Source organism: Pontibacillus litoralis JSM 072002 (genome assembly GCF_000775615.1).
In the GTDB taxonomy this organism is placed as follows: domain Bacteria; phylum Bacillota; class Bacilli; order Bacillales; family BH030062; genus Pontibacillus; species Pontibacillus litoralis.
Map to the genome: position 1 here is coordinate 1 of NZ_AVPG01000009.1, position 57,671 is coordinate 57,671.

At 37.7% G+C, this 57,671-nt stretch carries 52 protein-coding genes, 1 tRNA gene and 1 riboswitch (1 of these 54 running past the window's edge); of the genes, 33 read left to right on the top strand and 20 right to left on the bottom strand.

Annotated features, from left to right (window positions below):
• Positions 1-138: 138 nt before the first annotated feature.
• Together N784_RS07355 and N784_RS07360 are read right to left on the bottom strand one after the other, a co-directional pair.
• Positions 139-211, bottom strand: a tRNA-Val gene (locus N784_RS07355).
• 143 nt (positions 212-354) lie between these two features.
• Complete coding sequence (locus N784_RS07360) at positions 355-969, bottom strand: TetR/AcrR family transcriptional regulator (RefSeq protein ID WP_036833771.1); 615 nt, start codon at positions 967-969, stop codon at positions 355-357.
• Positions 970-1,211: 242 nt separating this feature from the next.
• Here N784_RS07360 and kynU point away from each other — a divergent pair, with 242 nt between their 5' ends.
• The 5 genes from kynU (at position 1,212) to N784_RS07385 (ending at position 6,242) form a co-directional block, all read left to right on the top strand.
• Entirely contained in the window at positions 1,212-2,498 is a 1,287-nt protein-coding gene (kynU, locus tag N784_RS07365; RefSeq protein ID WP_036833773.1) for a kynureninase, read from the top strand.
• 3 nt (positions 2,499-2,501) lie between these two features.
• A complete protein-coding gene (gene kynB, locus N784_RS07370) occupies positions 2,502-3,128 on the top strand; it encodes an arylformamidase (RefSeq protein WP_036833775.1) in 627 nt (208 codons plus the stop codon).
• A 19-nt stretch (positions 3,129-3,147) separates the two neighbouring features.
• Entirely contained in the window at positions 3,148-4,005 is an 858-nt protein-coding gene (gene kynA, locus N784_RS07375; protein WP_036833776.1) for a tryptophan 2,3-dioxygenase, read from the top strand.
• A gap of 47 nt (positions 4,006-4,052) precedes the next feature.
• Positions 4,053-5,393 carry a sodium-dependent transporter gene (locus N784_RS07380; protein ID WP_036833778.1) on the top strand — a complete coding sequence of 447 codons (1,341 nt, stop codon included), beginning with the start codon at positions 4,053-4,055 and terminating at the stop codon, positions 5,391-5,393.
• A gap of 228 nt (positions 5,394-5,621) precedes the next feature.
• Positions 5,622-6,242 (top strand): lytic transglycosylase domain-containing protein, encoded by a 621-nt coding sequence (locus tag N784_RS07385; RefSeq protein ID WP_052127190.1) that lies wholly within the window; start codon positions 5,622-5,624, stop codon positions 6,240-6,242.
• A 238-nt stretch (positions 6,243-6,480) separates the two neighbouring features.
• Here the strand turns inward: N784_RS07385 and N784_RS07390 are convergent, their stop codons facing one another.
• The 3 genes from N784_RS07390 to N784_RS07400 all read right to left on the bottom strand — a co-directional run bounded on the left by N784_RS07390 (position 6,481) and on the right by N784_RS07400 (position 9,087).
• Positions 6,481-7,533 carry an iron-containing alcohol dehydrogenase family protein gene (locus N784_RS07390; RefSeq protein WP_036833781.1) on the bottom strand — a complete coding sequence of 351 codons (1,053 nt, stop codon included), beginning with the start codon at positions 7,531-7,533 and terminating at the stop codon, positions 6,481-6,483.
• Positions 7,526-8,182: an MtnX-like HAD-IB family phosphatase gene (locus N784_RS07395; protein ID WP_036833783.1), complete on the bottom strand. Its 657-nt coding sequence runs from the start codon at positions 8,180-8,182 to the stop codon at positions 7,526-7,528. Before N784_RS07395 ends, N784_RS07390 begins: the two co-directional genes overlap by 8 nt.
• Before the next feature lie 119 nt (positions 8,183-8,301).
• Positions 8,302-9,087, bottom strand: a complete 786-nt coding sequence (locus N784_RS07400; protein WP_036833784.1) for a DeoR/GlpR family DNA-binding transcription regulator — start codon at positions 9,085-9,087, stop codon at positions 8,302-8,304.
• A gap of 240 nt (positions 9,088-9,327) precedes the next feature.
• On the opposite strand from N784_RS07400, the gene N784_RS07405 reads away from it, so the two are divergent.
• Genes N784_RS07405 through N784_RS07430 form a run of 6 tightly spaced genes read left to right on the top strand, consistent with a single transcriptional unit; the run spans position 9,328 to position 15,637 of the window.
• Positions 9,328-10,395 (top strand): ABC transporter ATP-binding protein, encoded by a 1,068-nt coding sequence (locus N784_RS07405; RefSeq protein ID WP_408633507.1) that lies wholly within the window; start codon positions 9,328-9,330, stop codon positions 10,393-10,395.
• A gap of 50 nt (positions 10,396-10,445) precedes the next feature.
• Complete coding sequence (locus N784_RS07410) at positions 10,446-11,267, top strand: carbohydrate ABC transporter permease (RefSeq protein ID WP_084600183.1); 822 nt, start codon at positions 10,446-10,448, stop codon at positions 11,265-11,267.
• A gap of 12 nt (positions 11,268-11,279) precedes the next feature.
• Positions 11,280-12,113, top strand: a complete 834-nt coding sequence (locus tag N784_RS07415) for a carbohydrate ABC transporter permease (RefSeq protein WP_036833787.1) — start codon at positions 11,280-11,282, stop codon at positions 12,111-12,113.
• Positions 12,114-12,163: 50 nt separating this feature from the next.
• Positions 12,164-13,477, top strand: a complete 1,314-nt coding sequence (locus tag N784_RS07420; protein WP_036833788.1) for an ABC transporter substrate-binding protein — start codon at positions 12,164-12,166, stop codon at positions 13,475-13,477.
• 16 nt (positions 13,478-13,493) lie between these two features.
• A complete protein-coding gene (locus tag N784_RS07425) occupies positions 13,494-14,921 on the top strand; it encodes a CehA/McbA family metallohydrolase (RefSeq protein WP_036833790.1) in 1,428 nt (475 codons plus the stop codon).
• Entirely contained in the window at positions 14,918-15,637 is a 720-nt protein-coding gene (locus tag N784_RS07430) for an HAD family hydrolase (protein WP_036833791.1), read from the top strand. The genes N784_RS07425 and N784_RS07430 overlap by 4 nt, the downstream gene beginning before the upstream one ends.
• 189 nt (positions 15,638-15,826) lie before the next feature.
• On the opposite strand, the gene N784_RS07435 is transcribed toward N784_RS07430, so the two are convergent.
• The 6 genes from N784_RS07435 to N784_RS07455 all read right to left on the bottom strand — a co-directional run bounded on the left by N784_RS07435 (position 15,827) and on the right by N784_RS07455 (position 19,917).
• Positions 15,827-16,141, bottom strand: a complete 315-nt coding sequence (locus N784_RS07435) for a DMT family transporter (RefSeq protein ID WP_036833792.1) — start codon at positions 16,139-16,141, stop codon at positions 15,827-15,829.
• The gene (locus N784_RS07440) at positions 16,141-16,494 is read right to left on the bottom strand and encodes a DMT family transporter (RefSeq protein ID WP_036833794.1); all 354 of its coding nucleotides are present in this window, start codon (positions 16,492-16,494) and stop codon (positions 16,141-16,143) included. Before N784_RS07440 ends, N784_RS07435 begins: the two co-directional genes overlap by 1 nt.
• 70 nt (positions 16,495-16,564) lie before the next feature.
• Complete coding sequence (locus N784_RS07445; RefSeq protein WP_036833795.1) at positions 16,565-17,137, bottom strand: TetR family transcriptional regulator; 573 nt, start codon at positions 17,135-17,137, stop codon at positions 16,565-16,567.
• Positions 17,138-17,242: 105 nt separating this feature from the next.
• Positions 17,243-17,419 carry a cysteine-rich CWC family protein gene (locus tag N784_RS16255; RefSeq protein ID WP_084600176.1) on the bottom strand — a complete coding sequence of 59 codons (177 nt, stop codon included), beginning with the start codon at positions 17,417-17,419 and terminating at the stop codon, positions 17,243-17,245.
• A gap of 30 nt (positions 17,420-17,449) precedes the next feature.
• Positions 17,450-18,754, bottom strand: coding sequence for a D-arabinono-1,4-lactone oxidase (locus N784_RS07450; RefSeq protein WP_036833797.1), 1,305 nt, complete (start codon positions 18,752-18,754; stop codon positions 17,450-17,452).
• Positions 18,742-19,917, bottom strand: a complete 1,176-nt coding sequence (locus tag N784_RS07455) for an amino acid deaminase/aldolase (protein ID WP_036833799.1) — start codon at positions 19,915-19,917, stop codon at positions 18,742-18,744. The genes N784_RS07450 and N784_RS07455 overlap by 13 nt, the downstream gene beginning before the upstream one ends.
• 174 nt (positions 19,918-20,091) lie before the next feature.
• On the opposite strand from N784_RS07455, the gene N784_RS07460 reads away from it, so the two are divergent.
• From N784_RS07460 to N784_RS07470, 3 genes are all read left to right on the top strand, one after another.
• Positions 20,092-21,873: a helix-turn-helix domain-containing protein gene (locus N784_RS07460; RefSeq protein WP_036833801.1), complete on the top strand. Its 1,782-nt coding sequence runs from the start codon at positions 20,092-20,094 to the stop codon at positions 21,871-21,873.
• A 117-nt stretch (positions 21,874-21,990) separates the two neighbouring features.
• Entirely contained in the window at positions 21,991-23,157 is a 1,167-nt protein-coding gene (locus tag N784_RS07465; RefSeq protein ID WP_052127192.1) for a hypothetical protein, read from the top strand.
• Between the two features lie 17 nt (positions 23,158-23,174).
• Positions 23,175-24,407: a metal-dependent hydrolase family protein gene (locus tag N784_RS07470; protein ID WP_156965201.1), complete on the top strand. Its 1,233-nt coding sequence runs from the start codon at positions 23,175-23,177 to the stop codon at positions 24,405-24,407.
• Between the two features lie 96 nt (positions 24,408-24,503).
• Here the strand turns inward: N784_RS07470 and N784_RS07475 are convergent, their stop codons facing one another.
• Positions 24,504-25,298: a sulfite exporter TauE/SafE family protein gene (locus tag N784_RS07475; RefSeq protein ID WP_084600177.1), complete on the bottom strand. Its 795-nt coding sequence runs from the start codon at positions 25,296-25,298 to the stop codon at positions 24,504-24,506.
• A gap of 629 nt (positions 25,299-25,927) precedes the next feature.
• Here N784_RS07475 and N784_RS17230 point away from each other — a divergent pair.
• Positions 25,928-26,059 (top strand): G5 domain-containing protein, encoded by a 132-nt coding sequence (locus N784_RS17230; RefSeq protein WP_084600184.1) that lies wholly within the window; start codon positions 25,928-25,930, stop codon positions 26,057-26,059.
• 32 nt (positions 26,060-26,091) lie between these two features.
• The gene (locus N784_RS17235) at positions 26,092-26,361 is read left to right on the top strand and encodes an LPXTG cell wall anchor domain-containing protein (RefSeq protein WP_408633509.1); all 270 of its coding nucleotides are present in this window, start codon (positions 26,092-26,094) and stop codon (positions 26,359-26,361) included.
• Between the two features lie 356 nt (positions 26,362-26,717).
• On the opposite strand, the gene dcm is transcribed toward N784_RS17235, so the two are convergent.
• Entirely contained in the window at positions 26,718-28,055 is a 1,338-nt protein-coding gene (gene dcm, locus N784_RS07480; RefSeq protein WP_084600178.1) for a DNA (cytosine-5-)-methyltransferase, read from the bottom strand.
• A gap of 93 nt (positions 28,056-28,148) precedes the next feature.
• Between dcm and N784_RS07485 the strand changes: the two genes are divergently transcribed.
• From N784_RS07485 to N784_RS07515, 8 genes are all read left to right on the top strand, one after another.
• Complete coding sequence (locus N784_RS07485) at positions 28,149-29,525, top strand: Sau3AI family type II restriction endonuclease (RefSeq protein WP_036833807.1); 1,377 nt, start codon at positions 28,149-28,151, stop codon at positions 29,523-29,525.
• A 305-nt stretch (positions 29,526-29,830) separates the two neighbouring features.
• Positions 29,831-32,134 carry a DNA phosphorothioation-dependent restriction protein DptF gene (gene dptF / locus N784_RS07490; protein WP_036833808.1) on the top strand — a complete coding sequence of 768 codons (2,304 nt, stop codon included), beginning with the start codon at positions 29,831-29,833 and terminating at the stop codon, positions 32,132-32,134.
• A 2-nt stretch (positions 32,135-32,136) separates the two neighbouring features.
• Complete coding sequence (dptG, locus tag N784_RS07495; protein ID WP_036833810.1) at positions 32,137-33,513, top strand: DNA phosphorothioation-dependent restriction protein DptG; 1,377 nt, start codon at positions 32,137-32,139, stop codon at positions 33,511-33,513.
• Entirely contained in the window at positions 33,494-38,701 is a 5,208-nt protein-coding gene (gene dptH, locus N784_RS07500; protein WP_036833811.1) for a DNA phosphorothioation-dependent restriction protein DptH, read from the top strand. The genes dptG and dptH overlap by 20 nt, the downstream gene beginning before the upstream one ends.
• Positions 38,702-38,769: 68 nt before the next feature.
• Positions 38,770-38,952, top strand: coding sequence for a hypothetical protein (locus N784_RS16595; RefSeq protein ID WP_156965202.1), 183 nt, complete (start codon positions 38,770-38,772; stop codon positions 38,950-38,952).
• Between the two features lie 367 nt (positions 38,953-39,319).
• On the top strand, positions 39,320-39,973 hold the full coding sequence (locus tag N784_RS07505; protein ID WP_036833812.1) for a reverse transcriptase-like protein: 654 nt from the start codon (positions 39,320-39,322) through the stop codon (positions 39,971-39,973).
• Between the two features lie 76 nt (positions 39,974-40,049).
• Positions 40,050-40,502: a YkvA family protein gene (locus tag N784_RS07510; RefSeq protein WP_052127194.1), complete on the top strand. Its 453-nt coding sequence runs from the start codon at positions 40,050-40,052 to the stop codon at positions 40,500-40,502.
• Between the two features lie 267 nt (positions 40,503-40,769).
• A complete protein-coding gene (locus tag N784_RS07515) occupies positions 40,770-40,958 on the top strand; it encodes a hypothetical protein (RefSeq protein WP_036833813.1) in 189 nt (62 codons plus the stop codon).
• 28 nt (positions 40,959-40,986) lie between these two features.
• On the opposite strand, the gene N784_RS07520 is transcribed toward N784_RS07515, so the two are convergent.
• Positions 40,987-41,334, bottom strand: a complete 348-nt coding sequence (locus tag N784_RS07520) for a hypothetical protein (RefSeq protein ID WP_036833814.1) — start codon at positions 41,332-41,334, stop codon at positions 40,987-40,989.
• A 166-nt stretch (positions 41,335-41,500) separates the two neighbouring features.
• Here N784_RS07520 and N784_RS15950 point away from each other — a divergent pair, with 166 nt between their 5' ends.
• The 6 genes from N784_RS15950 to N784_RS07550 all read left to right on the top strand — a co-directional run bounded on the left by N784_RS15950 (position 41,501) and on the right by N784_RS07550 (position 48,426).
• Positions 41,501-42,229, top strand: a complete 729-nt coding sequence (locus N784_RS15950; protein ID WP_052127195.1) for an SRPBCC family protein — start codon at positions 41,501-41,503, stop codon at positions 42,227-42,229.
• 126 nt (positions 42,230-42,355) lie between these two features.
• Entirely contained in the window at positions 42,356-43,843 is a 1,488-nt protein-coding gene (locus N784_RS07530; RefSeq protein WP_036833816.1) for a multicopper oxidase family protein, read from the top strand.
• Positions 43,844-43,939: 96 nt separating this feature from the next.
• On the top strand, positions 43,940-45,316 hold the full coding sequence (locus N784_RS07535; RefSeq protein WP_036833817.1) for a sensor histidine kinase: 1,377 nt from the start codon (positions 43,940-43,942) through the stop codon (positions 45,314-45,316).
• 1 nt (position 45,317) lies between these two features.
• Entirely contained in the window at positions 45,318-45,995 is a 678-nt protein-coding gene (locus tag N784_RS07540) for a response regulator transcription factor (protein ID WP_036833819.1), read from the top strand.
• Positions 45,996-46,094: 99 nt separating this feature from the next.
• Positions 46,095-46,307 (top strand): hypothetical protein, encoded by a 213-nt coding sequence (locus N784_RS07545; RefSeq protein WP_052127196.1) that lies wholly within the window; start codon positions 46,095-46,097, stop codon positions 46,305-46,307.
• 124 nt (positions 46,308-46,431) lie between these two features.
• Positions 46,432-48,426, top strand: coding sequence for a heavy metal translocating P-type ATPase (locus N784_RS07550; RefSeq protein WP_036833821.1), 1,995 nt, complete (start codon positions 46,432-46,434; stop codon positions 48,424-48,426).
• A gap of 12 nt (positions 48,427-48,438) precedes the next feature.
• Here N784_RS07550 and N784_RS07555 read toward each other — a convergent pair whose 3' ends face one another.
• On the bottom strand, positions 48,439-49,599 hold the full coding sequence (locus N784_RS07555) for an MFS transporter (protein WP_036833822.1): 1,161 nt from the start codon (positions 49,597-49,599) through the stop codon (positions 48,439-48,441).
• Between the two features lie 134 nt (positions 49,600-49,733).
• On the opposite strand from N784_RS07555, the gene N784_RS07560 reads away from it, so the two are divergent.
• Together N784_RS07560 and N784_RS07565 are read left to right on the top strand one after the other, a co-directional pair.
• The gene (locus tag N784_RS07560) at positions 49,734-50,582 is read left to right on the top strand and encodes a LysR family transcriptional regulator (protein ID WP_036833823.1); all 849 of its coding nucleotides are present in this window, start codon (positions 49,734-49,736) and stop codon (positions 50,580-50,582) included.
• A gap of 517 nt (positions 50,583-51,099) precedes the next feature.
• Positions 51,100-51,603: a hypothetical protein gene (locus N784_RS07565; RefSeq protein WP_052127197.1), complete on the top strand. Its 504-nt coding sequence runs from the start codon at positions 51,100-51,102 to the stop codon at positions 51,601-51,603.
• A gap of 30 nt (positions 51,604-51,633) precedes the next feature.
• On the opposite strand, the gene N784_RS07570 is transcribed toward N784_RS07565, so the two are convergent.
• The 5 genes from N784_RS07570 to N784_RS07590 form a co-directional block, all read right to left on the bottom strand.
• Positions 51,634-53,373, bottom strand: coding sequence for a LamG-like jellyroll fold domain-containing protein (locus N784_RS07570; RefSeq protein WP_052127198.1), 1,740 nt, complete (start codon positions 53,371-53,373; stop codon positions 51,634-51,636).
• Between the two features lie 136 nt (positions 53,374-53,509).
• Positions 53,510-54,247, bottom strand: a complete 738-nt coding sequence (locus N784_RS07575; protein WP_036833824.1) for an ABC transporter ATP-binding protein — start codon at positions 54,245-54,247, stop codon at positions 53,510-53,512.
• Positions 54,240-55,010: an ABC transporter permease gene (locus N784_RS07580; protein ID WP_036833825.1), complete on the bottom strand. Its 771-nt coding sequence runs from the start codon at positions 55,008-55,010 to the stop codon at positions 54,240-54,242. The genes N784_RS07575 and N784_RS07580 overlap by 8 nt, the downstream gene beginning before the upstream one ends.
• A complete protein-coding gene (locus tag N784_RS07585) occupies positions 55,007-55,300 on the bottom strand; it encodes a thiamine-binding protein (RefSeq protein ID WP_036833827.1) in 294 nt (97 codons plus the stop codon). Before N784_RS07585 ends, N784_RS07580 begins: the two co-directional genes overlap by 4 nt.
• Before the next feature lie 12 nt (positions 55,301-55,312).
• Positions 55,313-56,314: an ABC transporter substrate-binding protein gene (locus N784_RS07590; protein WP_036833828.1), complete on the bottom strand. Its 1,002-nt coding sequence runs from the start codon at positions 56,312-56,314 to the stop codon at positions 55,313-55,315.
• Positions 56,315-56,423: 109 nt separating this feature from the next.
• Positions 56,424-56,534, bottom strand: a riboswitch (TPP riboswitch).
• A 288-nt stretch (positions 56,535-56,822) separates the two neighbouring features.
• Here N784_RS07590 and N784_RS07595 point away from each other — a divergent pair.
• On the top strand, positions 56,823-57,671 hold the 5' portion of the coding sequence (locus tag N784_RS07595) for a CotS family spore coat protein (protein ID WP_036833912.1). It continues 243 nt past the right edge of the window; only the first 849 of its 1,092 coding nucleotides appear in the window; it begins with the start codon at positions 56,823-56,825; the stop codon falls past the right edge of the window.

Consider the following 57,671-nt stretch of genomic DNA (forward strand, 5'->3'; position numbering starts at 1 on the left):
GTTCAAAAAAGAACGAAATGGTGCCTTTTTTTAGATTTAAGAGACCTTGGGAATATAAAAACGTAAGTTTTTCAGTGGCCTCTTTTTAAAAGGTGGTGTTTTAGTTACAAACATTGTTATATCAATAGTTTGAAGGTATGATTCCGATTGGGCTCGAACCAACGACCTCCACCCTGTCAAGGTGGCGCTCTCCCAGCTGAGCTACGGAATCGTACGATGAAATTAATTTTGAAGACAATTAATATTATATGTTCTTTTTTAAAAGGTGTCAAGGGGAATGTAGTGATCAAATAACTAGCATTTAAGACCGCACTGTTCCTTGTCATTTCTTCCACAATGTTTACTCTACAAAGCTTAATGATACAGTCCTTCTACATACATTTGAGTCATATTTTTGATGACATCGTCTATGGAATAGTGGTTTTCGTTGTGGACAAGCTCCCACATAAACATTTCATTGGCGTAAAACCATCCTCTTGCAACAAGGTGTGGGTTTAACGATTTTTTGGCTAAGTTTGCTGCTTGGGCGTATTGTACATCTATGGTGATGCGGCTAATGAATCGTTCTCTTATGTTGCTCCATTTTTCTTGAACAGAGGGGGAAATCCCTTTGGCTTCTTGAATGACTGTCATCATGGCTTTCTCTTTAATGGATAATTGCAGGAATTGCTGTACTTGATTTCGTATGAGCGAACGGGCTTCTTCGTGCGTTATTGGTTCGAATGGGAGCTCGGCAATGGTGTAAAATTTGTTCATTAGTTCCTCCATTAAATAGATAAATAATTCGTCTTTGTTGCGAAAGTACACATAAGCAGTACCGTATCCTGTTTGTGCTTTTTTGATGATTTGTGAGATGGTTGTTTTTTGAAAGCCGTTGGATAGAAAGGTTTCTTGTCCTGCTGTTAATAATTTTTCGCGTGTTTGCAAAGCTTGTAGCTTTCTTTGTGATAACGGTTTATCAGTATTCATGTTTCTTCTCCTTTTGCGCTTTTTTGAATAGTCAGTTAATTTTCGGTTCATTCTACATGGTCGATAGAAAATTAGCAACGCATAAGGGGGAGTTTGCTATTTATTACAAAATTTCGTTGACATGATGTCATTGACATAGTGTCGCATTTTGTATTAAAATTCAGACATAAAATATTCATAATTTTCTTAAATGGGTTAAGGGTTTCGTTTTACATAATAATGGTTCATGGAGGGGATATAAAATGATGAAGCAGCTTTCAGATTATAGTTGTGCATATGCTCGGCAGTTAGATCAAGAGGATGCATTGGCGAAGTATCGGGAAGAATTTTATGTGCAACCTGGTGTCATTTATTTAGACGGCAATTCTTTAGGGTTATTGTCGAAACGGGCGGAGGCCTCGTTGATGGAATTATTAGATTCTTGGAAGCAGTATGGAATCGATGGTTGGACAGAAGGGACGTATCCGTGGTTTTATCTATCCGAGTCGTTAGGGGAACAAATGGCTCCATTAGTAGGTGCGCTTCCGGAAGAAGTGATGGTGACGGGGTCTACGACGGTAAATATTCATCAGCTTATTGCTTCTTTTTATAAGCCTGATGGAAAACGGACGAAGATTTTGGCGGACGAATTAAACTTTCCAACGGATATTTATGCATTGAAGAGTCAGCTTAAGTTAAAAGGGTACGATCCTCAAGAGCATTTAATAGAAGTGCAGAGTGCCGATGGAAACCTTTTAAATGAAGAGGATATTATCGAGGCGATGCAAGAAGACGTCGCACTTATTTTACTGCCTTCGGTCCTTTATCGTAGTGGTCAAGTGCTAGATATGGAACGTTTGACAGAAGAAGCTCACAAGCGTGGAATTGTGATTGGGTTTGATTTGTGCCACTCGATAGGTTCCATTCCGCATCAATTAAGTGAGTGGGGGGTAGATTTTGCCCTTTGGTGTAATTACAAGCATTTAAATGGAGGTCCGGGTTCTGTTGCGGGGCTTTATGTAAATAAGAAACACTTCGGCAATGCGCCTGGTTTGGCAGGATGGTTCAGCTCGAAGAAAGAGAAACAGTTTGATATGAATCATGATTTGACGCCTGCAGACACAGCTAGTGCCTATCAGATTGGTACTCCTCACGTATTAAGCACAGCTCCTATTATTGGTTCGCTTTCTATGTTTTCGGAAGTAGGTATAGAGCAAATTCGTCATAAGTCGTTGCAGCTTACACAGTATATGATGGATTTAATTCGTCATGAACTATCTGCGTATGAATTTACGATTAGTAACCCAACGGAGGATGATAAACGTGGAGGCCACATTTATTTAGAGCATCCAGAAGCGGCAAGAATTTGTAAGGCGTTAAAGGATGAACAAGTAATTCCTGATTTCCGTGCGCCGAAAGGAATTCGTTTAGCGCCTGTTGCATTGTACAATTCTTTTGAAGACGTGTGGGAAAGTGTGCAGATTTTAAAGAAAATAATGGACGGCGAACTGTATAAAAACTATAAAAATGAACGCGGAGTGGTGGCATAAACGATGGATAAGAAGTGGATCGATATTTCTCAGCCTTTACACGATTCCATTGGGCATTGGCCTGGCGATACACCGTTTTCTTATAATATTACGTATTCAAAACAGGAAACCGGTTCTGTTAATATTGGAAGGATTACAACAAGTTTGCATACAGGAACGCATATTGACGCGCCGTTTCATTTTGACAATAATGGCGAGAAAGTAACGGATTTAGCGATAGATGTGTACATCGGACTAGCTAGAGTGATAGATTTGTCTGCTTTTGACCAGATAGATGAAGCGGCGCTCCGCACTTGTTCATTGGACGGTGTGACAAGGGTGTTGATCAAAACGTGTGTACCGAATAACCCTGATCATTTTCCGGCGCAAGTGCCTGGTGTAACGGCTGATGGCGCAGCGTACTTAGGAAAGAAAGGAATTCGTTTAATAGGGATAGATGTACCTTCTGTTGACGCTTTAGATAGTAAAGAGATGGAAGGGCATCATACACTATACAAAGAGGGTATTCATATTTTGGAAAATGTCATGCTTGATCGGGTGCCAGAGGGAGATTATGAATTAATTGCTCTTCCTTTGCCTTTGAAGGATGCAGATGGAAGTCCTGTTCGAGCAGTCATTCGGCCAATTTAATTATTATAGGGGGACAACGATGACGTATTCAGAAAACAATCACCAAAACCGCGCTGCACAATCGGAACAAGGAATTCATACGAACTTTAAAGAAAACATGACGTACGGAGATTATTTACAGCTTGATCGCATTTTAGCGAGTCAACATCGCTTATCGGAGCACCATGATGAAATGTTGTTTATTATTATTCATCAAGTTAGTGAGCTTTGGATGAAGTTAATTTTACACGAAACACAGGCCGCGATTGGTTCCATACAAGGTGGAGATATTTCAACAGCATTAAAGCGGCTTGCTCGCGTATCCAAAACACAATCGCAAATTATTCAAGCTTGGGATGTTCTAGCCACAATGACGCCATCGGAATATTTAGAGTTTCGTGATTCATTAGGTCAAGCTTCTGGGTTTCAATCGTATCAATATCGAATGATTGAATTTGCTTTTGGTTATAAAACGAGCCACGTATTGAAAATTTATGAAAAAGATGAGAAGCTGCATGAACAATTATTAGAAGCTTATCATGCACCAAGTTTATATGATGCAGCAATTCAGCAACTTGCTCATCATGGTTTCACAATTAATGATGACGTGTTAAACCGTGATTACTCGATTGCGTACAAGGAAGATGATTCTGTGCGTCAAGCTTGGTTAGAAGTGTATCAAAATGTAGATCAGTACTGGGACTTGTATGAATTAGCAGAGAAATTAGTCGATATTGAGGATTGGCTACAGCAATGGCGCTTCCGTCATATGAAAACAGTAGAACGTATTATTGGTTTTAAAATAGGTACAGGAGGCTCCTCAGGGGTAAATTACTTAAAACGCGTATTAGACCAGCGTTTCTTCCCAGAATTATGGGATATTCGTACACATTTATAAAAGGGATAGGTTCAGCTTATCCCTTTTTCTACTAGAGGAGGTGTCGCATGAGTACAGAGCGTGAACAATGGTCATCGAAAGTAGGGTTTATTCTTTCTTCAGCTGGTGCCGCCGTAGGATTAGGTGCTATATGGAAGTTCCCGTATGTTACAGGTATGAATGGAGGAGGAGCGTTCTTTCTTTTATTCATTTTATTTACACTTCTCATTGGGCTACCGATGTTAATCAGTGAATTTATAATCGGTAGAGGAGCGCAGAAGGAAGCTGTTACGGCTTATAAAACCTTAGCGCCAAATAGCTTATGGGTACTTGTTGGTAGATTAGGTGTCGTTGGATGTTTCTTGTTATTATCCTTTTATAGTGTTGTAGGTGGCTGGGTACTTATTTATAGCGTTTTATCTCTAGTTGGAGCTATCATTTATGATGGTGCTGCATATGGAGAATTTTTCGGTATGATTACGAGTACTCCTTGGATAGGGCTGCTAGGTCTTGCGTTATTTTTGTGTATGAATGTCATCGTTCTTTCCTTTGGGATAAAAAATGGCATCGAAAAAGCGAGCAAATATTTAATGCCGCTTTTATTCGTCTTTTTCGTTGTTATTGTCATACGTTCGATCACACTAGATGGGGCGATGGAAGGGATTCGTTTCTTCTTGAAGCCTGATTTCTCGCAAATTACAGGCGAAGGTGTTCTGTATGCGTTAGGGCAATCCTTTTTCTCCTTAGCGGTAGGTTTTTCTTGCATGGTAACTTATGCATCGTATTTAGGGAAGAAAGAAAGTATCCCATCATCAGCTTCCTTTGTTGTTGTTATGAACATCGTTGTTTCCTTTTTGGCGGGTCTTGCCATTTTTCCAGCGGTCTTCGCCTTTGGGCTTGAGCCGACAGAAGGACCTGGATTATTATTCGTCGTCTTGCCAACCGTGTTCGCTCAAATGCCTTTTGGCGAAGTGTTCTTAAGTTTATTTTTACTATTATTCTTATTTGCTACGTTAACGTCGTCCTTTAGTTTACTAGAAATTATCGTTTCTGCTTTCACCGAAAGTGGAAAGAGGGGACGAAAAAAGGTAGCTTCAATATCTGGTATTGTTGTCTTTGCAGCGGGAATACCAGCAGCATTATCGTTCGGTGTATTAGCTGATATACACATAATGGGCAAATCGGTCTTTGATGCGACTGATTATCTCGTAAGTAACATCTTATTGCCGATTGGTAGCTTTCTTATTGCAATGTTTGTCATTTATGGAATGGACCGAGTGCTAGTGGAAAATGAATTTAAAGCTGGGAATTCGTTAGCAAACGGATGGTACAAGACGTGGCGATGGTTAATGGTGTTGCTTGTCCCAATTACAATTTTCGTTGTATTTGTGAATTTATTATTGGGATAAATGAATAAGTAACCGCTTTGATGGGGATCTACATCGAAGCGGTTGTTTTGGTGCAATGAAATAGTGAAGGTCGCATTTTCTTGTAGGGAGCTTAGCCAAATTTGAAGCGTTCTTTTTTAGCTACATGCATCTATTTTTTCTTTATATTGCTTTTTATTGTACAACATATTATAAAAGTGGCCGATAATATATAATAGAAAGTAGTTATGAAAGAAGAGGTGTTGTTCGTTGAAAGTACAACTATGGCAAGAAATGATGCAACTACAAGCAATGCGAAATATCGGACCTGGCAGCACATCATCACCAGTTCAACCGATGCAAAATTCTCTTTTGTTTTCCCAAGTATTGCAAAGCGAATTAGGAAAATTACAAACACCAATCGTACCTAGCAGTGAAATGGGTACTCCAGCACCAGTAGTTCATGCAGGATATACACCGAAGGCTATAGCGCCAATACATACGAGCGGTGATAATCAGTATGCGCCATACATAGAAGCAGCTGCAAAAGCACATGATTTAGACCCGAAACTACTCCATGCAGTCATCCAGCAAGAGTCCAATTACAATGCAAATGCAGTCAGCGAAGCCGGTGCGAAGGGGTTAATGCAACTAATGCCCAGTACCGCTAGAGGATTAGGTGTGCAAGATCCATTTGACCCAGTTCAAAACATTAACGGCGGAGCAAAATATCTCAGCCAATTGTTACATAAATATAACGGGAATAAAGAACTAGCTTTAGCAGCCTATAATGCAGGTCCAGGAAACGTTGACAAATATGGAGGCATCCCACCTTTTAGCGAAACAATGGCCTACGTACCGAAAGTGATGGAAAATTATATGAACGCATAAAGAGGCACCTCGCTCGATTGGCAGGGTCTTCTGTGATAACAAAAAGAGGACAGCATGGTAATGATCCCGCAAAGTTAGATTCTTATTCTAACTTTTGGGGGGCATCTCCCTTGTAGCTAACCTCTTTTTTTGTTGCGTTGTGCGCGGGATTTGCGATTTGTGCTCGGAATACGAGATTTGTGCTCGGAATACGAGATTTATGCGCTAAATGCATTAAAGAGAGAGGGGGGCTCTCTCTTTAATGGAGAATTTCTTTTAAGGTTTCGTCTTCGTGTAGAAAAGAAATTGCTTTTGCTCGATATGTTTCGTCGTGTAAGTATGTGTAGCGGTGTGGCTTGATGAGTGGACTTTGTTGGATTGCTTTTTCAAAATCTGTTCGTTTAATGCCAAGTGTTTTGACATAGTTGAAAAAGCCTGTTCTGCTGAATACTTTGTGCATTCGTTCTGCTCGGTGTTGTTGTACGCTGGCCATAATATAGGTGGCAATACCGACTTGGATGCCGTGCATGTTTGGATGATTAGCGTATTTGTCTAGGGCGTGGGATATTAAGTGTTCGGATCCGCTTATCGGTGCGCTATTTCCGCTAATGACGGTTGATACGCCGCCCATGGTTAAGGAACTGACGAGCTCTTTTAGGAAGGTCGGGTGTTTGATGTCGTGCATCGGCGTGCGAATAAAGCTATTCACGGCTTTTTTACTAAGCATAGAGGAGAAGGCGTTTACTTGACTGACTCCGTGCTTGTCTTCGAAATCCCAGTCATATAGCGCGGTAATATTGGACATTAAGTCGCCGATACCTGCTAAAATAAACTTATCTGGAGCTTGTTGGATGACGCTTAAGTCGGCAACAATTCCGTATGGCACACGTGCGGGAACGGTTGTTTTTCTTCCTTCTACTAGCAATGAGCAATTGCTGCTTGCAAATCCGTCATTAGAGGCGGAGGTAGGAATGCTAATAAAAGGCGTGCGTCGCGTGAAGCTAATGTATTTGCCGAAATCGATGATGGATCCACCGCCGATAGCTACTATGACGTCATAGGTGTCTATACTGAAAGCAGTTGAAATTAAATCTTCAATTGATAGGTTCGTATCGATTTGTACGGTGTTTACGTTTAATGTGGTAAATGTGCTTTTAACCTTTTGTTCATAGTGTTCAAAGGTGAAGTCGTCAAATAAGAGTAATATTTTTTCAAATCCATGTTTCATCAATATGGCTTCAAGGCTATAAATGGCGCCGCTCCTGATTTCCAATATGGCCGGGATAGGGATGTTCGTAATCGGGTTAGCCATGATGGATAAATCCTTCCTGTATTAACTCCTGCTCGATTTCTTTAAAGTTGTTCACAGCTACATAAGGAACATCTTTTTCTTTAAGAATATGTTGCAGGGCATCTTTAGCAAACGTGACATCTGCATATACGGCAGGATGCGAGTCGGGTTCGCTATCACCAGCAAAGTGGACGATTTCATATTCTTCTTTCAATGATTGTATGACTTTCGCTTTATCGATGCCGTATCGTGCTGAGTAGTGATGGTGTGCAGGGTCAATGTCTAAGTGGATATTGTTTGCCTCATAATACCCTTTGTTGGACAATACCGTCACATCTTCCATGCCGTATTTGCGCATAATGTGGTGAATGTAATAATCGGTGCCAGCACTTAGTATATAAACGTCACCGTCACTTTGTTGGACGTGCTGTATAAATGCTGGGACGTGTTCATCAATGGGAATGTTCAAAATATCTGTTACGATTTGTTCTTCGTCTTGATCAATGGATTGGAAAACTGTCCGAAGAAAGTCGATATCCTTGACCTGACCTGCTTTCCATTGATGATATAATTTTTCACCTTCAGGAAAGTACTTCTCAATCACAATCCAATAAAAGTCTTTGTTTGAAATTGTGCCATCAAAATCCGAAACAAATGCCCATTTCTTCATTCCATATCCCTCCAAATCAATTGGTCACTTTAACTTTAGCAAAAAAAAGATATTCTTATAATACCTTTCCTTTATTTTTCACCTTTATGATGAAAAAAACTCCAGACCGATGTCTAGAGTCAACATTCTACTTGCTCTTCTTGATAATAAAATAGCGGTATTCCATTACTGTCAAAATGCTCGACAATTGCCTGAGCAATCATCGGGTCGGTAATAATACCATTTACTGATGATAATGGCCCGATACGTAACATGGATGTTGCTTCGAATTTCGTGTGATCTGCCACGACTAACGTATTGGTAGCATTGTTAAACATAGCCATTTTCACTTCATATTCTCCATGACCAATATCCATTAGTCCGTCTGTTAACGAAACGCCACTAACACTCATGAAGAACGTATCGATATGTAGTCTGTTAATCTGTTTAATGGCAGAGCCGCCGACGATACATAATTCTGAGTTTCGCAATCGTCCTCCTGGGAGTATAACTTCAAAGTTAGGGTTTTGACTTACAATCGTCGCAATGGTAAGAGAATTCGTCAAAATGGATAATTGATTAAAGTTCTTTTGCAATTGTTTGGCTATTTCTGTATTTGTTGTACTGACATCTAAGGCAATAAAGTCTCCCTCTTGTACGTATTGACATGCCTCTAGCGCAATAAATTCTTTTTCCTTAATATTAATAGCCTCTCGCACTAAAAAGTTTGTCTCAGGTGTATTCGTTTGGTTGATCATGGCACCACCGTGGACACGCTTTATAGTCCCCACTTCTTCTAAATGTTCTAAGTCTCGTCGGATGGTTTCTGGTGTTACATTTAATTGTTTACTTAAAAATCCCACTTTAGCTGTTTGATTTTGTTGCAAAAAATCCATGATAAATTTAATTCTATCATTTCTAAGCATCGTTTCACCTCAGTCAATTATAGGCTACAAAAAGCCTTAAATCCGTAACCTTCCCTCTATTATACTAGTAATCACTTCCTTTTTTCTATTAAATTACCTTCATAATTTCATAACATTGAATTTACATAAATCTTTAATTATCTTTACATTTCATTTTTATAATTAATTTTGCAAAGAAAAACAAACATAAAATAAAGAAAAATAAAAAACAGGGGGTAACCTATTTTGGCTAAAATCCGTATGGTCGATTTATCAAAGCAATACGATAACCAAGATCGTAAGACGATAGATCGCTTTAATTTGAATATAGAAGAGCAAGAATTCGTAGTCATTGTCGGTCCTTCAGGATGTGGGAAATCAACAATGTTACGCATGCTAGCAGGACTTGAATCCATATCTGATGGGGAGCTTTGGATGAATGATAAGGTGGTAAACGATATTCCGCCTAAGGACCGAGATATTGCATTAGTATTCCAAAACTATGCATTATACCCACATTTATCTGTTTTTGATAATATTGCTTTTGGTTTGAAAATAAGAAAAACACCAAAAGACCAAATAAAGAAACAAGTAGAAAAAACAGCTGACATTCTTGGTTTAACCGATTATTTAAAGCATAAACCGAAATCTTTATCTGGTGGACAAAAACAGCGAGTAGCTTTAGGAAGAGCGATTGTGCGGAATGCAAACATTTTCTTAATGGATGAACCTCTGTCCAATTTAGATGCTAAACTGCGTACGCACATGCGTGAGGAAATTATGCAATTGCATCGTCGTCTGAAGGCAACGACTATTTATGTGACGCATGATCAAACGGAAGCAATGACCATGGCATCCAAAATCGTTATTTTAAAAGACGGCTATATTCAGCAAATTGGGACACCAAAAGAAGTATACAATCAACCTAAAAATATCTTTGTCGCCGGTTTTATTGGTGCACCGACGATTAACTTTTTGCCTGGGAAATTATCAAATGAAGAAATCAAATTGTTAGATGGCACTGTAGTCGGAGGAGTGCAACAACCACTATTTCATGAGGGGGACGTCATAATCGGAGTACGCCCGGAAAATATGTCGCTCACTTCAGAACAGAAAGGCATACCGATGAGCGTACGCTTTACAGAAATGATGGGTGCCGATATGTTTGTGCATGGTGAAGTGCAAGGGGAGAAATGGAAGATTCGTGTAAATCCTGATGAGGATATTTGTGTTGGAGAAACAATTTACATCCAATTAGATGCGAATAAGCTACATGTATTTGATCCACATACAGAAGAATCATTATATCCTCACAAGGAGTTGGTATAGTGTCGCGTTTGAAGACTGTTGGGAAGTTGTTGTTTTTTATTGGGATTCCCATGATTCCTTTAGCTGTTTTTTGGTTTTTTCCGATGTTTGTTTCCATTTGGCTAAGCTTCACCAATTGGGATTACATAAGTCCAACGTTTGATTATGTTGGGGTTGAAAACTACACGACTACGCTAACAAGTGCTGATTTTTATCAAGCGTTATGGAACACCGCATTATTTGCAGTTATGACGATTATTCCAACTATTATCATTGGATTACTACTAGCTTTATTGTTGCGAAAAGGATTAAAAGGAGAAACGTGGTTCCGTGCTTTTTTATTCTCTCCTTGGATTACGCCAATGGTTGCGATGTCAATTGTATGGACATGGATTTATGAACCGGATGTTGGCTTAATGAATCAAGTTCTAGGTTGGTTCCATTTGCCACAACCAGATTGGTTAACCGATTCGGATACAGCGATTTGGGCAATCATTATTGTCACCGTTTGGAAAAATGCTGGCTGGGCGATGTTGTTTTACTCTGATGCCTTATCTAAAATACCAAATGATTTATATGAAGTAAGTCACTTAGAAGGAGCTTCTGGCTTACAGCGAATTAAGACAGTTGTGCTTCCGCTTGTATCGCCGACGACGTTATTTCTAGCAATTGTATCAGCGATTAACGCAATCCAAGCATATGACCAAATTCAAGTTATGACACAAGGTGGTCCATCTGGAAGTACAAGAACGCTTCTATACTTGTATTACCAAATGGCGTTTGAACAGTTCCAAATGGGACAAGCAACCGCTTTGGCTACAATCATTGTCGTATTTACCATGTTGCTTTCTCTCATTATGTTTTATGCGTCAAAACGATGGGTTCACTATTAAGGAGGTGCGAGTATGGATCAAGCAACGAAGCATTCTATACCGAGGTATATTGTATTAATTGTGCTAAGTATGATGATGATATTTCCATTAATTTGGATGTTGCTTAGCTCGTTAAAAACAGGAGAAGAGATATTCGCTATTCCTTTAAAATGGCTTCCAGATACGCCACAATGGGGCAATTTCCCCGGGGCGTTAGAGCTAGCACCATTCGGCTTGTATATATATAACAGTACGGTAACAGCGCTAGTAATCGTCGTTTTTCAAGTCGTGCTCGCTTGTATGATGGCTTATGCGCTAACGCAATTGCAGTTCAAAGGAAAGAACGTGTTATTTAATTCGATTTTGATGACGTACATGTTGCCAGTAGCCGCTACGTATGTACCAAGTTACGTTATTGTTGCGAAATTAGGATTGCTCGATACGTTAGCTGGGATTATTATTTCGAACATTGCTAGTGTGTTTTGTATTTTTATGATTCGCCAAGCATTTATGCAAGTGCCGAAAGAGATGGTAGAAGCAGCTCGTGCAGATGGAGCGAATGATGTAGCTATATTGTGGAAAGTCATGATTCCCATGAGTAAGTCATCGATTTTCACTGTGGCGCTCATTAGTTTTGTGCAAATGTATAACAACTATTTATGGCCATCCCTTATTGTGAAAAGCCAAGAAAATTATCTAGTCACAGTAGGTTTAAATCAATTCTTTACAGCACAGGGTACATTTTCTAGTCAATGGCCGATGATTATGGCTGCTAACGTATTGGCTGTTTTACCGCTATTGTTGCTCTTTATTGTGTTGCAAAAATGGTTTATTAAAGGCATCAGTGATAATGGATTAAAAGGATAGATTATCACTCGTCTTTCATATAAAAAATTTATCAAAAAAGGGGTAGGAGAATGAAGAAAAACATGTTTGTCGCTTTGGTAATGTCGCTGGTACTATTGTTTGTTTCTGCTTGTGCCGCAAATACGAAGGAAGGAAAGGCGGAAGAAGCAGCAAGTGAAACAGATAAACCTATAGAAATTGAGTATTGGTTTGGATTAGGTAGTGAAGCAGGAAAGAAAATGGAAGGCATTATTCAATCTTTTAATGAATCTCAAGATAATTATGTTGTCAAAGGTGTTTCACAAGCTAGTTATGACGAAACGTATCAAAAGCTACAAGCTGCAATCGCTTCAGATACTGCACCTGGCGTATTCATTACTGGTGGTGCGCAAATGCATGATTTAGCATCTAAAGAAGCGATCACGCCATTAAATGATTTTTTAGAAGAAAATGATGCATTTAATGAAGATGATTTTCTTGATGTATTTATTAACCCTACGAAAATAGATGATTCTTATTATGGGCTTCCAGCTTATGGTACGACGCAAGTTATGTATTACCGTAAGGACTTATATGAAAAAGCAGGTATTGATCCAGAAGAAGCGTTCTCCTCATGGGAAAACCTAGCAGAAGCTTCCAAAGAAATTCAAGAACAAGGTGTAGCCGATTTCGGACACCTACCAATGTGGGATCAAAATAACTTAATCGACCTTGCGTTAAGTAGCGGAGGCACAATTTTGAACGAAGACGGAACAGAAGTCATGATAGACGAAGAAGCTTGGGTGGCGTCTTGGGATTTCATTCGGAAGCAAATCCATGAAGAGAAAACGATGAAAGTGAACTCTGGCGGACAAGGCTGGGAATATTGGTATAAAACGATTGATGAAGTAATGAATGGAAGCGCGACAAGCTACACAGGTTCATCAGGTGATAAAGGGAACTTAGACTTTGAGATTATTGATTCCACATTGCAACCAGGATTTAACGGCAATGAAGGAAAACCGATTGTAGAAGGTCTATTTATGGCAGTTCCAGAAAGTATCGCAGACGAAGAAAAAGAAGCAGCAGTAGCATTTATGAATTACTTTACTAGCCCTGAAGTAAATGCGGATTGGGCCCAAGCAATTGGCTATATACCAGTTAAACATACGGCAATGGACGTTCCTGAATACAAGACGTTTATTGAAGAAAATCCGTACGCAGGCGTTCCATTTGAGCAAGCACAGATTGGTACATCTGGATTTATTGATCCAACAGGCGGAAAAATTATTGATGCGTTGTCGATTGCAGCGGATAAAGTAGAATTAGAAAATATTCCTGCAGAAGAAGCGTTAAAAGAAGCAGATAAAGCGGCTCAGAAAGCATTAGATGAAGTCAATCAATAACCAGGGGGTGTAACAGTTGATATGTTTAAATTTCAAACAAGACGAGAAGCATAAAGTATTAAATCAACAGCAACATTTCGCAGTTCCAGCAGGTGTTTCCTCTATCTCATTTCAGGTAGAGGAACAACCAAATATGTGGTTAACATGTATGGTTTATGACGAAAAGCAACAGCTACGAGGACAATATATGAATATTACGAAGCAGCCGTTTGTTATTCATGAGGATCCTGAGAAAACAAGTCCGAATACAGTGTATGGAACGATTCATGAGGGACAATGGACAGTAGATATAGGGATTTTTGCAAAAGAAGAGGTGGAGGCTTCCGCAAAATGGTGTACATTAAGTATTTCGTTTAATGAATTAGACACCGTTTTACAGCCAAATGCTTATCATTGGCAAACGCCAGATCAAGCAGTATTTGATTTACAAGCTTTTCAATCAAACAAAGTGATTCAAGAACGAAGCAAATGGTATAAAGGTGATTTCCATACACACACCATATACTCAGATGGTAAAATGACTCGTGAAGAAAATATGGAAAGTGCTAACAACCAAGGGCTGGATTTCTTTGTAGCAACAGATCATAACATCGTGCCGACATCTTGGTTTGCTGAAACAGATATCCTTGTCATTCCTGGCGTGGAAGTAACGTCGCCATTAGGCCATTATAATATTATCGATACGAAAAAATCTCCTTTTTCCGATAATCGCATGCACGATTTACTGTCTGAAGAAGGAATGAATCGTATTATTCATGATGATTATGGTGATGCACTTACGTCAGTCAACCATCCATTTTTAACAGAGTGGAAATGGCTATTGCAAGAAACGCCGTTATTATCCATTGATTCTATTGAAATTTGTAACGATCCAACGTACCCTGACAATGAACACGCAACGAATCTAGCATTGCAAGCGTGGTCGATTTTATTAAATGATGGCTACCGCATTACGGGAATTGGTGGTTCCGATTCTCATATGAAACCAGAGGAAACATATGAGGGTAGCACGGAACCATCTTTAATAGGCGACCCAGGTACGTTCGTCTATGGTAATGAGCTTTCAGCGAAAGAGATTGTTCGCCAAATTCGTCAAGGGCATGTCGTCGTTTCCAGAGGAGAATTTATCGACTTTTGTGCAGGAGAGTACATGGCTGGTGATACGTGTGAAAGGAGAAGCGGTAAAGCAATGGCGCAAGTTTTAACAGATGAAGCTATTTATTTCGAGTGGATTCTTGACGGAGAGGTAGTGCATACCGAGTATGGTACTGAATCTTCATATGAATTTCAATTAGATAATGATTATCACTGGCTTCGGGTTGATGTTCGCTATATAGATGGCACGTTTTATGGATTTACGAACCCGTTGTATTTTGGTGAGAAACCTACGACGATGACGAAGTGGGGCGAATTATTACAACGAATGAAAGAGAGCAATTCATGATAAAAGCAATTTTGTTCGATAAAGATGGCACATTAATTGAATTTAACACGCTATGGCTACAGTCCACATATCAGTTAGTAGAGAGTCTTGTTGCACAATATGCGAACGATGCCAAGCAGCATATAAAAGTAGATACAATTGCCAGATTACTAGGTATGGAAGAAGAAGGAGTAGCAGAACATAGCGTGTTAGCTAGCAAAACATCAGAAGACATTGCAACAATTATTGCAGATGAGCTCGGCGTTGACCAGCAAATCATCCATGAAAAAGTGAATAACTTTTATTATAAACATGCGCGAGAGAATCGTAGCGAAATAAAATCCATCGGTGACGTCCACGCCTTATTCCAGCAATTAAAACAAAATGAACTAATGATAGGTGTGGTAACAGCGGATAATTATGACGTAACAGAACTGACATTGGCACAGTTACAAGTCAGTGATCAAGTCGATTTTATCGCAACCGCAGACCGTTATGAAAAAAAACCAAACGAAGAAGCGATGGACATCTTTTGCCGCACGTTTAACTTAAAGCGAGACGAAGTGATTCACGTTGGCGACACACCAACAGACATGGAATTCTCCCGCCACGGACGATTCGGTGTAGGCGTATTATCAGGTGTTGGCTCAGAAACAACCTTGAAACAATACACACCACACGTTATAGCATCTATCCAACAACTAATTGATAATAAAGGAAAGTTTATCTACCATTGATTTTCTCCCTAAATAAATCACGTGGACTTTCCTTTTAGCAGATACGAAGCCGCTTCATTTACTGAAGCGGCTTTATTGGGTGCTGGATATGTGCGTAGAATTCCGGTGATGTGCTCAGAATTCAAAAAATGTGCGTCAAAATCATGAATAATGCGCGAAAATCAAAAGGATTTGCGCGCATTGGTGTATTTAGGATAATGATTTTAAGCCTGTAACGCCGATAATGATTAAAATTAAGCTGACAATGCGGTATTTATTCGTTGATTCACCGAAAAATAACATATTCATAATGACAGCACCTGCTGTTCCAACTCCTACGAAAACGGAATATGAAATGCTTACAAGTAAATGGGAAAAAGAGGCGTATAGAAAGGCAAATGCAGCGCCTAATCCTCCTAAATAAAGTGCACCGTTCGCGATTGTCTTGTTTTGGCTATATAAACGTAAACCTAAGACACCTAATATTTCACATATAGATGCGCATGCAACTAGTATCCATCCCATTAGGAATGCACCTCCTTACTGGCTGATGTCGTCTCTGGGTGATCAAATAACTTCAGGCCAATGACGCCAACAACGAGAAGGAACATAAAGAATATTTTCTCAATACTTAAGCTTCCCCCAAAGATATAAATGTCCATTAATGCTGTACCTACAGTACCAGCAGCAGCGAAGATGGCGTACACTGTTCCGGTTGGTAATCCTTCACATGCTTTCGTTAGAAAATGTAAATCAAGTAGAATAGCACTAATAATAAGTACCCAATGCCACCATGTTGAAGCGGTATTAAATCCAAAAATCCAAAGTAATTCAAATAAACTTGTTAAGACTACGTAAATCCATGATTTATTCATTATTTCTCCTCCACTTAAATTGTGACTGAATATCAGTCATTTTATTATAAAAACTTGGGAAACCCAAGCTGAATTAGTTGCCTAATGCGTGTATAGCAAATTCAGTTACTTCTTTCTTTTTTTGAGTTGCTTTATCTTCTTCTTGTTGATCATATAAGTAGGATTGTTCCGCTGCTGATTCGATTAAACCTATTAACAATTTGGCGTTTGCCTCCGTATCCATATTGGCTCGCAGGACGGAGGATGCTTTGCTTTGTTGTAGAAATTCACTCATCCAGGCATAATAAGGTTCATAAATAGTTTCCCATTCTTTCAAGTAGTCACTGGATGCTAAACCTGCGAACATTAGGGCGTAAATGTCACGATAGTCATTCGTGATTTGAAAGACGATGTCAACAACTTGCTTTAGTTGATTGGTAAATGTTTGTTCGCGGTCAACTTCTTGTTCCATTGTTTGCACAAGTTTATTTACCATCACCTCTGCAATAGAAGGCATGACGGCTAGCTTAGAAGGGAAGTATAAATAAAAGGTGCCTTGAGCAATACCTGCGCCTTTAACAATATCAGATACTTTTGTTCTTTCAATACCTTTTTGTTGGAACACATTAATTGCTGAGTGAATAATCTTCTCCTTTTTGTTATCCATGTTATCACCCCATATCCCATATTATGAATGAATATCAGTCATTTTACAATGTGTTTCTATTTTTGTCAATAAGTAACCCCTCGGTATACCCAAGGGGAGGTGCAATCATTGTGCATATTTCTTCAAACATTCACGGCAAATACATGCTTTATGCAATTTATCTTCTGGAATCATTTCAAATATGTGTTCGGGAAAGGACTTCTTGCTACACCAGCAAGGTTTATCGCCATTATTTCCGCATTGGTTGTTTTGTTGACATATAGGACATTGATTTGAGTTCATTTCTTGTATCTCCTCTTGCTTTTCTTTCTATTATAATGCAAAAAGGCGTTGTATATAGTCGTTCACAAAAATGTCATGTGGATCGAGCTCTTTGCGAAGTTGAAGAAAGGAAGGGAGCATCGGATAAGTCTTAAGTAGTTGATCATAGGTGCAAGTGTGCATTTTTCCCCAATGAGGGCGGCCATCGTACCGTTGAAAAATTTCTTCAGCTGCTTGAAAGTACGACTCAAAAGGCATGCCTTTGTACATGTGTACAGCAATGTAAGCGGCATCTCGCTTATATGCGGGGCTAAGCCATAAGTCATCCCTTTTGACGAAACGACATTCAATTGGAAAGTGAACGGCGATTTGTTTAGCTTCAATCATTTGGTTTAGTTCCGTTAGTACAGTAGAGAAATATTTTAATGGAATGCTGTACTCCATTTCATGAAAGCGTACAGAGCGCTCCGTTGAAAACAATTGGTAGCTTGGCCCAATCATCGTACTTGTAGGGACACTATTGGCGGAAAAACGACTAATAGAGGAGCTAAGGGTTGGTATTTTTCGAGACACTTCACTTAAAATAGAGAACGCCTTATTCTCTATTGTGTTTGTTTTCCACTTTTTATAGGACAGAGATTGAGCTGATTTCTCTGTTCTGTTCATCGTTTTCACTTGTGTTTTGGTTGAGTATGGAAAGGCGAAGCACTCGAAATGCTCATTTTTTTGAACAAGCGATTGTATGTTAGATAATACGTTAGCTTGGTCCATACGCTTGCTTTCATATACAAAATTCTGCTCTTTTATGATGCGAATTTGCATGGACACAACAATGCCAAGCATACCTAAAGATAAAGCGAACGCAGCAAAATGGTCTGGATCCTCTTGTTTCGTGTAAGTGACGACTTCCCCACTTGCTAATACGACAGTCAATGCTTCGAGTTGTGTAGCCAAAATGCCGTGACCAATTCCAGTACCGTGTGTACCCGTTAACAATGCACCACTAATGGATTGTGCATTAATATCGCCTAAATTTTCTAAGGCATAGCCACGTTCATGCAGCTCCTCACTTAATTGATATAGCTTCGTCCCACCCCATACTTCAGCTAGAAATTGATCTTCATCAATGGTTCTCACACCTTGTAAATAATCCAATGACACCAATAAATGATTCGTTGCCATAAGAGGAGTAAAGGAATGGCCAGAACCGATGACGCGCACACGTTTATTAGAGCTTGTCGCTTCATTTACAACATCAATTACTTCTTCAATGGTAGATGGCTTGCGGATGTGTTCTGGTGTGAAGCGTATTCCACCTGACCAATTCTCAATTTGTTTCTGTTCTAGTGAAAGCATTGTCCATCCCCCCGATACGTATTAAATGAATCGATTATGTGCCCGTCTTGGACAGCATGCAGCACTTGAAAATGTTCTGTAACTTCCCCAGCTTTGCTATGACGAAAAACGGCTACATCACCAATATTCAAGCTATCATAACTATGAAAAATAAACGGTGTTTGCACCTCTCCCGCCCCTTCTACCGTAATAAGCCGACTACTAGCAGGCATATACAGTTGAGGGCGTTTATCTTCGCCGATTTCCCCACTTGCTACATATCCGCCGCTATAGCACGTATAAATGCTAGGAGCCGCTCTGCGAACAATTGGCGTTGTATAAAAGAGAGCTGGTGAATAAGAGAGACCTTCGTAATGGTCAAACAAATGTGGGGAAAAAAAAGCTGAACCTATAGTTACTTCGGTAATAATTGCTTCTTGAACAGTGGAATGTAGACTCCCTGTCCCACCTCCATTGACGAAACGGAGTTCTAAACCTTTTTGCTGGATCGCTTCTACAATTGCTTTGCGTCTGTTAGGGAATTCTTGTAAGGAGCGTTTTTTCAGCCAACGAATGAAATGATTCTTGACTCCTTTTCCAGGGAGGTTGTCTGCCACACCAGCTACTTGCGCTTCATACCCCATTACTCCGTCTAAACGAAGCGAAGGGCTTGTCCCTATCGCATCGACAACAGATAAGACTTCCTCCGTCGTTCGAAGAGGGGAACGCCTTACTCCAAAGTACAACCCAAACTGCTTTAAGCTCATATCGACGTCCACACACACGCGAAACATTCCGTGCGATTGATTAGCGATATGTTCAAGTAGCTCCACATGCTCCACACAATCCACCATAACAGTAATAAGCTTTCCTTCTTGCGTCTTTTCACTAATCTGCTTCAGCGCTTCGTGATCCATCGTTGGATAGGCTATAAGCACATCGTCGAAACCTTCTTGTAATAAAAAAACCGCTTCCCGCGGGTTATAACACATTACCCCATGAAAACAATCGTTACTTGCTAAGATTCGCTTCATCACTTGTATGGAGCGAATTGATTTACTTGCGATCCGAATCTTCTTCCCGTTCGCTTGCTCCGCGACTTTAGCGCAATTGGCATCAAGCGCTTCTATATCCAAATACGCAGCAGGAGCCGGAAGTTGATTGAAAGTCGAATAATGAATCATGCTGCATCACCGCCTTCTCTCTGATGTATCCATCGAATGAATAAGACTTCATTTTATACGTATTCGATAATGAAAGAGAAAAATCCTTTAAAAATAGGAATATTCAGAAAAATAGTGTAGGAATAGGAGAAAGTTTGATAGGATAATGGTAGATGAAAGGAGGAAGTGCAATTGATGAAAAAAGAGTTGATGGAGCAAAAGCACGATAAACGACTTATGAGTTTAATTCAATCGGTACGTGTATTAAACTCCACACGAGATTTAGATAACGTTTTGGATCAATTGGTCAGAGAAGTGTTTAATGTCATTGCAGGTGCTAATGCTAGCATATTGTTTTTATATGATAAGCGTGCAGAGGTACTGTATGCAAAGACAGCTAATGGATTTAATATGGAGTATATGAAGCATATACAACTTAAACCAGGGGAAGGCATGAGTGGAAAAACTTTTTTGGCTGGAAAGGGACAGATTTTTTCTACAGCTACAGATATAGCATTAGGAATGGAAAATATTTCTTCGCTTACGAAGGATATTTATGCTCAATCGTTAGGCGACATGAAATATCCAACAAGTGCTATTTGTGTTCCTTTATTGTCTAATCATCAATGTCTTGGAGTCTTAACGGTTGATATGTTTGAAAAAGATATTACATTTGGTGATATTGATTTACAATTGCTTGAATCATTTGCTTGTCAAGCAGCTATTGCTATTGAAAATGCCACCCTTCTTTCTCAAAATGAGCGCACACATCGCATTCTCGAAGAATTATCTAGAGTATCTTTAGCTAAAGGAGATATAGAAGATATAACGAAATCACTTGCAAGGTTAATCGACAAACAAGTAGTTGTATTTAATGAAATATTAGAGGTAGTTGCTTTATCGGATACACAATTTAGTCGAGTCGTAGAACAATTAAAAAGGAAAAGGGACTTTCTATTAAAAGGAGAAATATCATCCATGCTCTTTTCTTTAGATGATGCGTCGTATGTTATTTATGTATTTCCAATTAGAACAGAGCTGAGACGACTGGGATTATTATGTATTATTACGGAAGAAAACAAAGAGCTAGATTCCTTATATAGGTTTGCTATTGAACAAGCGAATTTAATCTTTGCAATGGAAATGGATAGACAAGAAAGGGCATTAGCGGAAGATTTCATAAACTCTAGAGCGATTTTGGAACATTTAATACATTCGCCATATGATGAATTGTCTACTACTCATTTAGCTAATTTTAATTTTCCTGACTTAGAGTACCATCATTATATTGTTGTTCAATTATATATAAAGAATCCATTAGTAGCTTTAAAAGATTTTTCATTAAAGAAACAACACCTGATGAGAATGATTTATAGAGAATTGTCTCGGTTGTCGTATAAAACATTAGTGTACGAACAAAATATGGAAGTCACATTGATGTTTACAGTGTCTTCTATGTATGAGGAAGAGAAAGTGTATACATATTTGAAAGAGCTGTTCCAAAAAATCAATGGTGTTGCTTCAAGTCAGCTTTGTTTAACTAGCTTAATTGGGTTTGGGCGAGTAGTACATACATTAAATGATGTTCAGCGATCTTATCAAGATGCAAAGAGTTGTGTGCAGTATTTGCAAAATACTTGTCAATTAGATCAAATGTTAACGTATCGACAACTTGGCTCTTATCGATTGTTTTTGAAAACAGATCGAAAGGAATTGAAAGAGTATGCTAGCAGTGTGTTAGGCATGATTGAAATGTATGACAAGAAACATGATAAAGAGTTATTAAAAACGTTGAAAGTGTATTTAGAGACTAATCAAAGTATGACAGAAAGCGCAAAACAATTATATGTTCATGTAAATACGATTAAATATCGCCTTAAAACGATAGCCAACTTATTGGGATACGATAAGTTGACGGGGAGAAAAGCATTTGAACTCCAACTCGGCCTTCATATAATAGAATATCTAGAAGGATAGAGTCGTTTTGTCGGTAATCAACAAAAAAATAAATAGAAAATTGTCGGTCACCCCTATTTTTTACTTGTCGAAATTGTCATATAATTTTGACAATAAAAGAAAGAAGGTGTGATGATTATGGAACCGATTTTTATTGTACTTATCATAATGTTCATTATTGCATTAGGGGAATTACTTTCACTATCGAGTAGGGCAAGGATTCCAACTTTACTAGTCGTTATTACAGTGACCTTTATATTGTTACAGACGGGAGTGATGCCAGAGACATTTATGGAGTCATCTACCTTTCTTGCTGTGGGTGCTGTACTTGTCCCTGTTATTATCGTTCATCTTGGCACATTAATTCCTTTGTCGGTAATGAAACAGCAATATAAGGCCGTAATCATTACGTTAATTGGTTTGGTTGTCTCCGTTGTATCCATTTTAAGCGTTGTGACAATTCTGTTTGATTATCATACTGCTGTGGCAGGAGCAGGTCCATTAACTGGAGGGATAATAGCTTACCTAGTTACTTCCGATGGACTAGCTAAAGCAGGATTTACTTCTTTAGTTGCTATACCAGTTGTTGTGTTTGCATTGCAAAATCTTGTAGGAATGCCATTATCATCAATTCTATTAAGTAAATATGCTAAGACGATTAGAAATGATTTACCGCAGAACTCAAGCCATGCTCCTCAAGAAGTGGCTAGTACCGTTGAAGAGGATATGCAAAACATGTTATTCCCAACAACTTTTATGCGGAGTGAATTTTTTATTTTGTTTCTTTTGTTTATAGGTGGTGCTCTTGCTGTATTCCTCGATCATCTAACAACGATAAATTACAGTTTATGGGCATTGGCGATAGGTGTGATTGGAGCGGCCATACGCTTTTATCCAGAACGAGCGCTTGATCGTGCCAATAGTACAGGAATAGCTATGGTGACATTAATTGTGGTAGTGATAAGTTCGCTTGTCGGGATTACATGGGGACAAGTCGTCTCTTCTTTATTGCCAGTCATCATTATCATTTTTGTAGGAACTTGTGGTTTAATGATTGGCGGTATGATCGGTGGCAAGTTATTTAATTGGAAACCAACGAAATCTATTCCTGTAGTGTTAACAGCAATGTATGGATTTCCAGGAGACTATTTAATTGTAGAAGAAGTGAGTAGAAGTGTAGGACGAAATGAAGAAGAGCAAAAAGCAATAATGAATGAGTTAGTAGCTCCAATGTTAATCGGAGGCTTTACTTCTGTAACGGTTGGATCTATCGTCGTGGCAAGTATATTAATAGGCACACTTTAATAGAGAGGGAGATTGTTATAATGTACACATTAATTAAAAATGGAGTTTTAATAGATGGTCTAGGAGATGAGCCAAAGCAGCACACATCCGTTCTTGTGAAAGATAAAACGATTGAGAAAATAGGGCAAGAAGTTGACTTTCATATTCCTGAAAATACTACGGTTATTGATGCGACAGGTCAATATATTTTACCAGGACTCATTGATACACATGTACACATGGCATTAGAATTAAAAAATGTTCAAGATATGATCTTAACACCTTTTTCTTATCGCTTCTATGAGAGTATTCATTATTTAAAACGAACATTAGCCATTGGCATTACATCTGTACGAGATGCGGGTTTTGCAGATGTTGGGATGAAAATGGCGATAGAAGATGGGTTGATTGAAGGGCCGCGCATGCAAGTGAGTATTAACCCTTTAACGATAACAGGAGGTCATGGTGATAGTTGGAATCGTTCAGGGGTTGATACGACATTACAAACGTATCCAGGCATGCCAGATGCAATTTGTGACGGTAAAGAAGAGGTGCGGAAAACTGTCCGGAAAATGTTACAAGCAGGCGCAGAAGTAATTAAAGTCCATGCTACTGGTGGTGTGTCAAGTCCGACAGATCATCCGGAGTTCACACAATTCTCTAGAGAAGAATTAGAAGTAATGGTGGAGGAAGCAACTTTTCGCAAAGGGATAAAAGTAATGGCGCATGCACAAGGAACAGAAGGGATTAAAAATGCGATAAGAGCAGGTATACATTCCATTGAGCATGGCATTTATTTAGATGATGAAGCGATTGAATTAATGCTAGAAAATGAAACATTCCTCGTTCCAACTTTATTAGCACCTGTGTCTGTCCTAGAATATAGTAAACAAAATAATCGCATGGCTCCATATGCTGTGGAGAAGTCGAAAGAAGTAATAGCAGCTCACAAAGAGAGTATTGCAAGGGCTTATAAAGCAGGAGTAAAGATTGCAATGGGAACAGATGCAGGTGTCATGGCCCATGGAACAAATTTACGTGAGCTTGGTCTGATGTGTGATATTGGCATGTCACCAATGGAAGCTATTGTAGCCTCCACCAAAACGGCAGCGGAATGCTTAGGGTGGGAAGAACAAACTGGAACAATAGAACAAGGGAAACTAGCAGACATCATTTTAACAAAGGTTAATCCGCTACAGAATATCCAAGCTTTAGACAATAAAGAGGCTATAACGATGGTCATGAAAGAAGGGAAACGATACAAAGGGTAATATTGAATAAGTTCGGACCTACTATCGAATCGATCAAGTAATTGTATAACCTTACTTGATCGATTCGTATGTGCTAGTGTCAGTTTCATCTAAGGATTACTGTAGAAGCACAGCTTGAATGATATTATAAATGTTTATACATATGATTACTAAAATAGAGAGATTAAATAGCTTCTCCACTTGGCTATTCCTTATATTCGTCACAACAATTGAGCCAATCCATCCACCTAATATACCACCTAGTACCATATAACTAAGCATAGAAAGGTCGTAGATTTCAAAACCAGTTGTGAACCCAATGAGTAATAAGGCAGACAACTGCGAGAAGAATATAATGAAGATGGAATTGATGCTTGCATTCTTAGCGTTCATGGAAAAAAGGAAGCTTAACACAGCTACATTCAACGGCCCACCGCCAATGCCGAGAAATGCAGCTAACACACCAAGTAGAATTCCTACACTAAAAATGATAAATGTATTCTTAAGTACGAAGGTTGTGTATTGATCTTTTTTCTTAAAGTAGATATAGATGGTCGATAGTAATAGAACGAGTATAATCGATTGTGAGATAGCTGTTATCTTCGTTGCATGCAATGAAAATACGATGTAATTAAATAACGCTTTCCCAATAATTCCGCCGACAATCGAGCCAACAGCAATCATAGAGCTAGCTGTTATATTAATTGTAACGTTGCTTTTTCTAGCTTTAAACATAGATACGATAGACATAGATAGTACTGTTGCGGCCGATAATACGCCGACGGTCGCTAAATCGAAATGACCAAACATATCTAACACGGGTTTTATAATTACTCCACCGCCCAATCCGGCAATCGCTCCAATTGTACTAGCAAGTAGTCCGATGAAAAAGTATATTAGAAAAATGAGCATCATCTCCAATAAAAAGTGTACGTTTAGTGAAGCGCATAGAGTTACTAAACTTCCGGGATATATTATATCAGAAAGCGAGATGCTTTTTTTACAAATGCAACCGCTAACCTTTTGTAGATGCCATTTGGGGGAAGTATAGATACTTTCCTGACATTATTCGTAAGTTGCTATAACAAACGTAATCGTCGAAAATTGTGATGGACCATTTCCTGAAAGTATCGCTTATTTGTACACACGGCCAATCAAACTCGCAATACTGCTGCTAATGGAGAAGGGTGCACATTGTTCCGGTAACTTTGATCTAGAAGGACTGGCGACTAAAAGTGTTGATGGAGTTCGTGGAAGTGGTAAGGGTATAGATAATATGTATCTCGCCACGCTTCGATTTGTTCTTTATAAAGTCGTTTTTTATGACAATACTCTGCCAGCTCTGCACCATTCATTGAGAAAGTTTCCATGACAACGAGAAACTTATCTTCACTGCTCCACTGTTCAGAACTTTGTCCATCTCTCCAGGTCTATTCGGGCATCCTCCCGCCATTTGTATAACGGGGGTTCAGTGATTCCCAGTTCTTTGCTTAATTGACTTACAGATTCATTGTTAGGTGTCATCATTCTCCCAACGATAGATTCTTTCTCTTCCATCTTTAGATTATGGTGAAAAAGTAGTAGAACAAGCGGGTGTAGCTGGAGAGAAGACCATTACTTATAAAGTAACTTATGTAAATGGTGAAGAAATAAGTCGTAAAGCTATCGCATAGGAAATAGCAGTTAACCCAAAGAAATTATAAGAATTGGTACAAAAGCAAATGAATCAAATGAAGGTAAAGAAGAAGATGGTGACGAAACAGAGGGAGACGACTCTACAGCTTCTGATAATGGATCAAGTGCAGTAGTCAAGGAAAGCGAAACAGATAATAATGAAAAAAGTGATAATTCAACAGGTGAAGAATTACCAAACACAGCTACAAATATCTTCAATATTGGATTAATCGGTGTTTCATTATTACTTACTGGTATATCAATTACTTTATTTAGACGTTTTAAAAAAAGTGAAGCATAAATTCTCACAAACTGGTATTGCAGAGCGATGTCTTTATATCCTCTCGATGCCAGTTCTTTGTATCTTATTTAATGGAAGATAAAGAACATAACTCCTTGATATACTGAAATTTAATATGTTACATTTAATTGGAATGTCAACACTAACCTGTACCAAAAATTAAAGGGCTTGCATTTAAAATTCTACAAGTGTTAGATATCAAAGCGTTCCGTGAATCCAGATGTTGTTGAACCAATGAACATAATCATCAAGTTTAATATGACTTTATATAGAAAAAGTGTAGCCTTTGGCGGGCTACACTTTTTCTGTGAATTTTGTATATAACCTGTGAATTTGGTTTACAAACTGGAGCTTTATTATATAACCTTGGATTCATCGTCAATAGTATCAAAAAGACTTAAATTGTGTATCTGTTCTGTTTCTTTTTGAACCTTTATTTCTTCATCAATAATCTTCTTCAGTTCTTTGGCCATTTTTTCTACTAAATCTACAACTAATGCATTTCCCATACAAAAGTATCTGAATTTATGTGGCATACCAGTATCTGTCCAATTATCCGGGAATCCGTTCATTCGTTCACATTCTATTGGAGTAAGTAAACGTAGTCGATTACTCTTATGGTCTCTAACCACGTGAGTGCTTCTATTTTTAGATGATTCACTTGTAAGAATAGTACGCCCTGGCCTGTCTAGATAATCAGGAAAAGCCATACCGCCTTCAGAGTATTGATATTTATATCCTTCACTTGTTACTCGATCTATTCGCTTGGGACCTTTCATATATTCCCAATCATCTAATTTTTCACCTAAAAAGAACTTTTCTTCAATAGGTTCTGATTCAAGAATATCTCCTAAAGTAGTAATTTTTTTTGGAACTTTTGGAATCACTTCTTCAGAATATACATTTCCATTTATCATTACTCCACTATTTCGGAATGGAAAACTAAAGTTATCAGAGAGCTCTACAATATCATTATTTAACTTTATTGATTTAGGTGCATGCTTTAAAGAGGATTCTTCATGAATTGGAAATTGAGCTTGAAAATATCCATTGCTATGAATAATCTCATGTGTTTCGAAATTCTTTATCATTTTATAAAAGTGTGTATCTTTATGGAATGCAAAAATAAACACTCTTCTTCTTTTTTGTGGGTACCCATAATCAGCTGCATTAATAACTCGCCATTCCACACCATATCCTCTTTTTTCGAATGATTTTAGCATGACTCCAAAGTCTCTTCCACGTTGTTTAGCTGGGGATTTTAGAAGACGATCGACATTCTCTAGAAGAACAAAAGGTGGTTGTTTCTCTGCAACTATTTTATCTATTTCCCAGAAAAGTACTCCTTTCTTGCCTGCAATCCCATCAGCCTTTGTTCTAGCTACTGAATAGTCTTGGCATGGAAAACCTCCTACTAAAACGGTGTGATCAGGGATTAAACTCTTGGCTGCTTTAGCATATTTTGCTATATCTTCATTAGTAACTCTCTGTTCTTCTATATGCAGAGGATTTTTTAGATTAAACTTGTTCTTCCTTAAGTTATTTATATAGCAATCGTAAGCGTGTTGAACATTTTTTCCTGGTTCCCACTGATTAGCAAATACAGTGTCCCATTTAGACGAAGCTCTTTCAAAGCCGAGACGGAAGCCCCCAACACCAGCAAATAACTCGCTAATGGTATAGTCGAATTTCATTTGACTTCCTCCGTTCTTATTTAATGATTTACTATTAGACATTATACTATAAGATAGACATAATATAAAAAAATTCTATTTGGAGGGAGTATAATGTCTGAAGGCAGAGTTACATATGATATCACAAATGCTCAATCAATTGAAAAGCATGCCAAGATGTTGGAAAATAAGACTTTTAGAGAATCTATGGATAATATTGTTATACGTGAAAGTGGAAATAAAGGTGGCTTAGGACAATTAATTGAAGAAAATCACTTTGGATATAAACTTAATAGTGATTCTGAGCCGGATTTCCCAGAAGCCGGTGTGGAATTGAAAGTAACACCTTATAAAATAAACACCAAAAAAGGCAATAAAGTTGCGAAAGAAAGACTAGTACTCAGTATTATTAATTACATGACATTACCTTACGAAAAGTTTGAAAATAGTATGTTCTACAAAAAGAATAAATTACTTCTGCTAATCTTTTATTTATATCAACCTAAAGAGGAAATAAAGGATAGATTAGATTATAAGATTACTCATGCCCAACTATTTGAATTTCCAAAGAAGGATCTTAATATTATTAAGCGAGATTGGGAAATTATAAAAGAAAAAGTGAATAATGGTTTGGCTCATGAACTTTCTGAAAGAGATACGAATTATCTAGGCGCTTGTACGAAAGGCGCGAATAAAAATTCACTTAGAGAACAGCCACATTCAAATGAACCTGCTATGCAAAGGGCTTATTCTCTTAAAGCTTCGTATATGACAGCCATACTAAACGATTACATACTAGCTAAAAAAGCTACGTTTGAAGATTCTGTTATCGATGATGAGAGAGTTCTAGAAGAAGAGTCTTTAGAATCTTATATACTAAAAAAATTCGAGCCGTTTAAAGGGTTTACTATAGATAAAATAAAAGCAACTCTAGATATTCATGCAAATAGAAAAGCTAAAAACTTTGCTCAGAAAATAGCAAGTAAAATGTTAAATTTACAAACTAATAATATTGAGAAGAGTGAAGAATTTATTAAAGCAAACATAAAGCTAAAAACGATTCGTGTTGAGAAGAACGGAAAAATAAAGGAGCATATGTCTTTTCCAACCTTTAAATATAAAGAAATAGTTCAGGAAGAGTGGGAAACTTCTACACTAAGACAAATGTTCCTAGAAACCAAATTCCTATTCTTTATTTATCGTTTTAATGAAAATAATGAGTTATGTTTTTATGATGCTATGTTTTGGAATATTCCTTTTAATGACTTGGAAATAGAAGTGAAGAAAGTATGGGAGGAAACAGTGAGTAGAATTATGGATGATCAAGCGGATAAACTTCCAGGATCAAAAGATAATCTAGTTTCACACGTAAGACCTCATGCGCAAAATAAGATGGATACTTACGAAACTCCTCAAGGTAAACAGGTTGTTAAAAAGTGTTTTTGGTTAAACAATTATTATTTGGAGAAACAATTAGGGTTAAATAAATAAGGGATAATGTAGCTTAAGGATGTTGACAATTTGTTGTCAACCCCGCTTAAGCTACATTTTTTTAGAATGAAACTATGGGGGAAATAAAGTGTAATAAGGAATGTTAAATATTTCAACTGTCATATGCAGTATATTTTCATTCTTTTATTATACCTTCACGCCAAACTTGCTATAAAAAGTCCAAAAAACTTATATCACAGCCTGAAATTTTTATGAAAAAATGTGTTTTTAAAGGACAGTGTATTGTAAAAGTTAACATTATGTTAAAATTGTACCATGCAATTAGTATTAATGGGGTGTGAATAATGTCGGGGTATTTGTTTGATTTTTTAATAGATGTAAATCCTAAATTAGCTGGTTTAGCAAACAAAGTGGAAGATATGGTATATGAATATCCTAATTCCGCTATTATGAATGCTAGACTTTTCACGGAAGAACTTGCAAAGCAGATTATAAGGCAAGAAGACGATTTATCTTATTTACTACATAAACGTCAAGCTGAGCGAATTCACGGACTGGATAATAACGGTATTTTGAAGAAAGATGTATCAAAAGCTTTTGATACGGTTCGGTCCATTGGAAATAAGTCAGTACATAATATACAGGACGAAAATATTGAAGATGCTCTTCGTGTGCATCGTAATATGTTCAAACTATCGGTCTGGTATATGGAGGTATATGGAGATTATAGCTTTGCATCTCCAGAATATCGTTCTCCAAAAATACCTACAAAAGCTGAAGAGACAGCAAATAGTATAAACAAAGATGAAATAAATGATTTTATAAAGGATACGCTGACACAGCAGTTACAAGATTTAATTAAAGAAAAAAATGTAACTAGTTTAGATGATAATATAGGTCCTTTAGATAACCAAAAAAAAGAAGAGAAAATTAATCCACAAAAGCTTGGTGGAAGTGCACTTATTTATGAGCTCTCAAAATTAAGAGAATCATCACAAGAAGCTATTGAAAATGCTAATGCTTTTAGCGAATTTAAAGAATATATGCATGTAGAACGTCCTATTCAAGAAGATCTTGTAAATGCTTTAGAAAGCGCTTCTAAAAAGAGTGGTAGTCAATTAGTTCTGTTGTGCGGTAGTGTTGGGGATGGTAAGTCGCATATGCTTGCATACTTAAAGAAGAATCGCCCAGACATAATGGAGCAGTTTGCAATTCATAACGATGCAACAGAGAGCTTTGATCCTACTAAAGATTCAATGGATACTTTAAATGAAATTTTAGAACCGTTTTCTGACACTAATATTGAACGAAGTAATGAAAATTTAATATTAGCGATTAACCTAGGGGTGTTGCATAACTTCCTAGAGACAGAATATGCAAAATCTAGTTATCAGAAATTGAGTAATTATATTTTTGCATCAAATGTATTTGATCGTACCATACTTACAGACCAAACAGAGTCGAATTCATTTCAATTGATTAGTTTTAGTGACTATCATGCATATGAATTAACAATTAATGGCCCAGAATCATCATATTTTCATGAACTTCTTAAAAGAATAGCTTTACCAGTTGAGCAAAACCCGTTTTATCAAGCATTTTTGTTTGATGCTAGTTCTGGTTATAAAGGAACGGCTATGTTGAACTATAAGTTATTACAATCAGAAAGTGTTAGAGAAAGAATAGTAGATATTCTTATTGCTACTATCATACAACGGAAAGTTATTATTTCAACAAGAGCATTAATGAATTTCATTTACGATATTTTAGTGCCAAACGATTATGAAAGGGGACACTACCCTTCTTTAATTGAAAGTATGGAGTCATTATTGCCTAATTTAATATTTGGTCACCCAGAAAAATCTCAAATATTGCAAAAGATTGCTTTTTTAGATCCAGTAGATACTAGATCAGAGAAGTTAGATCAAGCAATTATTGAATTGAACAATGCTCATAATATTAAAGAAGTATTTAAAAAGAATATAAAACTTCATCAACTCGATCAAATTCGTGAAGGGTTAGAAGAATTAGGGCCATTTTTTGAACTTACTCAATCAACCAAGTCATTACTTAATAGTTCCTTAATACGTCTTATCTATTTTCTATCAGATCAATTACATGATGAATTTAAAAAAACTTTATATAAAGAATATGGTCAATATTTATATGAATATAATCAAGGGAATGCTAGAGGTTTAAGGAACCTGTATCAAAAAGTGATTGAAGCGGTTTTTAAGTGGAGAGGAAGTCCAAAACAAAATTATATATATACAACCGACTCAGGTGACGATATGAAACTTGCAATAGAATTAGATATGTCACCAGATGTATCCAATTTGATCAAACGGGATAAGGATGTTCATTATCGCTTTAATAATACGTTAATTGTAGATTATATGTGCAATTCAAATTCAGTTAAATTAGAACTGGATTATCCATTATTTGAACGGGTGATGAATGTCTTGAATGGTTATAGACCAAATAAAAAGGATAAAGAAGATGCTATACAATTCGTTGAATTCATTGAAAAAATTGTGAGTTTAAATAGTAATGTTAATAATATGATTATTTATCAAATGAATAGTAAAAAGTTATTTAACTTTTCTTTTGACCCGATTTTTGAAGAATATACATTTAAGAGGTATTAAATATGTCATATCAGAATAATTTAAGTGAATTAAAAAAGGCAATGAGAATTAAAGATGATAAACAAAAGCTTACTCACGTTAGAAATACTAAAGCTATGTTACTACCTTTTACAAGTCGAGCTACAGAACGAGCTAAATTTAAAAATGGTTTTTCTGGAGTTGTAGGCGAGTTTACCCGGTTACTGTTAGGATATGAACTCAAACATGAAATGGATAAATCATCAATTAATGAGAAAATATTAAAAAAAGTTGATGTTTCTCAGGAAGACGAACCATATTTTACACGCTTAATAAATGGATTTTTGTTTGACAATGAAAATCAAATGAAAATTTTTCATCCACATATGATGCTATATTTACCTTTAAGTAAGGAGAAAGACGTAAAAGGGGAAAAGGAGATTGCTCATTTCTTAAAGGATTTAATAGGGGATGATTTACAAGAAATTCAATCGGTTTTGGAAAAAGATCATCATGGTCATTTAATTACTAATTTAATTATCGACCATTTAGATAATTTGAAGGATAAGGAAACAAAGAAAAAATACACTAGCAAGTTACCTCATATAGCTGATTTATTAAAAGAAGATTTACAATTTATAGTGAACCATAAAGAGTACTTTGTTGAGAATGTTAATTTGTTCCTAGCGTATTATTATTTTTATTACATTACACAATTAACACTAAAATTCAATCAAATGTTTAATGCGTCCTACGTAAACGAAAATAAAATGGTGTATTTATTAGATTGGGAAGGCGCAAGTAAAAGTAGACCTAGTTATAAGTTTGGATATCAAAAAATAAAACATTCTTCTGCCTCTTTAATCATCCATTATGATTGTCAAGAGCATTTAAACTATATATTTGGTACTTCAGGGTTATGCTATCCTGAATTTTTAGACCTATATGTTAATAAGCCTCAAAATGAGCAAGAGGAAATAATTGATGCGATACAATGCTGGATTAAAGAATACCGCTATCATTTAGCGTTACCAAATATAGAGATTCCTAATACTTTTAAAGAAGTTGTTGTAACATTAAAAGATAGTCTTAATGAAGGGTTTCAATTAGGAACTATGCAAGGTGTTTCTTCCAGATTCAAAATTCCTATCGACGAAATAGGAAAAAAATATTTTCTGAAAACTAGAGGTTCATTAGGTTATATGCTCAACCTTTCTCAAGATTTATTATTGCTTTTAACAGCAGTAAGTGTGAAAAATGAACGGAAACCTTTAAAGCAAGTATTCCAATCGCTTGAAGAACGAGGTGTTTTTTTAGATCGACATTCTAAAGAAGCTGTAGTTGCTCTGTATGATCAATTAAATTTACTAGATAAAAAAAGTGATAGTGGAGATGCTCAATATGTTAAACCAATTTTATAATTATTTAGCAGATAAATTAACAGATTTTCTAGAAACTCAATCTTTAAAGGGGGGAGAGCGTTTCTACCTTCAGTTTGATGAAAAGACACATGTTAAGGAGTTTGCCGATACCTTGAATGCTTTGGATAATGCGGAACCATTTAAATACACGCATGAAAAAGGATCTCCTTTTGAGACATTTGCTCTTAACATAAATGGAATTCGAGTTGTAGTAGCGGCAACGAAGGAAGACGTAAAGCCGGACTATCTAGTAACACTTCGAAATAAAGCAGGTGAACAAACCGACAAGTGGGAGAAAACGGCTTTATTAAGCATTTGCGACGAAACTTTAGATAGTATTCGTGGCGGGAGTAGTGACTTGCAAAAAGAAGGTATGCCGTTCCATGTTAAATCAATTGTTAGTAATTTAAAGGAAGAAATTGAAAAATCAAACTTAATGAAACATGAGAGAGAAGTGTTGGATTTCCATTTAGATACAAAGTTAAAAGATATCATAACTCAACCTTCTTTATTTGATTTTGAAGAAGTTCTTTCCTTACTTCACCAAGAGAAGATTCCAAAAGTGGTATACTCTCAATTAGGATTATTCTATGATGGGAATCTTTCTGAATATACGAACCGTAATGCAGTGAATAAGAGACTAGAAGAAAATGCAGATTTGTATGAACGAGTACAACATATACATGAATATGAAAATCTTGATCAACAATTAGAGAAACTATTTGACGATAAAGGTGTTAAAAAGTTAAAGCGGGAAGATTGGCAGCAAGTTGAATATAAAGATGTGAAAGAATCAAACGATCAGTTGAAGAAGCTAAAAGGTGAGGTGCTTTCATACCATGAAAAGCAAAACAAGTTAACAAATGAAAAGTTAACTTATTGGGAAAAAGCACAAAATGAAAATACGAAACCTGGTCAGAGAAAGCGTCATATAATTGTCTTTAACCCGGATAGTGAACCAATAATTAATATGACGTTTGAGTTTGATGAATATCTTAGAAAAGATTATTTGACTAAGAATAGCTTGGATATTGCTGAGGTAAAAGGGAAAAAATTGCATGTTTCGATTCCTAGTGGTACAAACGAAACGACTTTTAGAAAAGTATCGTATAAGCACAATAATGAAAATAAATCATCTTATGACTTTTATATTTGTATAGTAGAGTGTACTCCTTCGCAGTTAGAAGGTATCAAAACCTATTATTCTATAGATTCAACAAGGAAAAACATCGTCATTACGAGCGATGAAGAAAGTGTTATATTTGGATTGCTTGGCAATGATGTAGAAGAAATAACATTAGAGCAAGAAAATGAAACCATTCAATTAATGTCAGGAAAGTCCTTTATAGTGTCTGGAGATTCACCGGCTTGGACTGATGACACTTTAACACTCACTTTAAAAACTGGGCTCTCTTCAATACCTATAAAGTTAAAAGAACAAGTTGTGAAATTGCCTCCTGTTCTTGGTCAACGCGTTTGGAAATTGAAAAGGGAGCATCAAGAGCATTTCTTTTACAAAAATAATAAGCTGCAACAAGGAACAAGAGAGTTTAACATTAGAGAAGAATATAATGAGTATTTGATGTATGAAAGCCGGTGGATAAATGAGGAAATGCGTTACGCACATTTATCCATTCAAGGTCTCGAATCAATGAAGTTAGATATTAATCCTATGATTGAAGAAGCTTATCAACAATTGTTAGAGTACTATCAAAATCACACACTCCCAAGTTTATCCTATATGGACACCACATTAATACAAATTAGTCGACAGTTTTTACAAGCGTATAATAATGAAATTGATTCAATTAATGAAGGTGTTCCATTAACTACACGTCAAAAGAATTTATTTTTATTAGGTACAATTCGTAATGGTAGGAAAGTGTTGCTCACACCTCTTCATCCATTAAATATTTTATACCAGTTAAAGGTTAATGAAGAGTTAGAAGATGAACAAGTAGAGTCTCATATATTGGAGAGATTAAAGCCAAATAATTTACTTCCGTATATTTACGAACAAGGTGATGTAATTTATAAACCTGTAAATCAAAATGTAGCTAGTGAATGGTTGATATATGAGCCACTAAATCATGAAACGTTAGAAGGGTCTGACACTTACCATGCTAATTTAATAGAAGAGAAAATGAAACAATTCATTGATCATTTTAGATATCTATTTTTGCATGGTTCAAAAGCTCCTCTTAAAGTTAATGTAATCAATATGAGCAATGATAAGGAAGTATTAAGAGGTATTATTCAGTTTTTGAAGTCCCAAGTAGAGAAGAATGGCTTAAGTGCTATTGTTCCTGTTGCTATTTCTATTTATCACCATGTTGAATCAGAAAGTGCCTTTGAGTCTTTCTCAATGTATAATGATACTGCACAAATTGAGCAAATATTTGATGTATCACTACAAACAAAGAATTTAGACCCAATTGATATGTTACGGATCATTCGCGATAATATTCAATATTATAAGCTTAAAAATAATGGCGAATATCGTTATGCACATATTTCTTTTTATCGTATGGCTAACCAAGAATATAATGCCAAAAATAGAATGAATGAAATTGATTCAGGAATGGCATTAGACGGTTTGCTCTCTTCTTTAAATTCTTTAGCAACCCAAAATGATTTCAGAACAGGGTTTGGAACAAAGCATTCATTACATGATGATAATCTATTCATGCAAACAGTGAGAAATATGAATGAGTTCGCAAGTAATTTGGATAATGAGGGTAGGAACCCGTATAGTAAAAGACAATCTATTGTTACCATGTCCTCTTCATTACAAGAAGGCATGTTAGATAATCTATACAATGTATCCCATTGGGTGACTTTTATTGACCCTCACGTTGATTTAGAGTATTTTCAACGTTCTGCAAAAGAGTTGCTAGTTATTCATTATAGTGATCAGTACTCATCTTCTGACAAATATGATGCGATAACTGTAACAGATAAGAATTTGCAGTATGCTAAAGTTATTGAACAATATTTACTTGAAAAGGATATATACCCTGATACAAAAGATATTAATTCTGCTATTCGAGCATTTAATAGTATTAATGGTGAATGGTTGCTTCGAATCATTGGAAGTAAGGGCCATTTTTCTCGGGAGAAGCTTAGTATTGTATCCGCCATTAAATATTCACTTAGTCTTCACCAACATGACAAAATTATTTGGGTTCCTATATCATTGGAAGAAATATTACGTGTAGCAGGTGCGGTGAAGTTAACAAAAAGTGAAGGAGTGTTTTCTGCATCAAATTTAGGTATTCGTGGTGCTACAAGTGATGACATTCTATTAGTAGGTGTAGAAATACAAACTGATGATATTTTTATTCATTTTTACCCGATTGAAGTCAAGATTGGTAGTGACCAACGTTCGAAAGCAAAAGAACAAATTGAGAAAACGAAGTCTCTATTCGATGATCAGTTAAAAGAGAGTAATGATGAGGGTGAAAGACCGTTTAAGAATAAATTTTTCCGTAATTTCTTTGTGCAAATGCTTTTAGCAAATGCTAGAAAGTTTACAATGAACAAATTGTGGAATGAGAAGCACTTTGATATGCTAGAAAATGTTAAAGGACGTTTGTTAAATGATGATTTCCATATAGGGTATCATTTGGAAAAATATATTGGTAAAGGTGCTATCTTATCGTTTAGAAGTGGAGGATCATGGCGTTCTGCAATATTGCAAGACGATGTTATGAATGTTCAATTGGCCGAAGAAGATGCTTACACAGGATTAGTTGAAGATATAAGTGCTATTAGGTTAAAAATGGAGCAGGGAAAATTAGATTTGCCAAAAAAGGCGTTGCTTTCCAACTTATATAGAGGAGAATCTAGTGCTTTGACTGCTAAGATGGCACAGGAAATGAAATATCCAATTAATGATGAAATAATGGTTGAATCAGAAAAAGAAATGCTAGAAAAACAAGTCGTACCAGCAATTGCTGAAGTTCCAAATATTTTTCCGTCTAATACGTCTACTGTTATTTATAAGCATGAGGAAGAAGTGCACAATGAAGAAGATACCTCTGTCTCAGAAAACCTTCCAGAGTTAGAAGATGTTCGGGTGCTAATTGGAAACATACAAGGATCAACAAAACAAGTATATTGGGAATATGGGCATTCAGATTTAGCTAATCGCCACATTTTGATTTCAGGAAAATCTGGTCAAGGAAAAACATATTTTATTCAGTCGATGTTAATGGAACTAGCTCAACAAGGTATATCGAGTATTATCTTTGACTATACAGATGGTTTTAAAAAGAGCCAACTAGAAAATCAATTTAAAGACCATTTAGGTACCGACTTGATAAATTATTTAGTCGCCATGGATAAATTTCCGATAAATCCGTTTAAACGTAATCAAAAAGAGATTGATGAAGGGATTTATATGACGGAAGATTATTCTGATGTAGCAGAGCGAACGAAAAGTGTATTTAGTGCTATTTATCGAGACCTTGGACACCAACAATTAAACGCTATATATCAGGCTACCATACGGGGATTAAAAAAGTATGAAGAGCAAATGAACCTTGAAGTTTTAAGAGAAGAATTGCAAGAAGATGGTTCAGGTCCAGCCAAAACAGCTTTGGCGCAAATTAGTTTACTAATTGATAAGAATCCATTTGATCATACTCAAGCTAATGATTGGTCAAAATTAGGAGACCAAAAAGGTAAAGTGCATATTGTTCAAATGACCACCTATACAAGGGATGTCCAGCTGATGATTACTGAGTTTATTTTATGGGACATTTGGCATTATAAAGTGCAACATGGAGACAAATCTTTACCATTCCCAGTAATCTTAGATGAAGCACAAAATCTGGATCATAGTGACAAATCTCCAAGTTCTAAAATACTTACTGAAGGTCGTAAATTTGGTTGGTCTGGTTGGTATGCTACCCAGTTCTTAAAAGGACAGCTAACATCTGATGAAATATCCAGGTTGCAAAATGCAAGTCAGAAAATTTTCTTTCAACCTCCTGAAAACGAGATTAGTTCGATTGCAGCTATGTTAGGTCATGACGCAAGTGCTCGTAAAGAATGGGAGAAAAAGCTTTCGTCTTTAAAGAAAGGCCAATGCGTTTCCTATGGACCTGTTCGAAATGAAAAAGGAGAGTTGCAAAATAGTGTTCCAGTGGTAATTGATATAACATCAATGGAAAAACGTTTTTAATATAGTAAAACAAAAGGTGTACAGAATATCGTGCATCTTTTGTTTACCCCTAAATTGCAGATATGCCAATGAAAAAATGGTGTGGTTCAAGTAAAGGATTAATCGAATTTGATGGACAGAAGTTTGCTCTGACGATTGACGTAAGTATGAAAGGTGCACAATTACTACACGAGATGACGCGACAAATTTGTGAGTATAGGCTACATAGTTATTTTGAACGGAAGAGTCAGTCGAGAAACAACACGCATTAAAAAAAATATAAAACAATGTATATCCATCACATTTTGATGCACAATAATAACTGAGATAGGATAGAGTGTTTCCATGAGATGAGGTGTCAAAGTTGGACAAAGATGCTTTACTTTCGTTTGAACATTACGTTTAAAATGAGGTGTTGACAGCAGACTTTTCCATGAACGACTCCAATGAGTACACGAATCAAACCCATTTGTAAATGAGGTGTTGGTGATCGGCTACTAAATGAACCGATAAAAGTGATACAAAATCAGGATATGTTCCTATTCCTATCTCACCCCAGCAAGGTGCATTCAGTTCGGATGCATCTTGTTTTTTTCTGTTAATAAACGTAAACAATTAATCATAAAAGGTGGGGCTTATATGAATATGACGCTGGAGTGGATATATCAATTGCCAAAAGGATTGGAAACTGCTTTTACATCGGAGCCGCTGGAGTATCGGGAGGCTATTTTAGTAGGGGAGGATTTAGAACGAACAGGTCGCGTGAAGCAAATCATTTATAGAGATTCGTTTGATACAACTTGGACGTTAAAAGACTTGAAGCGATATGTGAAAGAGATGGAAACGGAGCCTCATCATATAAAGGTACATTTTGATGGTGGCTTTGATTTAGAAACGCAAGAAGCGGGGTTAGGGTGTGCCATTTATTATGAACAAAATGGTAAAAGCTATCGGATGCGTAAAAATGCCAGGGTTGAGGAACTCCATTCGAATAATGAAGCGGAATATGCTGCCCTTCATTTAGCTTTGGTGGAGGTGGAGAGATTAGGAGTCCGTCAAATGCCTGTTACGGTTATTGGGGATTCGCAAGTCGTTATTCATCAATTGAGTGGAGAGTGGCCGTGTTTAGATGCCGAATTGTCAACATGGGCAGATCGCATAGAACAAAAGCTAGAAGAGCTCAAACTAACGCCAAGCTTCCGCGTCATTTCGAGGAAAAACAATCGAGAAGCAGATCGATTGGCTACGCAAGCACTTGAACATGTGGAAGTGGAGAGTATTCGCGAGGTGTAAGTTTTGTTTGCTGCACAACATTTTGTACGCTTTTTTAGTATAATGGCATTAACGAGTAACAAGGTGGGTGACGGAAATGTTATGGAAAAAGAAGCACAAAGATGTGACAGAAGAGGATTTAATGAATAATGAGCATGTCGAAAAGTCACAAAGTAAAGCGAAGGAATATTTACAAGATACGAACAAGCTAAAGGAGTTAATTCATCAAGCAGAAGAGAAGGTAGGTCATTCAAAGGGGAAAGAAAGCTTCTTGAAAGAGAATATACAATCACTAAAAACGATGTTCGAGCTTGTAAAGACGTATATTAAAGGCGATTATAAACATATACCATATCGTTCCTTGTTATTCATAGTAGGGGCCATTGTGTACTTTGTTAGCCCAATCGATACCATTCCAGATATTTTAGTAGGATTTGGCTTTACAGATGATGCCGCGGTAATTGGGTTCACGTTAATGCAAGTCAAAAAGGATTTAGATAACTTTAAAGCGTGGAAGGATGCGAAGGAAATAGATCCCATTGATGAATAAAGTCAGGTGATACAGAGGCGGCTTGATAACAAGTGCGGTGGCACATCATTTGAAGGGTGAGTATTGTAGTGTGAGTAGCCTCATCTTACATACGAGAGGAAATCCGTTTAGCTTGTGTGGTCCTGCTTGGTGTTGCAAAGTGTTGTAGTCACTATTACTCATTTCGTCAAAGGCCAATCAGAGCTTCTGGTTGGCTCGTTTTTGTTGTGCAGTTGAAGTAGTATTTGGCATAATAAGTTTGTAGTTAATGCGAAAGGTGGGAGAAATGTGGGGCAATTGTTGAGAGGTGTTTTATTTGGCGCGCTTGGTATTGTATGTTTATTTGTACTTGTAACAGTGCCAATGTCAACGCCTGTTTGGGCGATAGTGCTTGTGTTAAGTATGGTGCTTAATTTCACAGGCTTAATTATTATTATTCGTTCCATTCGTGTATTAACGGATGAGGGTAAAGAATAGATTCTTACATAAAAAAACGAGGAGGGGGTTATCTCTCCTCGTTTAGTGTTTCTTTGTAAATTTCTCCTTCTGAGTATTCAATGATTTTGAATAGTTGTTTCTTTTTTACATAAATACTTTTGTATACTTCTTTTCCTTCAGCGTTATGGTAGATGATCACTCGTTTTTCGTTGTTATCTTTTACGATAGATGGTGTAAGAGTAGGTAAGTTAATATTCTCCTGTACAGCCGTGTATTCAGGTAGTTCTTCTATTTTTGTTTCGTATGTACGTTTTTGATTAGGGGAGTCTTCTTTTGATGCATCTTCCATCGTTTGGTTCTCACAACCAACAAATACGATCATCATAATGGTCATGAGTAGGAATAATCTCTTCATCGCATGATGCTCCTTTTCTTTACCAATTAGATCTCTCCTCTAGTATAGCGAATGGATGGTATAGATGTCTATTTATGATAAATACACCTCTCGTTAGAAAAATGTTTACATTAGGTGTGTTTGTAAATATAATGAATTCATCTATAAAAAAGGGAGAATGAAATAGATGAAAGAAATGAAAGTATATCGTTTTGAGCAATGGATTGATGCACCAATTGACCTTGTGTATGACTATATACATAAAGATGATCACGTCCGTCAATGGAATTCAATAGTAATGGGAAATGAGTATGAATGTAAGGAAGAAGATATTGCAGTTGGTACGACATTTAAAACAACGATGAAAATCGATAAGAAGGTTCTAACGTTTGATGCGGAAATTGTGGAACATGAACCCCCGTATAAAGGAACTGTGCAAACGAGATCCAAAGAAGGTGTGAGCATGACGAGGTATCGTTTATCAGAAGAAGAGGGTGGGACGAAGTTAGTCGTTGAGGCTAGTTTAACACCGAGTAATCTATATTATAAGATGGCGACGAAGTTATTCGGGTGGACAGTTAAGTTTGTATATAATGAACAATACGAGCAATTTGTTGATTATGTTTATACAGGGTTTAAGAGATTAGAATATTTCAATACTGAATGTGAGGAGTATATAGAAGCTGCCTGTAAATACAATGATCAAAAGCATATATATGAGGTATATTTTGGTGACATAGAAGATGAACAAATGCACAATACCTTCATGCGATTAGGATACGATATTAGCGAAAACGGGGAAGCTCTTCTATTTACTACTCAAGATCCAGATGAGACGCAGCAACTATTTGAACAATGGGCGGAGGAAGTGTTTTTCCAACACGTGTATGAACGAGTAAAGCAGGGAGAGAATTAAAAATGTTGTATGATGATATCTATAAAAGGATTTAAGGAGTTTGGTTTTTAGACTGAACTCTTTTTTTGTCTTTGCATACATTTTGCATATTTATGGTGTATGTTGAGAAGGGAGGAGGAGATAGCGATGAAAAAACATATAATTATTGGTGCAATAGTGATGGTTAGTTTGTTGTCTGCTTGTGCACAAAGTGATGATGAGGCGGTAGATAAGAAAGAACAAGAACTTATTGAAGTAAAGCAAGTTAATGCAGAGGGGCGTAATGTGAAAGAAGTTGAGATAACAGCAGAGGAAGCAGAATGGGAATTGGATAAGGAGAATAAGCTTACTGCATATACATATAATGGTGCCGTTCCAGGTGAGCAAATTCGCGTGCAAGAAGGAGATGTATTAAGGGTAAACTTTACTAATTTTTTAGACGAGTCAGCTACGATACATTGGCATGGTATTCCTGTTCCGAATTCAGAGGATGGTATTCCAGGTGTAACTCAAGATGCTGTGCAATCAGGGGAGAGTTATACGTATGAATTTGTGGCGGAAGATCCAGGTACTTATTGGTATCATACGCATCAAAATGGGGCCGAGATGATCGATAAAGGTTTATATGGATCTATCATAGTGGAACCGAAAGAAGGAATAGATGCAGATAAAGATTATACACTTGTGCTAGATGAATGGGAGTCTAGTAAATTAAACGATCATAATCAAGAGACTGAGTCAAGTGAAGGGCACGGTTCTATGATGCATGATATGTCTTCCTATGATGTGTATACTATTAATGGAAAGACTTATGACGGAAGTAAGCCATTAACTGTCGAAAAAGGGGAAAAGGTGAAATTACGCTTTATTAATGCAGGATATGTTGTACATCATATGCATATTCCTGTTCAATATAAAGTAACACATGTTGATGGACAGAAGGTGAACCAACCTAATGAGCAAGATGGACTGTTAGAAATTGCACCGGGAGAACGGTATGATATTGAATTTGTGGCGAATGGAGATAAGAATTTTACCATTGATCGCCACGGTAAAACGGAAGCCACTCCGGATATGCGTATCGATGTGGTGTATGAAGAGGGAAATGGTGCGTTTATGGAGCATAAGGATGTAGCAAACCAAGTTGATATTACTAGATTAGGAAATGATGGAGATGCTCCTTTTACTCTAAATGATATCTATGATGTCGAATACACAATGGACTTAGGAACGACAATGGATCATAGTGAAATGGCGATGAAATGGACGATTAATGATAAAGTTTATCCTGAGACACCTCCGCTAAAGGTTTCTAAAGGGGATAAGGTTAAAGTACAATTAAAGAATTCAAGTATGGATCATTCCACTCATCCGATGCATTTGCACGGACACTTCTTTCAAGTGTTAAGTAAAAATGGAGAGCATTTAAGTGGATCTCCAATTATTAAAGATACACTGAATGTGAAGCCAGGTGAAACGTATGAAGTAGCGTTTGTGGCTAATAATCCTGGCAATTGGTTATTCCATTGTCATGATCTTCATCATGCTTCTAATGGAATGGTGACGGAAGTAAAGTATAACAATTTCAAACCTTTCTATAAAGATTCAGGAAAAGTAGATAATCAGCCAGAATAGATACAAAGGAATCATTTTCGAATGGTTCCTTTTTTTTTGAAATGACTGTTGTACAATAAATATAAATGTAAGAGATAAGATAAATGAGGGATTGGGATGAATAAATTATCGTTAAAGTTAGGATTCTTTATTTTTATATTTATATTAGTAGTAAATGGGCTGTTGTTCTTCATTCTTTATACAAATGCCGTTGATAGTAGAGTTGAGGAAGTGATGCAGAACCTATTAGCTAGAGGAAATAGTCATCGGGATGTATTGGAAAAGCAATTTAATGAACAAACGCTTCACCATGTTGCTTTGATGGAGTCAGAAGCGGATACGACGGTAGTTATCACGAATAAAGAAAAGGAAATTATGGAGCAGTCAGAGTTTGTAGATGATCATATGGACGCATTCATACATCAATCGCTTACTTCTGTTCATCATGCCGGCAAAATAATAGACGATGAATGGAAAGATAGTGCATACGTTGCTACTGTAAGTCCTCTTTATATAGATGAAGAAGAAAAAGGTTATGTATATATGTTTGCCGATACGAATCTTATTCAACGTGTTGTGAATCAGCTTGCGCGTCAGTTTCTATTTGTAGGTGTTATTGCTTTGCTACTTATATTGGTGGCAATTGTCTTCTTTAGTTATTTAATTACACGGCCGTTAATTCATATGAAACAAGCAACGGAGGAATTAATGAAAGGGAAAGGGAATGTATATTTAAATGATAGGCGCAAAGATGAATTAGGTCAGTTAGCTAGTTCTATCGTTTCCTTGTCTAAGGAACTAGATCGGTTAAAGGAAGAACGGAAAGATTTTCTTGCAAGCATTTCCCATGAGCTACGCACTCCACTTACGTATATAAAAGGATATGCGGCAATTGCGCGAAGAGATTCCATAACTGAAGAGAATCGTCAACATTATTTGGGGGTCATTATGGAAGAAACAGATCACGTCACTACTCTTGTGAAGCAGCTATTCGATTTAGCCAAAATGGATCAAAATGAGTTCGATATCCATAAAGAGAATGTTTTATTATGTGATGTGTTACACCATGTAAAGAACAAAGTAAATCCCATTATGGCGGAGCGAGGGTTACATTTACACGTATGTTGTGAAGAGGGATTGGTCGGATACGTTGATAAACATCGTTTGCAGCAAGTGCTAGGGAATTTAATTGATAACTCCGTGAAGCACTCTCATTACGGTGACAGCATTTTCTTGCGTGCAATGAAGCGTAAAAGAATGTTAGAAATTTCTGTTGCGGACGAGGGTGATGGAATTCCTGAGGAGGATATGCCGTTTCTATTTGAACGTTTATACCGTGTGGATAAGTCGCGCTCTCGTGCATTTGGTGGTACAGGACTTGGTTTATCTATCGTGAAGGAAATTGTGGAGAAACATGGTGGTCAAGTTACCGTTGTTAGCGAGTTAAATGAAGGGACAACGGTAACCATCGTCATTCCAATGGAGGTATTGTAATATGAGTCATTTGTTAGTTGTAGATGATGAACAGCGGATGTTAGATCTATTAGAGTTGTATGTGATGCCATATGGGTATACCTGTACAAAGGTTCATTCAGGTCAAGAGGCGCTTAATAAGCTTAATGAGGAATCATTTGATTTGGTGTTACTCGATATCATGATGGCGCATATGGATGGCTGGGAAACGTGCATGCGTATAAGGGAAAAGTCAGATATACCGATTATGATGGTGACTGCACTTGAACATAAAGCAGATGTTGTCAAAGGTTTACGAATGGGAGCGGATGATTATGTGACGAAACCGTTTGATGAAGAAGAATTACTCGCTCGAATAGAAGCTTTGTTACGCCGGACATCGAAAGACGAGACATTGATAAATCGAGATGGACTATTGTGGGATGGGGATACGCATGAGCTTCGGTATGAACAATTGTCGATTCCTCTTACACCTAAAGAGTTTAATATGATTGGATTATTAATGAAAAATCCAGGACGAGTATACAGCCGTGAACAGTTAATTGAACTAGTGTGGGACATCCATTCGGAGACAGAGGGAAGAACCGTTGATTCCCATGTTCGCAATCTAAGGGATAAAGTTCGCCAAGTAGGCTTTCCAATAGACGATTTCTTGAAAACGGTTTGGGGAGTAGGTTATAAGTGGGAAAGAAATGCGTAAGTTCATTGCCCCTACATTCATTAGTTTGTCATCGTTTCTGCACACTTTCTTGATAGAAAATAGGTACACTTTATGTAAATAAAATAAGGAGGGGTCCTCATGAAAAAGAAGATATTCTCTGTATTGTTAACCGTGTTATTAGCTGTTGGGATAAGTAATGTTGTTTTAGCACATGGAAATGATGATGGATATATGGGACCAATGCAAAGTGATTTTCAAAAGGAAGAAATGACGAATTGGATGAAAAACATGCATCCAACGATGAATGATACGCAAATAGAACAAATGCACAGAGATTGTCATGGATTTTAATAGTAAGTAGTAGAGAGAGGGGGCATTATGGCGCCCTCTTTTTGTATTAATTATCCTTTTAAAGAAAAAAAAGGTTTTAGTTTCGTTTATACCAGGGTACAATATATAGAAAGGAGGGGATTATATGGATCATGAACATCATGAACATCATGAACATGGAGAGGGACACAATCACCATGACCACGGAGCGATGGTCGATGACTTTAAGAAGCGATTTTACATATCGCTAGTTATTACGGTGCCTATTCTGTTACTGTCGCCGATGATTCAGCATTTTTTAGGGGTTGATTGGTCATTTGCTTATGATCAGTACATTTTATTCGCTTTAGCGACGTTTGTTTTTTTCTATGGTGGGATGCCATTTTTAACAGGAGCAAGAGATGAGTTGAAGCAGAAAAATCCAGGCATGATGACGTTGATTGCATTAGCGATTGTCGTTGCTTATGGGTATAGCTCTGCCGTTGTGTTTGGCTTATCAGGGGGAAATTTCTTCTGGGAGCTTGCGACGTTAATTGATATTATGCTGCTCGGTCATTGGATTGAAATGCGTTCTGTTATGGGAGCATCAAATGCGCTAGAAGAGCTAGTGAAGCTAATGCCGAGTGAGGCACATAAAGTAGAGGATAATGGAAGTATTACAGATGTGCCGCTATCCCATTTGCAAGCTGGTGATTTAGTTTTAGTAAAGCCTGGGGAAAAGATTCCTGTTGATGGGGATATACAGGAAGGAAAGACAACGATTGATGAATCCATGTTAACAGGAGAATCTGTCCCAGTTGAGAAGCATGAAGGGGAAGAGGCAATAGGTGGTTCTGTTAACCAAGAAGGTTCTATTCAAATTGAAGTGAAGAAAACAGGTGATGATACCTATCTGTCCCAAGTTATTGGCTTAGTTAAAGAAGCACAAGAATCGAAATCAAGAACGCAAGATATTTCCAACCGTGCAGCGAAGTGGTTGTTTTACTTAGCGTTAGCAAGTGGTATCATTACGTTCATCGTATGGCTTGCTTTAGGTTATTCGTTAGATGTTGCGATGGAGCGAATGGTTACTGTGATGGTGATTACATGTCCGCACGCCTTAGGGTTGGCAGCTCCGTTAGTGGTAGCTGTTTCCACTTCGATATCAGCAAAGAAAGGACTACTCATACGCAACCGTGCGAACTTTGAAGGGGCAAGACAGTTGAATGCTGTCGTATTTGATAAAACTGGTACGTTGACGAAAGGACAATTCGGTGTAACGGACATTCATCCAATGGAAGGTCATAAGGAAGAAGATGTGCTGAAATGGGCAGCTTCATTAGAACGAAATTCAGAACACCCGTTGGCACGAGGTATTGTGAAAGAAGCGGAAGAACAATCGCTAGCTTTAGAAAGAATCGATGCTTTTGATTCTATGACTGGAAAAGGGTTAAGAGGTACTGTAGCTGGAGAAGAAGTGCTTGTTGTCAGTCCAGGTTATGTACAACAGCAGAACTACACATTTGACCAAGATACTTTTAACAATTTATCTGAACAAGGAAAAACGGTTGTCTTCGTTATCGTAAAGCAGCAACTAATTGGTATGATTGCATTAGCGGACATTGTGCGGGAAGATGCAAAGGAAGCTATTGCATCGCTTAAAGAACAAGGAATTCATTCCATTATGTTAACAGGAGACAACAAGCAAGTCGCCAATTGGGTTGCCGAGAAACTTGGAATTGATGAAGTTTATGCAGAAGTACTTCCGAACGAAAAAGCAGATCAAGTGAAAGCCATTCAAAATAAAGGATGGAAAGTAGCGATGACAGGCGACGGTGTGAACGACGCACCAGCGCTAGTCACAGCAGATTTAGGCATAGCGATTGGCACTGGTACAGATGTAGCAATGGAGTCCGCAGATATCGTCCTTGTAAAAAGTAATCCGAAAGACGTCGTATCGATTATGGAACTATCGAGAAAAACATACCAAAAAATGATCCAAAACCTATGGTGGGCAACAGGTTACAACATCGTTGCCATCCCTCTTGCAGCAGGAGTGCTTGCACCAATTGGGGTTGTCCTAAGCCCAGCAGTTGGAGCTGTATTAATGAGTTTAAGCACTATAGTCGTAGCTATCAATGCCAAATTATTAAAGGCTTAAAAAGAAGAACCGCTATGTGTTCTTCTTTTTTAAGCCAATAAAGTCTTTTTTCATACTTAGTAATTGTAGCATAATGGAAATGAGCATCATCGCAAATGCAAAATAAATTAACGTGATTGTTTTTGCACCTGTTGCAATGATAACTCCACCAAGCGTTGCCCCAATTGCACTTCCTAAATAATTAATTGAACTATTAAGGGCGACTGCTGCACTGCTTTGTTTCGGTTGGTAACCTATGAGAATATGTTGTTGTGGTGCTTGTGATGCCCAGCCCATTACTCCCCATATAAAGAAAGGTACATACGTGATGAAGGGGAGATTAATGACGATTGGGATGCTAATGATTGCTAAGGTTAAAGTAAATAGTATAAGGAGCATAAGTGGTTTGGATTTTTTGTAATAATCGATGAAATATCCGATTGATAAACTACCTACTAACCCTCCAAGTCCCCAGGCCCATAAGTAAAGTGTGATATCTTGAACGTCTGCTATTTCTCCTAATAAAGGAGCTAAGTACGTATAAAGTCCTAAACTCGCCATGCTTGCAAAAAGTGTAATAGATACCGTGATGGTAACCCTTTTATCAATGAACATCGCTAATCTCTCTTTCCACGCCGGAGGAGGGCTAATCGGTACTTGTGGAAGTAGAATCCATATGCAGCATGCGGCAATGATACTTATTCCTACGACAACCCACATAGCAGCTTGCCAATTGAGTACATTGGCAATGTATAGTCCTATAGGTACACCTAATACTGTTCCCATGCTCATTCCGCCTATGGTTAGACTTAATGCTCTTCCTTTCTGTTCAGGAAGTACAAACAAGGTTGATCCTGCTACAGCTAATGGGGAGAATAAACCAGCACCAACTCCAGCGATAGCTCGTGACAAAATAAAGATGGTGAAATTAGGTGCTAAAGCGGTTAGACCATTAGCCACTCCGAAAATTATTATAGAAATGAGTAATACTTTTTTGATTGGCTTACCAGCAAGTAATGATGCAAAAAATGGCGCAGATAAAGCATAAAATAATGTAAACACACTAACCCCTTGACCTACTTGGGCTGGCCCTCTTTGGAATGTATGGCTAATGTCAGGTATTAAGCCGGCTATAACATAAGCATCAAACCCTAGTGCGAACATTCCTATCGCTAAAATAATAACCTTTTTCATAGATGCCTCACCTTCTTGTTAATGAAATGGAACAAGAACGCGTTCTTATCGATTGATATCAATTAATGTTAGTATACTAGTGAGTAATGAATAATTAAAATGAATCATTATCATATAAAGGATGAATGATATTAATGACACTAGTGAAGTATGAAATATTTGAAGAGGTCATCAAAACAGGTAGCTTTACAAGAGCTTCAGAAAAATTAAACCTTACGCAGTCAGCAGTGAGTCATGCTATTTCAAGTTTAGAAAAGGAATTAGGAGTCACATTATTTATAAGAGAAGCAAAAAGTATTAAGCTAACGGAAAATGGATCGAAAGCTTATGAATCTATTGAACAAATACTCCAGTTAAACCGTAATCTATTGCAAACGAATTTCTCCAGCTCACCTCCTTTACCAAGAGTTCTGAAGGTGGGTGGTTTTTCTAGTGTTAACAAACAAATGCTACCAAAAATTATTAAAAAATTTAACAAGTCCTATCCATCGATTCAAGTGGCTCTTTTTGAAGGGACCTATGATGAAATTGATGATTGGGTGGAGCATGGGGTTGTTGATGTGGGCTTTACGAACAAACAAAGGGATAACGTCATATGCATACCGTTTTTACAAGATGAATTATTATTAGCGTCATCTATAAATAGGGAAGAATCGATTGATGAGTTACTACAATCGAATAGCATAATTATGCCGACAGCCCCGTACCGAGAACAAATTGAGAAATACTTTCGACAGCATGACCTTACACCTACTATCCATTCCTACATTAGTGATTGTCACACCATCGTAAAGATGATAAGTCTTAATCTTGGTATCTCTATTGGTCCCAAGTTGTACTTAACATTATTTGAAGATTTATATTTATACCCGCTCGGGGACTCTTATTACCGACAAATCTATTTAACATATCGTAACCCATCTAACAATGAGCAATATATAGAGGAGTTTGTAAATATAGCGAGAAGAATCTTTTCATATTAACATCTTGTCACAAAACCTGTTCCCTCCTCGTCTTGATTAGCAAAGGAACACAAGGAGGAATTTAAAATGGAAAAAGTATGGGACGTTGCCGTTGTTGGCGGGAGATTGGCATGGTATGTCGCAGCAAATTTCTTAGCTGAAAGTAATTTGAGGTGGAAAGTCGCTCTCGTACGGTGGAAAGTCGCTCTCGTACGGTGAGAAGTCGCTCTCGTCCGGTGAGAAGTCGCTCTCGCTCGGTGGAAGTCGCTCTCGCTCGGTGGAAGTCGCTCGCGTTCGCGTGGAAGTCGCTCTCGTACGGTGAGAAGTCGCTCTCGTTCGCGTGGAAGTCGCTCTCGTTCGCGTGGAAGTCGCTCTCGTCCGGTGGAAGTCGCTCGCGCTCGGTGGAAAGTCGCTCGCGCTCGGTGGAAAGTCGCTCGCGTCCGCGTGGAAGTCGCTCGCGCTCGGTGGAAGTCGCTCGCGCTCGCAGGAATTGGACAAGTAATTCCCTCTTTCATCATATAGATAGAAGGGGGGTGTTATGGTTATGTTGTTTGGGTTTACAGTATTTTCCTTCAGTTTTGCGCATGTTTTGCTTTTGGGCTACGTACAAAAGCATAGAGGTGTGATGACTGTTATGCAAGGCATGATGGTTGCGATGACGGTTGGGATGATTGGTGGCATTTTTGTTGGTACATGGGTGGCGCTCAATTTGGATGATTTGTTTTTGGCTACGTTTATAAGCATGGGCCTTGCCATTGTATTAGGAGTAATCACAGGTATTCCGATTCATCTGTTTGCGGTGATGGATGGGGTTGTGTCTGGAGCGATGGGTGGGATGATGGGAGCCATGCTCGGCGTAATGATTATGCCAGAGCATGGGAATGTGACACTTCAGCTACTTCTGTTGCTTCTCGTTAGTAGTTATAGTCTGGTTATCTATGCACTAGATCAAGCGCTAGGGATACATCGGAAATTGTTGCATCATCCAGTATTCCTCGTAATCATCTATTGCTTATATTTTATAATAGGTTTCATTATTTAAACGCACTAAAGAAACCCGCTAACATTAAAGCTAGCAGGTTGAACTAAAATCAAATCGTTCTTTAAATGGAAAAGGTATGGTGAAATGGTCTCCTTCTCCTGTTAAATATGCAACATCAAAGTAGGTTCGTTCAGAAATCGGTAATTGGTCTACCCAAGGGGAATAGGTTTTGCAAATGATTTGGTTGTTGATTTCGTCGAATTCTGTAAAACGCATCCAGCCATTTCCGCCATGGTAGCTTGATTGATAGTCTACAAGTATTTGGATAACGGCTTGACCATTAGCGTTCTGTTTGATTTGATATGCTGCTCCGTGATTGTGCCCGCTAACTGTTAGGAATATTTGGTTATTATTAGAAATTAAATTATTCCAAAGCCATTTTCCACGCCATGTTTCAATAGGTGAGACTCCATCTCCGCTAATATCTAATATTTCATGAGATACCAGTATTGTAGGTAAAGTAGGGTGTTGCGCTAATATTTGCTCTGCCCATTTGCTATCAACTTTCAAGTGTTGCATATCGATAGCTAGAATCATATACTCATAACTTCCAGCCGATACAATGGAATAGGAGCTATATCCTGATGCAGATGCGCCTTTATAATACGGTTTATGCGAAAATCGTTCGGGGGAATAGTAATCCAGATAAGGATCCTTATCTCCATAATCGTGATTCCCGGCAATCGTTACATAGGCTGTGTTGCTGTCATCAAGCAATTGGATGATAGATGAAGAGTTGTGCCATTCTTCTTCTGCATCGCTTTGGTCAACCATATCACCTAGAAATGTAGTGAATGCTAGATTTAGCTGCTGCTCGTATTCTGTTATCCATTCCACTTGTTTTTGAAACAACTCTGGCATGTATCGAACGGTTTTCTGCGGATCAGGAATAAATAAGAAGTTATAATTATGTTGCTTCGTTAATAACGGAATAGATTCATTGGTGCCATTTTCAACAAACCCCTCTTTTTGGATTGTAGCGAACCAATGCTCTTTAGAAAGTGGTGCCCCAGTTATTCGAATGCGCTGGATACTTCCAGCAAATAACGTATCGATTTCACTTCCCCATTCAGAAGCTCCAATATTCCATCCTTTACCTGGTACATAATCAATGCCCAGCATTTCTTCCTCTGCATTACGAAAGTCCGTTACGCCATTTATGTATAGGGTTGTATGACTCCCATCATTCACAATGGCAATATGGTACCAATCGTCTGTGCTATCAAGAGTGAAGGACCAATTCGTATCATTCGCTTGTAAATTGGTTGGGTGGCTAGACCATTGTATTTCTCGCAAACTGGAAACAGACAGTGTCGAAAGTGTTTCATGCTCACCGTCCATTTTCCCAATTGTTGCAGCATGTCCTTGTCGAGTGAGAATGCCCATCCAGCTATGCTGATCTGGTGAGAAGTCTTGTGGTAATTTCATCATCACTTCAATTGTATAGCCTGAAGGGAACGTTGCTTCGTTTATTGGTGCTTCTGCAACAGTTTGGAAATATTGGCCGATTTTCTCACGTTTTGAATTATGAAAGTTCATATAATTGCCGTCAGCAGACCATTGGATATAAGGTGTAGGAGGAACCCATCCTTGTTCGCTGTTGGTGATAAGCTCTAGGTCATTTCCGTTCCCGCTTGTGTCCTTTAAAGTCAAGGAACCATCATCAATCTTGCCACTCTTCGTAAAAGCAGTGGAGAAAATCCAGTCTGCTAGGTGATTTTTTTGTAGCTTATTACATGGAGTTGTGTGTTGTGTTGAGGTATTTTCCATTGAAACAATTCCTCTCTTTATGTAATTGCACTTATATTACTAATGAAACGTAAAGAGAGATATAGATTTAAGTTAAAATTATGTAACTTTCAAAAGGGAAAAGCACAAGCGTTTGGAATGTCGCTTGTGCTGAATATTAATTCATGAACTTTAGTGCACGATAAATGTCTCGTTTATATTGCAGGAACTGTTCTGTAAGCATAATGTCTTCCTGGCGTGGTCTTGAGAAGGGGAGGATAATTTCTTTTTGCACAGATGCCGGCTTGTTCGACAATATGATAATGCGGTCAGACAAATACAGTGCTTCTTCAATGTTATGTGTTACGAATAAAATGGAGCGTTTATGCTTTTCCCAAATTGATAGTAACCAGTGTTGCATTTCTAATCGAGTGAATTCATCCAATGCAGAAAATGGTTCATCTAAACAAATGAGGTGCTGAGGACTAAGCAAGCTACGAATAAAGGAGACTCGCTGTTTCATACCACCTGAAAGCTGGCTAGGATACGCATGTTCATAGCCAGTGAGACCTGCTTTTTCTATCATTTCCTGTGCTCGTTTAGTGTCCTTTTTGCCTGCGATTTCCCCCCCTAACATCACATTTTCGAGAATAGTTCTCCACGGAAGTAACGCATGACTTTGAGGCATGTAGCTGATTGAGCCTTTTTTGCCGTTTATTGTTTTCCCATCTAAGATAATATTTCCTGCATCTGGTGTATATAGTCCGCCAATTAAATGAAAGAGTGTGCTTTTGCCGCTACCAGAAGGACCTAAAATCGAGACAAATTCCCCCTCGTCTACCTTAAAGGAAAGGTTCTCTAAAATATGTTGACCGTCAAATGATTTTTCTAACTGTTCAATAGATAGTTTAGCCATGGCTTTCATCCTCTTCTTGTTTCCATTTCGTCGTTCGTTTTTCTAGCTGTGTAATCACCCCGAAAAAGAGTAAACTCATGGTCATAATGAGAACAATTGCAACAAATACGCGATCTGTTCGGAAGGAGGAAGAGGCGAGTGTCATGTAAACACCTATTCCTTTATTTGCACCTAACCATTCCGAAATCACAGCGCCCATCACACTGTATGTTGCAGCAATCTTAAGTCCGGAGAATATGCTTGGAATTGCTTGGGGCCATTCTACTTTGCGAAATATTTGTCCATTCGTAGCTCCGGCCATTTTCATGTAATGCATGAGTTCGCGATCGGTTTGGCGAAATCCATCCATCGTAGAAACGGCAATTGGGAAAAAACAAACGAGTATAATAACAATTAGCTTCGGTAACCAGCCGAAACCGAACCAGATAACAAGTAATGGAGCTAACACGATAATCGGTATATTTTGCGATAAAATCATCAAGGGATAAACGGCTTCTCGAACGTTCGGTAATAGGTGCAGGGCAACAGCAACAAGCAGACCTACACTAGAACCAATTGTAAACCCAGTAATAGATAACAATATCGTGGATAATATGTGTTGATTATATTGCTCCCATCCATTTATTGCCTCTAACCATATGTCACTCGGGGCGGGGAGTAACCAGACAGGAATGGCAAATAAACGGCTAGCCAATTCCCATAGCACGAACAAAAGGATGAGGACCGCAGTTGGTCTCCATCCTTTTTGAATCAGATGCTTCATGGGCGATACTTTTCCGTTAGTTGGTTCATAGAAGCCCCTGATGGTTTGTAGAAAATCTTCACTTGGGAAATGATGCTAGGACAGCCTTTAGCAACCATTGCTTCATTCATTTTCTCAATAACAGGAAAGATGTCTGCTAAATTGCCTTCGATTGTCGTTTCTAATGGATGAACCTCGTAAGGAAGTCCTGATTCATTAATAATCGTAATCGCTTCGTCAACATATGGAATCACATCTTCCCCATTTTGGGTTTTCGGTATAATTTGAATACTTACTAATGCATTTGCCATCCGTAACACTCCTTATTGTTCTGGTAGAAATTCGTTTGTATAAGCTTCTTCTACATTTAGTTGTTTATCCAGTAAATTGTTGTCAAACATCCACTCTGAATAGTTTTTCCATACTTGTGCATCCTGATGTCCCCACTGCTCAGCATCATCTTGGTATTTCGGACTTAGCCATTCTTGAGATGCTTTCACTAATTCGGCATCTAAGTCTGGAACTGCTTCGATTAATATGTTCGCAGCATCTTCAGGATTATTAATTGCGTATTCATATCCTTTCGTTGACGCACGCATGAATGCTTCAACCGTTGCAGGATTTTCTTCAATCATAGTCTCATTCGTTGTTAAAATAGGCGTGTAGTAATCCAGTTTCTCTGAGTAGTCGGTTAAGTATTGCATGTTTAATTCCTGTTCACGCAATTCGGCTTCTATACCAGTCCAGCCATAGTATATCCATGCAAAATCAACATCTCGCTCTACAGCCGTGAAAAAGTCTGTATTCCCCATATTAATGAATTCTACTTGATTTACATCTGCATCCTCTTTACTCATAATCGAGGAAATAACGGCTTCTTCAACAGGAGCACCCCAGCCACCATATGTTTTCCCTTCGTAATCAGCAGGACTTGTTATATTCTTATCCTTCGGTGATGCAAAACCGGATGTGTTATGTTGAATAATTGCTCCAATCGAAACAATAGGAATATCTTGCACGCGTGCTTCTGTCAATGCTTCTTGAGCACTCACACCGAAATCTGCTTTACCAGAAGCAACGAGCTGATCTGCACCAGCTTCTCCAGGTAATTGTATTTCTACATGAAGTCCAGCCTCTTCAAAGTACCCTTTGTCTTGGGCTACATAAAGGCCAGTGTGGTTCGTATTCGGTGTCCAATCAAGGACGAGTGTTACTTCTTCTTGCTTAGGCTTCTTCACTGCATTTCCTTCTGATGATGGTGCTTCTTCATTTCCACAAGCAGTTAAGACAACTAAAGCAAAAAGAGAAAAGAATAATTTCTTCATGTTGCGTCCTCCATTCATTAAAAAATCGCATAAAAATGAGAGGTATTCGATTGAGAACATAAAAAAACATCCTAGATTCATACCTAGGATGTGCAGCTTACACGTTTATGTAATCGTCACAAATGTTTCCTACGCTGGTATGAGCCAGATCAGGTTCAAAGGGTCAGTATCTTAAAGGATACACTTTCAACCAGCATGACTGGTTCCCCTACATCTTTATTATGATTTTTTGAAATTGTTTTCATGTTAAACTATCGCATACTTATTAGTGAATTGCAAGGGTTGTTTGAAATAGCAACAAGGCTAGTAAACTAGAGTGATAGCTTTATATGTGAATATGGTATCCCTCTTCGTGAATGTCCCTTACTACTCCTCGAGCGATTATTGAAAAAAGAAGAAAACTAAACTTGTATAATAAACAACCACATTCATCCTGACATAGTATAGGTAAGGAGCAGTTGTATGAAAGAAATACTGACATTATCGTTGTAGGAGGGAGATAGTGACGATGCAGATTGTTCCATGGGAGATCGAGGAAGAGGTAGATGATTTCTTCGTACCTGATTATATAGTAGATATTGGACTAGAAGTATTGAACCAGTATGATTTACATGTGCATCAGATAGAAATTGTTACCACAAAACCAGATAAAGGAGGAGCTATTTGGAAAATAGAAACTAATCAAGGCCCGATGAGTTTCAAGCTTCTCCACAGACGTCCGACGAGAAGTATGTTTAGTTTAGGGGCGCAAGAATATGTTGTGGATGTAAAGCAGGCAAGAGTACCGCCAATAATACAAACAAAAGATGGGAAAAACTTTGTAGAAGCAGGAGGGAAATTGTGGTTCGTAGCAAAGTGGATTGAATCTTTACAGCCTGTTACGAAGGATTTAGAAGGAGCCAAACAGCTCTGCTTTGCTCTAGGGGAATTTCACCGATTAACACAAGGCTATGTTCCGCCGGAGAAAGCGGAAAACGCATCGCGAATTCATAAGTGGCCGAGAAATTATGAGAAAACCATATTGAAGATGGATTGGTTTAGAACGATTGCAACTTTATATTCGGAAATGCCGGCTAGTTCAACAATTATTAGCGTTGTTGATCAGTTTCAAGAACAAGCAAAGGAAAGCTATGAACGTTTGAAGCAATCAAGTTACTCTGAATTAATTCAATATCAAGAAAAAGAATGGGGGTTAGTCCACCAAGATTATGGTTGGTCGAATGCACAAATGGGGGAAAACGGTATGTGGATTATTGATTTAGATGGCGTTTCCTTTGATATTCCAATTCGTGATTTAAGGAAGCTTATTACTGGAACGATGGCTGATTTATTTCGGTGGGATGCTAATTGGGTAAGA

Excerpts from the sequence above, each read along its gene's own strand:
- kynA (WP_036833776.1), top strand. The coding sequence starts at position 3,148 with ATGACGTATTCAGAAAACAATCACCAAAACCGCGCTGCACAATCGGAA.
- N784_RS07435 (WP_036833792.1), bottom strand. The coding sequence starts at position 16,141 with ATGGGATGGATACTAGTTGCATGCGCATCTATATGTGAAATATTAGGT.
- N784_RS07530 (WP_036833816.1), top strand. The coding sequence starts at position 42,356 with ATGAAAAAACATATAATTATTGGTGCAATAGTGATGGTTAGTTTGTTG.
- dcm (WP_084600178.1), bottom strand. The coding sequence starts at position 28,055 with ATGAAATTCGACTATACCATTAGCGAGTTATTTGCTGGTGTTGGGGGC.
- N784_RS07575 (WP_036833824.1), bottom strand. The coding sequence starts at position 54,247 with ATGGCTAAACTATCTATTGAACAGTTAGAAAAATCATTTGACGGTCAA.
- N784_RS07580 (WP_036833825.1), bottom strand. The coding sequence starts at position 55,010 with ATGAAGCATCTGATTCAAAAAGGATGGAGACCAACTGCGGTCCTCATC.
- N784_RS07380 (WP_036833778.1), top strand. The coding sequence starts at position 4,053 with ATGAGTACAGAGCGTGAACAATGGTCATCGAAAGTAGGGTTTATTCTT.
- N784_RS07555 (WP_036833822.1), bottom strand. The coding sequence starts at position 49,599 with ATGAAAAAGGTTATTATTTTAGCGATAGGAATGTTCGCACTAGGGTTT.
- kynB (WP_036833775.1), top strand. The coding sequence starts at position 2,502 with ATGGATAAGAAGTGGATCGATATTTCTCAGCCTTTACACGATTCCATT.
- N784_RS07520 (WP_036833814.1), bottom strand. The coding sequence starts at position 41,334 with ATGAAGAGATTATTCCTACTCATGACCATTATGATGATCGTATTTGTT.
- N784_RS07570 (WP_052127198.1), bottom strand. The coding sequence starts at position 53,373 with ATGGAAAATACCTCAACACAACACACAACTCCATGTAATAAGCTACAA.
- N784_RS07510 (WP_052127194.1), top strand. The coding sequence starts at position 40,050 with ATGTTATGGAAAAAGAAGCACAAAGATGTGACAGAAGAGGATTTAATG.
- N784_RS07455 (WP_036833799.1), bottom strand. The coding sequence starts at position 19,917 with ATGATTCATTATTCGACTTTCAATCAACTTCCGGCTCCTGCTGCGTAT.
- N784_RS07415 (WP_036833787.1), top strand. The coding sequence starts at position 11,280 with ATGGATCAAGCAACGAAGCATTCTATACCGAGGTATATTGTATTAATT.
- N784_RS16255 (WP_084600176.1), bottom strand. The coding sequence starts at position 17,419 with ATGAACTCAAATCAATGTCCTATATGTCAACAAAACAACCAATGCGGA.
- N784_RS07550 (WP_036833821.1), top strand. The coding sequence starts at position 46,432 with ATGGATCATGAACATCATGAACATCATGAACATGGAGAGGGACACAAT.
- N784_RS07405 (WP_408633507.1), top strand. The coding sequence starts at position 9,328 with ATGGTCGATTTATCAAAGCAATACGATAACCAAGATCGTAAGACGATA.
- N784_RS07585 (WP_036833827.1), bottom strand. The coding sequence starts at position 55,300 with ATGGCAAATGCATTAGTAAGTATTCAAATTATACCGAAAACCCAAAAT.
- N784_RS07485 (WP_036833807.1), top strand. The coding sequence starts at position 28,149 with ATGTCTGAAGGCAGAGTTACATATGATATCACAAATGCTCAATCAATT.
- kynU (WP_036833773.1), top strand. The coding sequence starts at position 1,212 with ATGATGAAGCAGCTTTCAGATTATAGTTGTGCATATGCTCGGCAGTTA.
- dptG (WP_036833810.1), top strand. The coding sequence starts at position 32,137 with ATGTCATATCAGAATAATTTAAGTGAATTAAAAAAGGCAATGAGAATT.
- N784_RS07420 (WP_036833788.1), top strand. The coding sequence starts at position 12,164 with ATGAAGAAAAACATGTTTGTCGCTTTGGTAATGTCGCTGGTACTATTG.
- N784_RS07465 (WP_052127192.1), top strand. The coding sequence starts at position 21,991 with ATGGAACCGATTTTTATTGTACTTATCATAATGTTCATTATTGCATTA.
- dptH (WP_036833811.1), top strand. The coding sequence starts at position 33,494 with ATGTTAAACCAATTTTATAATTATTTAGCAGATAAATTAACAGATTTT.
- dptF (WP_036833808.1), top strand. The coding sequence starts at position 29,831 with ATGTCGGGGTATTTGTTTGATTTTTTAATAGATGTAAATCCTAAATTA.
- N784_RS07560 (WP_036833823.1), top strand. The coding sequence starts at position 49,734 with ATGACACTAGTGAAGTATGAAATATTTGAAGAGGTCATCAAAACAGGT.
- N784_RS07545 (WP_052127196.1), top strand. The coding sequence starts at position 46,095 with ATGAAAAAGAAGATATTCTCTGTATTGTTAACCGTGTTATTAGCTGTT.
- N784_RS07360 (WP_036833771.1), bottom strand. The coding sequence starts at position 969 with ATGAATACTGATAAACCGTTATCACAAAGAAAGCTACAAGCTTTGCAA.
- N784_RS07430 (WP_036833791.1), top strand. The coding sequence starts at position 14,918 with ATGATAAAAGCAATTTTGTTCGATAAAGATGGCACATTAATTGAATTT.
- N784_RS07445 (WP_036833795.1), bottom strand. The coding sequence starts at position 17,137 with ATGGATAACAAAAAGGAGAAGATTATTCACTCAGCAATTAATGTGTTC.
- N784_RS07410 (WP_084600183.1), top strand. The coding sequence starts at position 10,446 with ATGATTCCTTTAGCTGTTTTTTGGTTTTTTCCGATGTTTGTTTCCATT.
- N784_RS07450 (WP_036833797.1), bottom strand. The coding sequence starts at position 18,754 with ATGCTTTCACTAGAACAGAAACAAATTGAGAATTGGTCAGGTGGAATA.
- N784_RS16595 (WP_156965202.1), top strand. The coding sequence starts at position 38,770 with ATGAAAAAATGGTGTGGTTCAAGTAAAGGATTAATCGAATTTGATGGA.
- N784_RS07400 (WP_036833784.1), bottom strand. The coding sequence starts at position 9,087 with ATGCTTAGAAATGATAGAATTAAATTTATCATGGATTTTTTGCAACAA.
- N784_RS15950 (WP_052127195.1), top strand. The coding sequence starts at position 41,501 with ATGAAAGAAATGAAAGTATATCGTTTTGAGCAATGGATTGATGCACCA.
- N784_RS07505 (WP_036833812.1), top strand. The coding sequence starts at position 39,320 with ATGAATATGACGCTGGAGTGGATATATCAATTGCCAAAAGGATTGGAA.
- N784_RS07475 (WP_084600177.1), bottom strand. The coding sequence starts at position 25,298 with ATGCTCATTTTTCTAATATACTTTTTCATCGGACTACTTGCTAGTACA.
- N784_RS07390 (WP_036833781.1), bottom strand. The coding sequence starts at position 7,533 with ATGGCTAACCCGATTACGAACATCCCTATCCCGGCCATATTGGAAATC.
- N784_RS07395 (WP_036833783.1), bottom strand. The coding sequence starts at position 8,182 with ATGAAGAAATGGGCATTTGTTTCGGATTTTGATGGCACAATTTCAAAC.
- N784_RS07590 (WP_036833828.1), bottom strand. The coding sequence starts at position 56,314 with ATGAAGAAATTATTCTTTTCTCTTTTTGCTTTAGTTGTCTTAACTGCT.
- N784_RS07540 (WP_036833819.1), top strand. The coding sequence starts at position 45,318 with ATGAGTCATTTGTTAGTTGTAGATGATGAACAGCGGATGTTAGATCTA.
- N784_RS07460 (WP_036833801.1), top strand. The coding sequence starts at position 20,092 with ATGAAAAAAGAGTTGATGGAGCAAAAGCACGATAAACGACTTATGAGT.
- N784_RS07535 (WP_036833817.1), top strand. The coding sequence starts at position 43,940 with ATGAATAAATTATCGTTAAAGTTAGGATTCTTTATTTTTATATTTATA.
- N784_RS07565 (WP_052127197.1), top strand. The coding sequence starts at position 51,100 with ATGGTTATGTTGTTTGGGTTTACAGTATTTTCCTTCAGTTTTGCGCAT.